The organism is Bacillus sp. B1-WWTP-T-0.5-Post-4 (genome assembly GCF_009183795.1).
Lineage (GTDB): Bacteria > Bacillota > Bacilli > Bacillales > Bacillaceae_G > Bacillus_A > Bacillus_A cereus.
The window spans coordinates 1-57,671 of sequence record NZ_WEIJ01000010.1; the positions used below are offsets into that span (position 1 = coordinate 1).

Consider the following 57,671-nt stretch of genomic DNA (forward strand, 5'->3'; position numbering starts at 1 on the left):
CATTAGTGATTGGTAGTATTATATTTTCATTATCAACTTTAGTTATTGGAATTAATTTGCATAGAAAATATGTAGGATAAGAAAAAAATATACTTTATTGTATATTTTTTTTGTTTAGTAGGATTTACGGTCTCTTTAAACTATTATGTTAATAAAATTAAAAAACTTAATTCTTGATACCCTTATGGTTAAAGCTATCTATAAAATGAAAATATAAATAAATAATAGTTTGTTATGATTTGTGGATTTGGTTTTTTATCCGAATTTTCTGATTCAAATATTTCAACTTTATGAATATAGTAGGTGAAATATTTGTGTGATAGTATTTGAGATAGAAAAAAGCCAACTTTAAAAAGGATGTGAATTGAATGTGCAAACGACTGTAAAGGGTTATATTAAGGCAACGTTTAGCTGTTATTAGTGTAAGGTAAAGATATATTTTGTAACAGTTGATATAAAAATGAAGAAATAGGTACGTTTTCGTTTGTCTGACTATTTTAAATATACGAAAAACAAGACTGGTTTGAGTTTTGACGAAGTTAAATTCTAGGTGAGATGTCAATAATGATTAATTAGGTTTAATAAAGAGGTACCTTATACGCAAAAGCGTTTATATTAGTAACCTAAGGAGCTTGCTTTTATGAAAACTACTGATTCAAAAGGCCTATTAGGAAATAGGGTTTATTTACAAGTTTTCTCTGCCTATTCATTGCTTATGCTTGGTGTTTTTATTGATATGTTAGCGATTATGACTATAGTTGGGTTTGAATGGGAAGTAGATCCTACTATGATTGGATTGATTCCTGTTGCATATGCACTTCCTGGAATTATTTTTGGCTCATGGGCAGGTGTTATTGCAGATCGTTTTAGAAAAATTCCAATTATGATGTTCTGTAATCTAATGGTTGGTCTAATAACAATTGCTCTTTTATTTGTACAAGATATCCACTGGCTCTTAGTGGCATTAATGATTCGTTCCATTTTTATTGTTTTCTATTATCCTGCACAGCAAACACTAACAAGACAGATTGTATCCCCGGACTTGCTTACTAAAGCAGTAAGTATCAACGGAATAGTAGAGCAGGGTACCAAGATAGTAGGCCCACTTATAGGGGGCATGTTGTTGAGCTGGTTTCAACCAGAGTTCTGCCTCATTATAAGAGCTATAAGTTGTTTATTAGCTACCTTAGTTCTCATACCCACAATAAAATTTAAAGAAACTATATCGAAAGAATTTGTTGAACAGCAAAAACAAAGTACTTGGACCGCTTGGGTACAAGGGTGGGGTTATGTGTTATCTAATCGGATAATATTATCAACCATGATTTTCGTTACAATAGCCATGGCAGTATTACAATTAGTAGACTCACAATTCCCAACTTTATTTAAGAGCTTATTCCCACATGATAAAAGTAAAATGGGATATATCATTTCTATTATTGGTCTTGGCGGAATACTTGGTGCATTACTAACTCAGAAATTAAAACAGTTTCAGTATGGCTGTGTAGTATGTGGAGGTATGGTTTTAATGGGAATTGGTTTTGGGGGGATTGGTTTGATAACGCCCGGTACGGTCTTCGTTTTAGCCTATTTAATTAGTTTTATCGCTGGTATTGGAAGTGGGCTGATGCTTGTATCTAATCAAGTCATATTACAAATAGAATCCGATCAAGATCAAGTAGGAAGAGTATTTGGTATTCAAAGCAGTTTAACAAACGCAGTTTTAATTATTTCTCCTGCTATGAGTGGCCCATTAGTGCATTTGTTTGGAGTAACTCAACTCTATGTTTATGGAGGGATTGGGCTTGTTATTATTGGAGTAATTGGAGTTTCACTGCAGAAATATTTATGGGGTAAATATAAACACGAACCTATAAGAGCAAATAATTTTTGAAGGGAAGATTTTTATGACCAATGAGGAATGCTATCCATTAAGCCATCCGCAGCGAAGAATATGGTATACAGAAGTCGTTCATTCTGATAAAGGAATATGTAATTTAAGGTTTTTATTTAAACTTCATCGAAAAATGAATTATTCAAAATTAAACCAAGTTGTGAATCGCGTTATCAGTGAAAATGACGGTCTGTGCATTAGGTTAAAAGAAAATGGGCATCAGGAACCGAAACAATATTTTACTAAACATGAAGAACAAGAATTTGAGTTTTTTGATTTCAGTAATGTGGAGAATACAAATTTGCTTGAGGAATGGATTGAGCAGAAAACAAAAGAAACGTTTACATTATTTAATTCAAATTTATACTATTTCGCTTTAATAAAATTAAACGATAATGAATGTGCAGTCTTTGGAAATGTTCATCATATTATTATGGATGGTTTATCAATTCAAATATTTACTGAGCAGATTGCAAAATATTATTATGACATGCATAACGAGAATGAGGAAGGCGAAATTAAAAATTCATATGTTCAATTTCTGACCAATGAACAAACATATTTGAATAGTAGTCGCTTTCAAAAAGATCAAAAATTTTGGCTAGAGGAATTTAAAACACTGCCATCTGTGACTGGATTGAAGCCTTATAATACGTACCAAGTTAGTACCAAAGCATCACGTGAGACGTTTATATTAACGGAGCATTTGAAGAGAAAGATAGAAGAATTTTCTGAAGATTACAAATTCAGTTTATACACCCTTTTTGTTGCTGCTTTCTCGTTGTCCATGTATCGGTGGACCTCATCGCTTGATATTGGTTTAGGAATGGCTTACGGCAACCGTATGACTAAAATGGAACGAAAATTGATTGGAATGATGGTGAGTACAGTTCCTTTAAGAATGGATATTGATCCAGAAGAAGAAGTACTTTCATTTATTAGTAGGGTGTCCAGAAAACAAAGTAAATCATTAAGACACCAGAAATATCCATTTGATTTGTTATTAAAGCAGATTAATAAAGAGAATAACAGTAATGTGAGACTTTTCGGAACTACGATTGATTATAGGGATCGTGATGAAAGTGGTGACTCACTATGGATTCCAAACCGTGAAGAGGTACAAGATTTTGCAGTGCATATTGAAAATCTAATTGATATAGACTCTATACATGTACATATTGATTATCGTGAGGAGCTATTTTCTAAGGAAGAGATAGAACGATTCTTTAACGTTATGTTAGTGATACTGGAAAATACTTTTGAAAACCCAAAGCAGAAGGTGGCTGAAATAGAAATCATTTCTGAGGAAGATAAAAGAATAAGTTTAGTTGAGTTCAACAATCCTAAACTGGATGTCCCACCTCAAGTAACTATTCATGAAATGTTCGAACAGCAAGCGATGATTTATCCAAATACTATTGCAGTTACGTATGAAAAAGAAAAAATTACTTATAAGGAGCTTAATGAACGTGCAAACCAGTTAGCTCATTATTTGCAGAAAAAGGGAGTAGGACCTGATACTTTAGTTGGAATATGCTTTGAACGTTCCCTCGAAATGATTGTAGGTATTTTAGGGGTTTTGAAGGCTGGTGGGGCTTATGTTCCACTGGATCCAACATATCCAGAGCAGCGACTTCAATATATTTTAGAAGATGCTAGCATTCAGTTATTCGTAACGCAAGAAAGTTTAAAAGAATTGAAATGGTTACCAGAAAATGTTGAGTCGATTTGCCTGGATTGTGATCAAGATGAGATTGGGAAAGAAAGTAAGACTTTGCTGGTTTCTAATGTCGGTCCCAAAAATCTGGCATATGTAATCTATACTTCGGGTTCAACGGGAAATCCAAAGGGCGTTATGATAGAGCATCACAATGTCATTCGGTTATTTAAGTCGACGGATTGTTGGTATCAGTTTAATGAAAAAGATACTTGGACGCTTTTTCATTCGTATGCATTTGATTTCTCAGTATGGGAAATTTGGGGAGCATTATTATATGGTGGAAAATTAGTTGTTGTTCCGTACTGGATTAGTCGATCACCTAAGGATTTTTATCAATTATTGGTGGAGGAAGAAGTCACAGTTCTAAATCAGACACCTTCCGCATTTAGACAATTAATACGAGTGTGTGAACAGGAAGATAAGAATAAAAATTTGCAGCTGCGTTACGTAATATTTGGCGGAGAAGCGTTAGAACCTATTAGCTTGTTACCGTGGTTTAAAAGGTATGGGGAGAAAAAACCACAGTTAATTAATATGTATGGAATTACAGAAACTACAGTTCATGTTACATATTATCCAATTACTTTAGATGATGTGCAGCATGCTTCAAGAAGTAATATTGGAAAGCGGATTCCCGATTTAGAAGTGTATATACTAGACGCTTATCAACAACCTGTTCCTATAGGTGTTGATGGTGAACTTTATATTGGTGGAGCAGGATTGGCACGTGGGTATTTAAATAGACCTGAATTAACAGCAGAGCGTTTTATATCTCATCCATTTAGTAGTGATCTGAAAGCAAGATTATACCGGACAGGAGACTTAGCGAGGTATTTGCCAGATGGGAATCTAGATTATCGTGGAAGAATTGATCATCAGGTTAAAATACGTGGTTTCCGAATTGAGATTGGGGAAATTGAGTCTACTTTAAATACATATGCATATGTAAAAGAGGCAGTTGTAATTGTAAGAGAAGATCAGCCGGGCGATAAACGATTAGTAGCATATGTTGTAGGAGATGGAAATGTAGATGCGTGGAGAGAGTATCTTAAAGCGAAACTACCAAGTTATATGGTTCCTTCGGGATTTGTGGCGATGGAAGCTATTCCACTTACAGCTAACGGTAAAGTTGATCGTGAGGCCTTACCTATGCCGGAGGAAAAGCAGATTAATAGTGAATGTGTTGGCCCTCGGAATAGTAACGAACAGATACTAACTACCATTTGGAAGAGAGTATTAGGTGTTAAAAAGGTGGGAATCTATGATAATTTCTTTGAAATTGGTGGCGACTCAATTCTCAGTATTCAAATTATATCTCAAGCAAGTCAAGTGGGGTTAAAACTTACTCCAAAGCAAATGTTTGAATGCCCAACTATCGCTGAGCTGGCACAAGTGGCTATAGAAACGCAGGGAGTACAAGCGGAGCAGGGAATTGTGATAGGTGATGTGCCTCTTACTCCAATTCAGTGCTGGTTCTTCGAGCAAGAACATCCACATACAGAGCATTGGAATCAATCAATGCTTTTAAGAGTAAAAGAAAGATTGGATGTGAAATTACTAGAGGGAGCGATATTAAATTTACTGAAACATCATGATGCTTTACGTTTCCGGTACGAACAGTTACCAAACGGAACGTGGAGGCAGAGAAATGAAGGGACTGATGAGCTGTCAGTACTCCATGTTGTAAAACGGAATCAAGTTAATGAAAAAGAGTGGAATAAAATAATACAAGAAGAGATGAATATTCATCAAGCTAGTTTCAATTTAATTACTGGTCCGTTAATGAAAGTAGTGTACTTTGAAGATAACTTGACTGAAAATGATCGAATATTCTGGGTGATACATCATTTAGTAGTAGATGGAGTGTCATGGAGGATTCTATTGGAAGATTTACAGGTGGTATATAACCAGATGAAACAAGGTCAAGAAATTCGCTTACCTGCGAAAAGTACATCTTTTAAAGAATGGTCTGAACGACTTCAGACATACAGTGATTCGGGTATTTCAAAAGAAGTAAAGGATTATTGGAATGAACAAGTAGAAAAAGAAACGATGAAAATTCCAATGGACTATCCAATACAAGAAACGACAGAAGAATCGATTGATCAAGTGACGAGGACTTTAGGAATAGAAGAAACACAAGCATTGTTACACGAAGTTCTAGTCACTCATAAGACAAGGATTGATGAGGTACTATTAACGGCATTAGGACAAGCTATCGTCGATTGTACAAATCAGCAAACCGTTTCTATTCATCTAGAAGGACACGGAAGAGAAGAGATGATTGAAGGTATTGATTTATCAAGGACAGTGGGCTGGTTCACGAGTATTTATCCCGTTCATCTCAATTTTCAAGGAACTCAGACACCTATTGAAGGGTTAAAGGCAGTCAAAGAACAATTGCGTCGAATCCCAAATCGCGGAGTAGACTATGGTATTTTACGTTACTTGAATAAAGGATTACTTCCGTTTTATCAGCAAAAGCCTTCAATAAGCTTTAACTATTTGGGCCAATTTGATCAGGTGTTTTCAAGGGACTCTTTGTTTATGCAAGAGACAGGATTTACATTTTTAGATCATGCTCCAGATTCCAAACCATCTCATCTAATTGATGTTATCGGAATGTTGAAGGATGAAAAGTTACATTTTATTTGGCTGTATAGTAGGGAACAGTTTTCTAAATTAAAAATTCAAGTGATAGCAGATGGTATGTTGAGGCATCTTCGTCAACTTATAAATAAACCAACAACAGAGTCTGCTTTTACGGTATCAGATTTTGCTGATGCAGAGGATCTTACGGAAGAAAGCTTGAGCAAAGTATTACTTAAATTAACAAAGAAGAGGGTGTAAAAATGGGAGACGTTATTGATATATATGGTTTATCACCTTTGCAAAAAGGAATACTGTTTCATACTTTATACGATCAAGATGATGAATATTCTTTTTCCTATATTGTACAAGTAGGTTTCTTGCTCGGGGGGCAATTGGATGTTGCTACTTTTGAAAAAGCTTGGGAATATGTTATTCAACGACATGAGGTTCTGCGCTCAGTATTTGTTTGGGAGGAAGTAGAAAAACCTCTACAAGCAGTTTACGAACGTCTTCCTTTTACTATTCATCAAGAGGATTGGAGTACCCATTCGCATGAGGAGAAGGAGAAGAAATTACACCAGTTTTTGACTGCAGATCGTAGCAAAGGATTTTTATTGGATGAAGCACCATTGATGAGAGTCACTGCGATTAAAGAAGCAGAAGGGGAAACGAGAATTATTTGGACACATCATCATATTTTGCTAGATGGATGGAGTGTGTCATTGGTCTTTAGTGAAGTGATGGAAGTTTATCTCAAGATGATAAAGGGAGAATTGTTGAATCTTCCTAAATCTCTTCCTTATAAAAAATATATCCAATGGATAAATAAACAAGATCAAAGTCAAGCAGAGGAATTTTGGAAAGAAGAATTAAAAGGGTTCTATGCACCTACTCCATTAGCAATGGAAAGAAAGGATCAAGGACAAGAGAAGGGTTATGGGGAGTTTGCTTATCAAGTATCTGAGGAACTTACTGAGAATTTACAAGAGTGGGTACGAAATAGTCGATTAACGTTGAATACGTTAGTACAAGGTGCATGGGCTTATTTGATGAGTAGGTATAGCGGTGACAGTGACGTCGTATTTGGCGTAACTAGCGCTGGACGTCCTACTGATTTAATAGGAGCAGAGAATATGGTGGGGCTATTTATTAACACATTACCTACCAGAATTCGATTAACGGATAATACATCAGTAGTAGATTGGCTTCGTAAAATACAAATGAAAGAAATGGAACGAAGACAGTATGAGTATAATTCGTTGATAGATATTCAAGGCTGGAGTGAGGTTCCGCGAAATAGCTCCTTATTTCATACCTTGTATGTGTTTGAAAATTATCCAATTCAAGGTGAGAGAAATGATGATTTAAGATTACTAGATGTTAAAAGCACGGAACAAACAAATTATCCTTTAACACTCATTGTAATGCCCGGTAAGAAAATTACTTTAAAGTTGATGTATGATCGAAGCTATTTTAATGAAGAAACAATAAATCGGATTCAGAATCACTTATTGCAAATATTAATTCAGATGACGAAGAGCCTAGATTCAAAACTATTTGAAATTACTCATTTAACAGAAGAAGAACAGATACAGTTACTAGAGGAATGGAATCATACTCAAGTTAATTATTCGGCTGAAGGCATGATTCATACGATGTTTGAGGAGCAAGTTAAAAAAACACCGGAAGCAATCGCGGCTAGTTACGAAAATGAACAAATTACCTATAAAGAGTTGGAGAAGCGTGCAAATCAGCTAGCTCATTATTTACAAAAGCATGGTGTAGGCCCAGAGTCTCTAGTTGGGGTATATATGGAACGTTCATTACAAATGATGATAGCGTTATTAGGTATTCTAAAATCAGGAGCAGCGTATGTTCCACTTGACCCTACTTATCCAGAGAGTCGACTTCGATATATATTAGAGGATGCTGGAATCGAAGTACTAGTGACGGAAGAGAATTCTAAAAATTTGTTTGTATCTGAAAATATTGAAACGATTTGTATGAATAAAGATTATACTGCAATTGAAAAAGAAGAAACAACCCTATGTATAAGTGGTGTAACAGGAGAAAATTTAGCGTATGTTATGTATACTTCAGGATCTACAGGGAATCCAAAGGGAGTAATGATTGAGCATCATTCAGTAATTAATTATCTAGAATGGATGCAACATAAATATCCGCTCTCTGAAAAGGATGTGGTTTTGCAGAAAACGCCATTCTCATTTGATGTCTCTGTTTGGGAATTGTTTTGGGGCATTCACGTTGGTGCAAGTGTATCTTTCCTACCTCCAGGTGGAGAAAAAGATCCTTCTATTATAGCTGAAGTGATTAAACAACATCAGGTTACTATAGTTCAATTTGTACCTTCGATGTTATCTGTTTTCTTAGATCACTTCAATCATATTGAAATGAACATGAATTGTTCGTCCGTACGCCATGTATTTTCTGGTGGAGAAGAACTAAGTTCAGGGTTAGTTAGACGATTTCAACAGAAATGGAATTATAGTGGACAAGTGAAATTAACCAACTTTTATGGACCAACTGAAGCCACTATTTATGTGAATGCATTTGATATTCAGCCTAATCAAGAATTTGTTTCTATTGGGCAGCCAATACAGAACACGCAATTATATGTATTAGACCAAAATCAACGCTTGCAATCAATAGGAACTGAGGGTGAGTTATATATTGGTGGTGCTGGTTTAGCGCGTGGATACTTAAATCGTCAGAATCTTACTACTGAAAAATTCATTTCGCACCCATTTCGATTGGGGGAACGACTATATCGAACAGGAGATTCAGTAAGATATCTAACTGATGGAAATATAGAATTTATAGGTAGAATGGATCATCAAGTCAAAATGCGTGGTTTTAGGATTGAATTAGGAGAAATTGAAGCCACTTTAGAAAAATGTTCGTTTATTAAAGAGGCTGTCGTATTAGTTAGAGAAGACCGTCCAGGTGATCAACGATTGGTTGCATATGTAATAAGCGATGGAAATACCGAGGAGTGGAGAGAGTATTTACAAAACCAATTACCGAATCATATGATTCCAGCGCACTTTATAGAGTTAGAACACTTCCCACTTACTCCGAATGGGAAAATTGACCGAAAGGCCTTGCCAGCACCTGATGAGCAAGCTATTGAAGATTTAAATGTGCTACCTCGGACGCCATCGGAAGAGCTTATTGCCTCGGTTTGGAGCCAAGTGTTAGGAACAGAAAATATTGGTATTCAAGATTCCTTCTTTGAACGTGGTGGGCACTCACTACTTGCTACTCAAATTGTCTCTCGATTGCAAGAACTGTTCCAAATTAAAATTCCATTACGTGAACTTTTCAAGCACGATACAGTGGAAGCATTGGCGAAACGGGTGGATCAGTTACGAAAAGAAGATAAAAAACGAGAGGTTGCTCCCCTTGTACCTATGAAACGAGAAGAAATTATCCCACTTTCCTATGCGCAGAAACGTCTATGGTTTATTGATCAATTAATGCCAAATAGTGCTATGTACAATATTCATGCAGCGTGTCGCTTAACAGGTGAATGGTCAATTGAAGCATTGGAGGCCGGATGGAATCAATTGTTGGAGCGTCATGAATCATTAAGGACGATAATTCTAGAACAAGAGGGTGAACCTTTTCAACAAGTTCAATCTCATGTATTCAGACATATTCCTCAAACGAATCTAACAGGTCTCTCTTTGGAAGATAGGGAAAGAGAAATGAAACGGCTCATTCAAAACGAAGCTGAGGAACCATTTCATTTTGGACAAGATCCTCTGATTCGAACACGAATATTGAAAGTGGACAGGGAAGAATGGATTCTCATTTGTACGATGCATCATATTATTTCAGATGGATGGTCAATGGGAATCTTACTTGAAGAATGGATGGCTTTTTATGAAGGAGCATTAAGCGGAAAACCGGCGGAATTGAAGGAATTATCTATCCAATATGCAGATTTTGTCATGTGGCAGAAGGAATGGCAAAAAGAAGAAAATTTGAATCAGCACCTTCAATATTGGAAGGAAGAATTATCTGGGGAACTACCGGTTTTACAATTACCGATGGATCGTCCTCGACCTGCAGTTCAAACCCATCGTGGTGCAAGTCAGTCCTTAATAGTGGCGAATTCCCTACAGGAAAAGCTCAAAGATTTAAGTCTGCAAGAAGGATGCACTTTATTTATGACATTGATGGCAGCGTATCAAAGCTTCCTTTCTCGTTATACAGGACAGGATGACATCTTGGTTGGAAGCCCAATCGCTAATCGAAATGTGAAAGAGATTGAGGGATTAATAGGTTTCTTTGCAAATACGTTGGTTTATCGAGCTGATTTCAGTGAAAATCCGTCGTTCCAAGAACTTTTGTCGCAGGTAAGAAAAAAAGCACTAAAAGCATACGAGTATCAGGACATCCCATTTGAGAAAGTGGTAGAATCCGTAAAGCCGGAACGGAATACAAGTCATTCACCAATATTCCAAACTATGTTTACTTTACAGAATGCGAAGCAAGAATTTCCTCAGCTATCTGAAAGACAAATGGAACTCATGGAAAGCCATGCTTCTGTAGCGAAATTTGATTTGAGTTTATTTGTTACTGAGACGGAAGAAGGATTATCACTAACCTTTGAATACAATACTGATTTGTTTGATGATACAACCATTGAACGTATGGCAAGTCATTTTGAGCATTGGTTAAATCAAATTGTCTCTCATCCAAAAGGTGTATTATCAGAACTGAATATGTTATCGAAAGTAGAATATAAGCAACTACTAGAGGAATGGAATAAATCGCGTGTTATAGATATGGAAGAAAGTACGATTCATACAATGTTTGAAGAACAGGTGAAAAAAACACCAGAAGCAATTGCAGTAGTGTGCGAAGATGAAGAACTAACATATCGAGAGTTGGACGAACGCTCGAATCAGTTGGCACATTATTTACAAAAAAATGGTGTAACATGCGAATCATTAGTTGGGATTTGCGTTACACGTTCATCTGAGATGATTGTCGGTCTCTTAGGAATTATGAAGGCGGGAGGAGCATATGTCCCAATTGATCCAGCGTATCCGGAAAGTCGACTACAGTACATTTTAGAAGATGCTCAAATAAAGGTACTGGTGACACAGGAAAAGTTACAACAAAAAATGGTTATACCTAAACTCGTCAACGTGATTTGTATTGATAGTAATCGAGCAGAAATAGAACAAGAAGTAACTACGGTATGTACGAGTGAAGTGACGGGCGATAACTTAGCCTATATTATCTATACTTCAGGTTCCACTGGAAATCCAAAGGGAGTAATGATTGAGCACAGGAATACAGTAACAATGATTCATTGGGCGCATCATACGTATTCCCGAAAGGAATTAGCGGGAGTGTTAGCTTCAACTTCGCTATCTTTTGATTTATCCGTTTTTGAAGTATTTGTTCCCTTAACGATGGGTGGTAAGGTGATTGTCACTGAAAATGCTCTACATCTAGAGAAGTTGTCTACCAAAGGTGTAACTTTGGTTAATACTGTACCATCGGCAGCGAAGGAACTGGTTCGAGCAAAAACAATCCCTTCTTCGGTAAAGGTGATGAATTTGGCTGGAGAACCATTGCCATATTCGCTTGTTCAAGATTTATACGAGAGAAGTACGATTGAAAAGGTGTACAACCTATATGGACCGTCCGAAGATACTACGTATTCCACGTATATGGAATTAGAAAAGTGTGACATGCATAGGGTACCACCAATTGGTAAACCAATATTCAATACAGAAGTATATGTACTGAGTGCCGAACAAAAAATGGTTCCAATTGGTGTAGTTGGTGAGCTATACATTGGTGGATCAGGGTTAGCGCGTGGATATTTAAACCGCCCTGACTTAACGCAAGATCGTTTTATACCGCATCCGTTTAAAGAAGGAGAGCGAGTATACCGGACTGGAGATCTAGTAAGGTATTTACCAGATGGAAATTTGGAGTATGTTGGACGAATCGATCATCAAGTGAAAATTCGTGGGTTCCGGATTGAACTAGGAGAAATTGAAGCGACATTACAAAGGCATACACTAGTTAACGAAGTTATTGTGATGGTGCAGGAAGATTATCCTGGCGATCCGCGTTTGATCGCCTATGTTGTAGGAGACGGGGATGCTCAAAAGTGGCGTGATTATCTCAAGGATCAACTACCAAATTATATGATTCCAGCCTATTTTGTTGGATTAAATGCATTTCCACTCACTCCTAATGGGAAAATTGATAGGAAGGCCTTACCAGCACCAGAGAGACAGGAGATAGCAAGTTGTTATATTGCTCCTCGTACGTCTACGGAAAAAACAATCGTTTCGATATGGCATGAAGTTTTAGGTATGGAAAACATCGGAATTCAAGATTCATTTTTTGAAATTGGTGGCCATTCACTACTTGCTACGCAAGCTGTTTCCAATCTTAAAGAGGCTTTTGGAATCGAGATACCATTGCATGATTTATTTATGTTTCATACGGTGCAGCAATTGGCAGAACAGATTGATCAATTGCTCGATAACAAAAATCAAGAAATGCAGAATGATAGTAAGGAGAATGTAAGTCTTCAAGACTATGTTCAAAAAGAAGCAGAAGTGAGTAATGATGAAGAATTATTGGAACTACTTAAGCAATTAGAGGAGCTATCAGAGGAAGAAGCACAAGGGATATTCGAGAGTAATTTGATTGAGGAAGGGGTAAAAAAATGAGAAGTGATTTACTTGCAAAGCTGAGTTCACTTTCTCCTGAGAAGAGAGCATGGCTTCAGAAGCAAATGCAAAAAAAGGAGAATAAAGAAGCACTCCCGTTGTCTTATGCACAACAACGCTTGTGGTTTATGGACAGATTTAATCCAAACAGTTCTTTATATAATATTCCAACGGTATGGCATCTAAAAGGAAATTGGATACCTGAAGCATTAGAAAAGGGATTCAATCGACTCATTGAACGCCATGAATCATTACGAACTGTTTTTAAAGAAGTAGGAGAACAACCTGTGCAACAAATTGTCGAATTCCTTCCTAGAGCATTACCTGTAAGATATTACTCTCAACTTCCTCTAGAAGTAAAAGAAAAAGAGGTAGATAGTTTAATTGCGAGAGAAGCGCAAGAACCATTTGATTTAATGAATGGTCCTTTAATTCGTAATCAGCTTGTTCAATTAGAGAAGGATGAATGGTTATTACTGTGTACGATGCATCATATTATTTCTGATGCTTGGTCCATTGGTATATTCATGAATGAATTACTTGCTTTCTATGAAGAAGAAACGGGCGGAAATCATGCTAAATTAAGTTCACTATCCATTCAATATGCAGACTTTGCGAAGTGGCAAAAGGAGTGGTTGCAAGGTGATGTGCTAAATCGTCAGCTTACGTATTGGCAGGAAGAATTGTCTGGTGAACTTCCTATCTTACAACTGCCAGTGGATCGACCTCGACCGGTTAAACAGACTTACTCTGGGGCTACGCATCATGTAATTTTTCCTTATAAATTGCTCAGTCAATTGAAGGATATAAGTCGACAAGAAGGATCTACTTTATTTATGACTTTAATGGCCGCATACCAGAGCTTTCTTGCTCGTTATACGGGACAAAAAGATATTCTAGTTGGTAGTCCGATTGCAAATCGAAACCATAAGGGAGTAGAAGGATTAATTGGTTTCTTTGTTAATACGTTGGTTTACCGATCAGATTTGAGTGGCACCCCTACTTTTCGAGAGATTTTGAACCAAACAAAGAAAAAGGCGTTAAAAGCTTACGAATATCAAGATATACCATTTGAAAAAGTGGTAGAAGCTGTGCAACCTGAACGAAGCATGAGTCATTCCCCTATATTTCAGACCATGTTTACGCTACAGAATATAAAACAAGAACGACTAGATTTGCCTGATAGAAGTATTGAAATGGTAGAAAGTAATATGTCTATTGCTAAATTTGATTTGAGCTTAACTGCCTATGAAGTGGAAGAAGGTCTATTCGTCTCATTTGAATACAACACGGATTTATTTGATAGTAGTACCATTGCACGTATGGCAGGACATTTTGAGAACTGGCTAAATGAAATCACGTATCATCCAGATGAATCATATACAAAGCTGTCAATGTTATCGGATAATGAGCAAAAACAACTCCTAGAAGAATGGAATGATACGGACGTAGTTTATGGTCATGATTGTATGATTCATGAGCTATTTGAGCAGCAAGTTGCACGGACACCTGATGCAGTGGCGGTAGTTTATGAGGGTGGAAAGCTAACGTATCAAGAACTTAATGAAAAATCGAATCAATTGGCACATTTTATACAAAAACGAGGTATCGGACCTGAATCATTGGTCGGTATATGTATTGAACGTTCTCCTGATATGATTATCGGTCTCTTTGGGATTTTGAAGGCAGGTGGGGCTTATGTCCCACTGGACCCAAGTTATCCCGAAAACCGCCTAAGATATATTTTGGAGAATTCACAAATTCAAGTGCTGTTAACAAAAGAAACACTACAGGACTGGTTACCTAAAGATATTCAAGCAATTTGTTTAGACCGGGATCAAGTGATGATTTCTAAAGAGAGTAATTTAGCTCCGGTAAGTGGAGTAACAGCAAATAACTTAGCCTATATCATATACACTTCGGGTTCGACGGGAAATCCAAAGGGGGTAATGATTGAACATCATTCCGTTATCAATCGCCTACAGTGGATGCAGAAAAAATATCCATTGTCCGAGGAGGATACAATCCTACAAAAGACACCGTTTTCGTTCGATGTTTCTGTCTGGGAATTATTTTGGTGGTCATTTGTAGGAGCACGTGTTTGTTTACTTCCACCAGGAGGAGAGAAAGATCCTGCGGTGATTGAGGAGTATATTGAACGATACCGTGTATCCACCATGCACTTTGTTCCGTCGATGTTATCTACTTTCTTAGATTATATGGAACTATATAATTCGAAAAGGGATGTCTCGTCTTTAATTCAAGTTTTTACTAGTGGAGAAGCGTTAAACACTGAGCAGGTTCGCCGGTTTAAGGGGATCTTTTACAATGCTCAGCAAACAAAGTTAATTAACTTGTATGGTCCTACTGAAGCAACTGTGGATGTGACTTATTATGATTGTGATTTAGAAAAAGAACCAATGCTTATTCCGATTGGTCGTCCGATTGATAATACAGAGTTGTATGTGTTAGATCAATATCAACAAGTGGTCCCGATTGGTGTGGCAGGGGAACTTTACCTTGGAGGAGTAGGATTAGCACGTGGCTACTTCAATCGACCGGATTTAACTACTGAACGTTTTATTCCGCATCCTTTTAAGGGCGGGGAACGATTATATCGAACGGGTGACTTGGTGAGATATATGAATGATCGTAACTTGGAATATATTGGAAGAATAGATAACCAAGTTAAAATTAGAGGATTCCGAATTGAATTGGGAGAAATTGAAGCAGCTTTACATGATCACTCATCTGTAAAAGAGGCAGTCGTGTTGGTGAAGGAAGATCGACCAGGAGATAAGCAGTTAGTAGCTTATGTAGTGGGTGAAGGGGATACTGGAGAGTGGCGTGAATATCTCAAGAAGCAATTACCACATTATATGGTTCCGGCATACTTTTTCCAAATTGAAGGTATGCCACTCACTCCAAATGGTAAAGTGAATCGGAAAGCATTATTGGAATTAGAAGAACAGTTCATAAGTGAAGATATTACTTCATCACGAACACCAGTGGAGGAGCTCATCGTTTCCGTTTGGAGCCAAGTGTTAGGAATAAAAAATATTAGTGTTCAGGATTCCTTTTTTGAAATCGGTGGTCATTCACTACTAGCTACTCAAGTAGTGTCACGTTTACAGGGAATTTTTCAAATCGACTTACCAGTACGTGAACTATTTGAATATACAACAGTGGAGTCACTGGCAAAGCGATTAGATCAGTTACGCAAAGGAGATAAAAAACGAGAGATTCCGCCACTAATACCAATGAAACGAGGAGAAGCTATTCCACTATCTTATGCCCAACAACGTTTATGGTTTATTGATCAATTTACACCTAATAGTGCCCTTTACAATATGCCAATGGTATGCCGTCTTACAGGGAATTGGTTACTTGAAGCATTGGAAACGGGATGGAATCAACTAATAGAACGTCATGAATCACTGCGGACGGTCTTTCAAGAAGTGAACGGTCAACCCGTACAGCAAATTGAACCGTATGCTTTTCAATCAATTCCGAAAACGGATTTAACTATGCTTTCTTCTGAAGATCAAGAAGAAGAAGTTAAACGTTTAATTCAACAAGAAACAGAAGTGCCATTTGATTTAACAGAGGGTCCATTAATCAGGACAAGTATTTTGCACGTGGGAGAGGAAGAATGGATACTCCTTTGTACTCTACATCATATCATTTCAGATGGATGGTCAATGGGAATCCTACTTGAAGAATGGATGGCATTTTATGAGAAAGCAACGGATGGAAAGGTAGCGGAACTTGAACCATTACCGGTTCAATATGCCGACTTTGCTCAGTGGCAAAAAGGATGGCTAAAGGAGGAGGTGCTTGATCAACAACTCCAATATTGGAGGGAAGAATTGTCTGGGGAGCTTCCTGTACTCCAACTTCCTGTGGATCGCCCGCGTCCCGCAATACAAACTCATCACGGGTCGACATACACTATGGTTCTGCCAAGCACGCTACATGATAAATTGAATGAACTTAGTCGAAAAGAAGGGGCTACACTCTTCATGACGCTTTTAGCTGCATATCAAAGTTTTCTATCTCGTTATACGGGACAAGAAGATATTCTGGTCGGAAGCCCAATTGCGAATCGGAATTATAGAGAAATTGAAGGACTAATTGGTTTCTTCGTTAACACGCTGGTTTATCGAGCTAATTTGAGTGGTAGACCGACATTTCAAGATGTACTATATCAGGTTCGTCAAAAGGCATTGAAGGCGTATGAATATCAAGATATTCCATTTGAAAAAATTGTAGAAGTTGTGCAACCGGAGCGAAGTACAAGTCATTCGCCAATCTTCCAGACTATGTTCATTTTGCAAAATATGAAACAAGAGTTTCCGGTGTTATCTAGTAGAAGTATTGAAATGATAGAAAGCCATAGTCCAATTGCAAAGTTTGATTTAAGTGTAATGGCAGCTGAGACGGAAGAGGGATTACTTTTTACTTTTGAGTACAATAAGGATTTATTCAATGCTACTACTATTGAACGGATGGCAGGACACTTTGAGAAATGGATATATGAAGTTTCTCATCACCCACAAAATCCGTTGCATGACCTGAGCATGCTATCAGAACCCGAGCGTACTTTGATATTAGAAACATGGAATGACACTGTAATGGAAATGTCTCATCAGGGTCTTATTTGCGACAGATTTGAGGAGCAAGTAGCAAGGCGTCCTGATGCGATTGCGGTAGTTGATCAAACAAAACAATGGACTTATGGTGAACTGGATGCACAAGCAAATCAGTTGGCAAATGTTTTACAGCGAAAGGGCGTAGCCCCAGAGTCAGTGGTGGGAGTTTATCTTCCGAGGTCAGCAGAGCTAATGGCAAGTTTACTAGGCATTTTAAAAGCTGGTGGAGCTTATGTTGTTTTAGACCCGTTGTATCCAAAATCAAGGTTAGAATACATGATTGAAGATGCAGGAATTCAATTTGTAGTGACGGCGGAAGGACAAGAAGGACATTTCGCACACGTCGAAATGGTGAGGTTAGAAGAATTAACGGTGGAAAGCGTAATCGCACCTACACGTCAAATAAATCCAGAGAACTTAGCTTATATTGTCTATACCTCTGGTTCTACAGGAAAACCGAAGGGTGTTATGGTTGAATATCGCTCATTAATGAATATGGTTTCTTGGCATCAAGAAGTTTATCGTATTTCAGCAGAGGATCGTGCGACTCAGATTGCAGGGGTTGCTTTTGATTCGGCTGTCCAGGAGATTTGGCCGTATCTAACTGCTGGTGCAGCACTCTACTTGTCAACAGAGGAACTGAGAATTAATCCAGAAGCACTAAGGGACTGGCTCATTGATTCACGAATAACAGCTAGCTTTGCACCTACGCCTATTCTGGAAAGACTCTTGAAATTATCTTGGCCAGATAAAACGGATCTTCGTTTTATCATTACTGGTGGGGATCAATTAACACAGTATCCATCTAGCGATATTCCTTTTGCGGTAATTAATCAGTATGGTCCATCGGAAAATACCGTTGTTACCACAGATTGTTACGTACCTGTAGGAGTGACAACAGGTACGCCATCGATTGGTCGACCGATTGCGAATACAGAAGTTTATGTATTAGATTCTCATCTTCAGCTAGTACCAATTGGTGTAATTGGAGATCTCTATATTGGAGGGAAGAGTCTTGCACGTGGATATGCTAATCGTCCGGATCTTACAAAGGAAAAATTTATTCCACATCCTTTCAAGTCAGGAGAACGTCTCTATTACACAGGAGACAAAGCAAGTTATCTTTCTGATGGTAATCTCCAGTTCCATGGTCGTATAGATGACCAAGTGAAAATTCGTGGTTTCCGGATTGAATTGGGAGAAATAGAAGCTGTTTTGCAGGCACATTCTTCTGTGAAAGAAGCAGTTGTATTGGTACGAGAGGATAATCAAGGTGACAAGAGATTAGTAGCTTATGTAGTTGGTGAAGGAAGTGTACATGAATGGCGAGAACATCTACAAACACATTTACCAAATTACATGGTTCCAACAAACTTTATTGAGATGGAATTTTTACCACTTACACCGAATGGAAAACTTGATTTGAAGGCATTGCCTATACTTAGTGAACAATCCGTCGAAAATACTGTATACCCACGAACTCCGGTGGAAGAACTTATCGCTTCAGTGTGGAGTCAAGTGCTAGGAATAAAAGAAATTGGTGTTCAGGATTCTTTCTTTGAGCTTGGTGGTCACTCTCTACTTGCTACACAAGTGGTCTCACGCTTACAGGAAGTCTTTCAAATCAAATTACCGGTACGTGAACTGTTCGAATATTCAACGGTCGAGGCATTATCGAAACGAATAGATCAGTTACGTAAGGGGAGCGAAAAACGAGAAATTCCACCATTGGTGCCGATGGAACGCGGAAATAATATTCCACTATCTTATGCCCAACAGCGCTTATGGTTTATTGATCAATTTGCACCTAATAGTGCACTTTATAATATGCCAATGGCATGCCGCCTTACAGGGAATTGGTTACCTGAGGGATTGGAGTTGGGATGGAATCAGTTGATAGAGCGTCACGAATCTTTGCGGACTGTATTTTATGAAGAGGATGGTCATCCTATGCAGCAGATTCAACCGTACGTTTTCCGTCCGCTTCTCCAAATGGATTTAACTAAGCTTTCATTAGAGGAGCGAGAAAGAAAGTTGGAGCAATGGATTCAAACTGAAGTCGAATCTCCATTTGATTTAGAACAAGGGCCATTGTTCCGTGGGAAACTCATAAGAATTTCAGAAGAAGAATGGGTTCTTCTGTGTAATATGCATCATATTATCTCAGATGGATGGTCGATGGAAATCTTACTTCAAGAATGGATGGCATTTTATGAGAATGCGATTGGTGAAAAACAAGCAGAGCTGGAACCACTACCAGTTCAATATGCCGATTTTGCTCAGTGGCAAAGAGAATGGTTGAAAGATGAAGTACTAAATCAACAACTTGCATATTGGAAGGAAGAATTATCTGGTGAGTTACCAGTCTTAATGTTGCCAATGGATCGTCCGCGTCCGCCAGTGCAAACCCATCATGGATTAACTCATAATGTTTTGTTGTCACGCTCATTACTGGATAAATTAAACGAACTAAGTCGTCAAGAAGGGGCCACACTTTTCATGACCTTATTGGCATCGTATCAAAGTTTCCTTGCTCGTTATACGGGACAAACGGATATTATTGTTGGCAGCCCAATTGCAAATCGAAATTATCGAAAAATTGAGGGGCTGATTGGTTTCTTTGTCAACACCTTGGTTTATCGAGCTGATTTAAGTAATGCACCGGCATTTCAAGAGTTGTTATCTCAAGTACGGATAAAAGCATTGAAGGCGTATGAGTATCAAGATGTTCCGTTTGAGAAAATTGTAGAGCTTATCCAACCTGAACGAAATACAAGCCATTCTCCGATTTTCCAAACCATGTTTACATTGCAAAATACGGGACAGAAGCTACCAGAACTACATGGAAGAAATATAGAAGTAATGGAAAGTAATGCTCCAATCGCTAAGTTTGATTTAAGTTTAACAGCTGCAGAAGTGGAAGAGGGTTTATTACTTACTTTTGTTTATAGAACTGATTTATTTGACAGCTTAACTATTGAATCCATTGCTGAACATTTTGGGAACTGGTTGAATGTAATCGTGGAGAATCCTGATAAATCATTAGCTAAGTTGCCTATATTATCAGGATTACAGCAAAAACAGTTGGAAGAGTGGAATAATAATGCTGTAGCATATCTACGGGAAAGTACGATTCATCAGTTGTTTGAAGAGCAAGTAAATCGTACACCTGATGCGGTAGCAGTGGTAGATGAAAAACAGCAGTTAACATATCGAGAGCTGAATGAAAAAGCTAATCAATTGGCCCACTATCTTCTGCAATGTGGGATTGGGACTGAATCATTAGTTGGAATTTGCTTTGAGCGTTCAGTTGAGATGATTGTTAGTATTATGGGGATCTGGAAGGCTGGAGCAGCATATGTTCCATTAGACCCATCATATCCAGAAAGTCGCATACGATATATTTTGGAGGACACTGAAATTCAAGTATTAGTTACGAATGAGTCATTAGAAGGTTGGATACCCAAAGAAGTCAAGGCAGTTTGTCTAGATAGGGATCAGGCAATGATTTCAAAAGAAAGCATTCTTTCACCAAAATGTGAAGTAACAGGAGAAAACCTAGCGTATGTTATCTATACTTCGGGATCGACGGGGAACCCAAAGGGTGTCTTGATACAGCATCATTCTGTAATAAACTTGTCGCATGGTTTACAAAAAGAGGTTTTCGAACATGAGATACCATCTAACATGCATGTCGGTTTAAATGCTTCAATTGCCTTTGATGCATCTATTCAGCAATTACAAATGTTGATTTATGGTTCAAGTTTGTATATTATTCCAAGCGAAGTACGAAGTGATCCGGAGCAGTTTGTAGCTTATATTAGGGAGAACAAGTTAGAAATCTTTGATATAACACCTTCATTGCTTCAATTACTTATAGATGTCGGATTGTTAGAAACGTGCGATGGCGTTCATGTTCCAAGTAAGGTACTGGTTGGTGGTGAAGCAATTATGCCGTCATTATGGGAACAGCTAGTAGAGACTGATAAAATCCAGTTTTATAATGTATATGGTCCTACAGAATGTACGGTTGATGCAACATGCTATCATATCAAAAAAGATAGTAGGAGAGTAACAATTGGGCGTCCATTGCCTAACATCCAAACTTATGTATTAGATAGAAATAGGTTGCCAGTTCCAGTTGGTGTGATGGGGGAACTTTATATCGGAGGAGCAGGTCTAGCAAGGGGGTACTTGAATCGTCCAGAGTTAACATCCGAACGATTTATTTCTCATCCATTCAAAGAAGGCGAGAGGTTATATAGAACAGGTGATCTTGTGAGATATCTTCCTGATGGTAATATAGACTACTTAGGAAGAATGGATAATCAAGTGAAGATTAGAGGATTTCGAATTGAACTTGGAGAGATTGAGTCGACTTTACAAGAGCATGACTTGGTAAAAGAGGCAGTTGTAATGGTTAGGGAAAATCAGTCGGGAGATAAGAGGCTGGTAGCTTATGTAGTGGGCGAAGGCAGTTTAGAAGAATGGCGAGAGTATCTTAAAACAAAACTGCCAATCCATATGATACCTTCCTACTTTGTCGAAATGAAAGAATTACCGCTAACCATAAATGGAAAGATTGATCGGAAATCGTTACCTATACCAGATTATCAAGGAACACAAGAAGGATACGTGGCCTCAAGAAATGAACGTGAACATAAGCTTTCTATCATTTGGGAACGTGTGCTAGGTTCAAAACGTATTGGTATGAATGATAACTTCTTTGAAATTGGTGGAGATTCAATTCTTAGCATTCAGATTGTCGCGCGCGCGAAGCAAGCTGGTTTACAATTGACACCAAAACAAATATTTGAACACCAAACGATTGCTGAGTTGGCGCAAGTAGTCAAAGAAGAACAAGGTGTACAAGCTGAACAGGGAATTATAACTGGAGAGACGATACTTACACCTATTCAGCAAAGGTTTTTTGCACAAAATCATCCTAACCCACATCATTGGAATCAATCCATGTTCTTTAGAACGAAAGAGAAATTGGACATAGGATCACTGGAAAAGGCGGCAGGTAACCTTCTACTTCATCATGATGCTCTGCGTTTAAGATATGAACGTTTACCTAATGGGGTTTGGAAACAGTGGAATGAAGGAATAGAAGAACAATTGATGCTTACTGTCATTTCATTAGACGAAGTGCCGGAAGCGGATTGGCATCAGGTTATTCAAAAAGAGATTAATGTTGCACAAGAAAGTTTGAATTTACATGATGGTCCGCTAATGAGAATGGTGTATTTTGATGAAGGTGAGCACGCTGGCCGATTATTTTGGACAATTCATCATTTAGCCGTGGATGGTGTTTCTTGGCGAATTTTATTGGAAGATTTGCAAACAGCATATACGCAAGTAGTCCAAGGGCAGAAAATTCAATTACCTATGAAGAGTACATCTTTTAAAGAATGGTCGGAGAAATTACATCATTACGCTGAAACTGGACTATCAAAAGAAGTGCTACATTACTGGGAGGAGCAGGCTGAACAAGACGTAGTTAAATTGCCGGTAGATGGTACTATAAGTAATCCAGTAAGCGCAGTAACTGAGGAAATTACTGTGGTGTTAAATGAGAATGAGACCCGTATGTTATTGCAAGAGACTTTAAGCACTCACCATGTCCAAATCAATGAAGTATTATTAGCAGCATTAGTACAAGCTATGGCAGCATGTACGGGGCAGCCGATATTGAGCGTAGATTTAGAGGGACATGGTCGAGAAGAGATTATTGAAGATGTTGATTTATCGAGAACTGTGGGATGGTTTACAAGTATTTACCCAGTTCATTTAAATATTACTAGTGCTCATACGCCAATTGCAGCATTAAAAACAGTTAAAGAACAAGTTCGCAAAATTCCTAATAAGGGTGTTGATTATGGGGTGTTGCGTTACATGAACGCAACAATGTGTGAGCAATTAAGCTCCCAATATACACCGTCTATTAGTTTTAACTATCTTGGACAATTTGACCAAATGTTTTCTAGCGATGCAATGTTTATTCCGGAGAATGAATTTAAGCGTTTAGATCATGCTGCCGGTTCCAAGCGATCGCATGTAATTGATGTAATTGGGGTTGTAACGGATGGAAAACTTCAGTTCACTTGGGTATACAATGTTGGACAATTTGCCAAATCAACGATTCAAAGTATTGCACAGAATATGCTATATCAACTGAGTACATTGATTCAATTTTCAGATAGAGAATCTGCACTGACCATTTCGGATTTTGCAATGACTAATCTTAGCCAAGAAGGTTTGACAAATGTACTAAACAAAATGCATCGCGGAAAGAACAATCAGATTACTGATTTATATCCACTATCACCTTTGCAAGAAGGTATGATTTTCCACACATTGCATGACCAAGGGGATGAACATGTTGCACCGTATATAGTGCAATTGAGTTTTATGATTCGAGGAAAAATGAATATTCCTACATTTGAGCAGGCGTGGAAATCTGTAATTCAGCGGCATGAAATTTTTCGTACAGCATTTGTATGGGACGAAATTGAAGAACCTGTACAAGTGGTGTATGAAAATATCCCATTTAAAGTGAACAAAGAAGACTGGCGTACAATGACAAGTGAAGAGATAGAGGAAAAAAGAAAAGTCTTTTTGGCATTAGATCGAAAACAAGCCTTCCAATTTGATGAAGCACCATTGATGCGGGTAACAGTCATTCAAGAAGGTGAGGAAGAATATCGGATTGTTTGGACCCATCACCATATTTTACTGGATGGATGGAGTTTACCATTAGTATTTAATGAATTACTTACAGTCTATCAGAAGAGAATGAATGGAGAAGCTGTGAAATTACCTAAGTCCTCACCATATAAGAAATATATCCAATGGTTAAGAGAGCAAGATAAGGAGCAGGCGGAACAATTCTGGAGAGAGAAGCTAAAAGGTTTTACTGCGCCAACTTTGCTGGGCTTAGAAAGTAAAGAGGAAGAAAAAGGTTACACAGAGAAGGTTACGTATTTATCAGAAGAGCAGACTCAAGCGTTACAAGGATGGGCGAAACGCAATAAACTTACTTTGAGTACAGTAATTCAAGGTGCATGGGCATATCTCATGAGCCGATATAGTGGAGAAAATGACATTGTTTTTGGTGTAACAAGCTCAGGGCGTTCTACGGAGATTATTGATGTTGAAAACATCGTAGGTCCTTTCATTACAACGTCACCGACGCGAATTCAATTGATGGATGATATAAAATTAATAGATTGGTTGCAGAAGATACAAGAGGAAGAGATAGAAAGAAGACAATATGAGTATGCTTCTTTGACAGAGATTCAGGGGTGGAGTGAAGTTCCTAGAGGAATACCGCTGTTCAATAGTTTATATGTGTTTGAAAATTATCCAGTGAAAGAGGAGTCTTCAGAAAATCTGAAAATTGGTGAATTGGAAGGGGTAGAACAAACCCACTACCCATTAGGGTTAGCTGTAGTTCCAGGAATCCAGTTAGCGTTAAAGTTAATGTATGACCGTAGTAAGTTTAATAGAGTAACCATTGAACGAATGCTGGGTCATTTACACCAAGTGTTAATGCAAATGCTCAAAAACATTGATCAAAATCTATCGGAGCTAGTATATATTACGGAAGCTGAACAAAGAAAGCTATTGGAAGAATGGAATAATAATACTATATCCTATCCACGTGAGAATGCAATCCATCAACTATTCGAAGAGCAAGTAAATCGTACGCCTGACGCGTTGGCAGTGGTAGATGAAAAACAGCAACTAACATATCGAGAGCTGAATGAAAGAGCTAATCAATTAGCCCATCATTTACAGAAATGTGGAATTGGGACAAAGTCATTAGTTGGCCTTTGCTTTGAGCGTTCAGTTGAGATGGTTGTTGGTCTCATGGGAATTTGGAAGGCTGGAGCAGCCTATGTTCCATTAGATCCATCGAATCCGGAAAGCCGCCTACAATATATTTTAGAAGACACAGGAATTAAAGTGTTAGTTACAAATGAAGTATTACTAGGCTGGATACCTAAAGACATCAAGACAGTTTGCCTAGATAGGGACCAAGCAATGCTTTCTCAAGAAAGCAAACTTTCACCAATATGTGAGGTAACAGGGGAAAACTTAGCGTATGTTATCTATACTTCTGGTTCGACAGGGAATCCAAAGGGGGCTTTAGTACAGCACAATTGTGTAATAAACCTATCCTATGGTTTACAAAAAGAAGTTTTCTCACATGAGATACCTAATAATATGCGCGTCGGTTTGAATGCGTCAATTGCCTTTGATGTATCTATTCAGCAATTACAAATGTTGCTTTATGGTTCAAGTTTATATATTATCCCAAGTGAAGTTCGCACTAATCCGGAACAATTTGTGTCCTATATTAGGGAGAATAAATTGGAAATGTTTGATATGACACCTTCATTACTTCAATTACTAATAGATGGAGGATTGCTAGAAATAAGTGCTGATGTTCATGTACCAAGTAAGATATTAGTCGGTGGTGAAGCAATTATGCCGTCATTATGGGAACAGCTAGTAGAGACTGAAAAAATTGATTTTTATAACGTATACGGTCCTACAGAATGTACGGTTGATGCAACGTGTTATCATATCCAAACAGATAGTAAGAGAATAACAATTGGGCGCCCATTGCCAAACGTTCAAACTTATGTATTGGATAAAAATTTGTTACCTGTCCCAGTTGGTGTAACAGGTGAGCTATATATTGGTGGTGCAGGTATAGCGAGAGGATACTTGAATCGTCCAGAATTAACAGCAGAGAGATTCATCCGTCATCCATTTAATGAAGAAGAGCGTTTATATCGTACGGGAGATTTGGTTCGTTATTTACCTGATGGTAATTTAGATTACTTGAGAAGAATTGATAATCAAGTGAAAATTAGGGGCTTTCGTATTGAACTTGAAGAGATTGAAGCGAATCTAGAGAGGCATCCATTGGTAAAAGAGGCAGTAGTTTTGGTAACAGAGGATAAATTAGGAGAGCAGAGATTGGTTGCTTATGTAGTTGGAGATGGTAGTATGCATGATTGGCGTGAATATCTCAAGACACAAGTACCGAATTATATGGTTCCCGCACACTTTATTAAGGTAGACGAGATTCCTCTTACAATGAATGGAAAAGTTGATCGAAAGGCATTGAACAATTTAACTATTCTAAGAGAAAATAACGTTTCTACACCAATCATTCCAAGGGATGAAATTGAATATCAGTTGATTAAAATCTGGCAGGATGTGTTACAGATAGAAGATGTCTATGTAAATGATGATTTCTTTAATAGAGGAGGACACTCTCTCCTTGTAATTAAATTAGTTTCAAAAATTAAGGAGAAGTTTGGAAAAGAGATTAAGGTGTCTACATTGATTAAGAATCCAACAGTGGAAGGAATCGCATGCCTTATTCGTGATAAGCATGATATGACGAAATCTGTAGCAGCGCTAGTTCCACTACAAGAATCAGAGAAAAGACCTTTCTTCTGCGTTCATCCGTTTATGGGGAATGTATTCTGTTACATTCAACTAGCAAGATTGCTTAAGAACCATTGTTCATTTTATGGTTTACAGAATCCTCTTATAGAAAAGAAAGAAATTGACGAGTTAACTTTGCCGGAAGTAATTCAACTTTACATCGAAGAAATAAAACGTGTTCAGCCAGAAGGTCCATATCGTCTTGGAGGATGGTCTTTAGGCGGTGCAATTGCTTATAAAATCGCAACTGTACTAAAGAATCAAGGTGAGGAAGTTCAGTTGTTGATACTAATGGATACTAAAGTACCTTCAGAGCAGGACTATAAAACAACGGAGGATATGCTCTCATATATATATGAGCATTTCATTCCTAGAGATTTTACTGAGCAGGGGGAAGGCCTCTTCCATGAACAAGATATGCTTGTAGAGCGATTAATTATGGAGGGAGTACTCCCGCCTGATGCAGATCTTATGAATTTGAAGCAAGTTATCAATCCTCATAGGAAATGTCTGAACTTAATGGCAGAGCATGATTTAATACCATACTCTGGAGAAGTTCTCTACTTTAGTGCTGAGGAAGGAAAAGAGTTGTTTACAGATTGGGGACCTTTATTAAAAGGTAGAGTAAATAGGTATTCAGTCCCTGGATCACATGAGGAAATAGTAGACTTCCCCGCAGTTGAAAAGATAGCTAAGTACCTATTAAATGAATTTGAAGGGATAAAAGAAACATCCCTTTCATTAACTGAAAAGTAGAGAGTGCAAAAGATGCAACGCTATGAACGAAAAGGACAGCCCAATACCTGCATATCAAGTGTAGGGAATAATGAATATATTAAGAGCATTACTTTTTAAGGGGATAATGTAAAAAGCAATTGGTAGAGACATAGAAATCTTTGTAATAGAAGCGAATGTCTGATGATATTACTGAGGGAAGGTGCATATTTTTATTGATATGTAAATATGCACCTTTTCTATTGTATATGCAATTTAATAAAGTTAATTTGAGTTTCTGTAACGTTCATATATGAAGTAATTCTTTAAAAAAGGAAGTGATTTATTATACAAATTCAAGCTGTGAAAATACCAAAGAATATTGAAAGTCATTTGTTTAAGCAACTTAGTAACTTGGTTTCAAATGAGAAGAAAGAACGAATGAAGCGTTTATTAAATTCATGCGACGTTAATAGGACCCTGATAGGGGATTTACTAATCCGATCTCTAATCTGCCAAAAGTATAAAATTAATAATGAAGAAATTAGATTTAAATATAATGAGTATGGAAAACCTTTTGTTGAAAATTTTTCTGACTTTCATTTTAATCTGTCACATTCAGGAGAATGGGTGGTTTGTACTACTGCTAATTTTAATGTGGGTATTGATATAGAAAAAGTTTCAGAAATAGAGGCTCTTAAATTAGCACATGAATTTTTTTCAGCGGATGAATTTTATGATATATCTAATATGAATTCTGATGAACAAATTAATTGTTTTTTTGATTTATGGACATTAAAAGAAAGCTATATAAAAACGATTGGAAAAGGGCTTTATACCCCATTAAATTCATTCTCTATAAAAAAAGAATCACGAACTTTAATTTCATACAAGAATATACCTAAAAACTTTTACTTTAAACAATATAACATTGATCCAAATTATAAGTTATCTGCTTGTGCAACAAGGGATGAATTTCCGCAAGAGATAATAATTAAAGACATTTATGCAATTTTCCAAAATATATACAAATTTGAAAGTAAGGAGAAAATCAATGCAGAAGACTAAACTTTTTTGCTTTCCACATGCTGGGGGATCTGCTTTTAGTTACGCAAAATGGAAAAATCACTTTAATCCATATATTGAGGTAGTCCCGGTAGAGTTAGCTGGTAGAGGATATAGAATTGAAGAAAATTTGTACGGAAGTATGGAAGAAGCGGTAAATGATGTCTATAATAATATCGTTATGCAGATAGATGATTCGCCCTACATTCTATTCGGGCATAGCATGGGAAGTTTGATCGCCTATGAAGTAGCCAGAAAAATAAAAGATTCTAAAAACGTATCGCCTGAATTTCTTGTTTTGTCCGGTAGAAATCATCCAAATAGTAAAATAAAAAATATCCGACATAATCTTTCTAATGAGCAATTTAAAAGAGAAGTTATTGCAATGGGAGGTACACCATCTGGGGTACTGCAATCAGAAGAATTAATGGAGATCTTTCTCCCTATTCTAAGAGCAGATTTTAAAATCGTTGAGACGTATATTCATGACAAAAATACACAGCCATGTAATATTGATTTTCTTATATTTAATGGGGAAAATGATGAATTTACTACATATGATCAAGTAATAAAATGGGAACGATACACAAGTAAAACGTGTACTTTTCATTCTTTTGAAGGTAATCATTTCTTTCTAAATGAAAATATTGAAGAAATAGCAAAGAGTATTATAGGAAAGTTAGATTCTAAAAGATTATCGACTAGTTTTTAGGATTTTTCAAAGTATGCTCATGCCTAAGAAACAAAAATATTAATGATGAAAAATACAGGCATTGCTGAAATTTTATTGAATATATGCATAGAAGCCTAAACGAACTGTTTAAATGCAGAAACTCTAAGCAAAATGTATATGAATTGACTTTAGTTTAAGCTTACCTATAATACCATCTAGATTCTTTATTATACTTAATACAAAGTACATAACAGTTAGGGATGCAATATGTGAAGTAAAAAGGCCGACTCTTATAATTATGAGTGGGCCTTTTGGTTTTATGGATATCAAATTAGTGAGCAACATTTCAAAGGGTATCTTGTGATATAACTAAGTAGAATTTTTTAAACAAGGGGATGATGAGATGAATAAATTGAAGGGGAAAATTGCATTAGTAACAGGGGCTAGTAGAGGGATAGGCCGAAGTATTGCCTTACATTTGGCACAGGCTGGTGCGTTAGTCGTTGTTCACTATAGTAAAAGAAAAGAAGAAGCAGAAAGTGTAGTGGATCAAATTAAACAAGATGGCGGTTCCGCGTTTGCGATTAGTGCAGACTTAAGTACTTTTAATGGCATTAATAAATTGTATGCAATGATGGTCAATCTCTTCAAAAATATATAGGTGATACTACATTTGATATCCTTGTAAACAACGCTGGGATTGGGCAGGTGTTAACGTTAGAGGAATCTACGTTTTTTTAGTAGGCTCTTTCTAGCTAATGATAAGGTACCAGCAAATAAACTATTTTGTCTAATTGACAAATAAAAAGTTTACATAACGTTTTTCTGGTAAATAATTCTGAGTCAAATAGTGTGATCAATTAAGTTATTTAGTGCGTCTTTCATCATAAATATCTAAAACTACATATTTATGAAATTTTCACACTATATTTAGTCCTAAATCATACGATTTTAATACAAAATACTATAATTTGATTAATAATAGTAGTGAAAAAAATATTAAATATATCTAAGTTTTAAAGCTAATGTTAGAAGCTGGTGTACCGCATTCTTATTTCAATAGCACATATGCAAGTATTAAAGTCCAGAACTCATCTGGTAGCGTTATGTACAATAAGGAAATTATGGGAAATAGACAACAAAATGCTGAAACCCAAACAGTACCTGTAAAAGAGGGAGATTATATAGAATTTACTCATATAGAAGGGGAAGCAGCAAAGGAAAAAACACGCACGACTTTAACTAACCTTGAGAATGGAAAACAGGAACATATCGGGTTACATCTACAGGATTAATTAGACAATAAACGTATAAAAAAGTTGGGGAAATCCCCAACTTTTTTATCATTTTAGTCAAGAAGGTTCCTTCTTCAAGGAATGCGAAGTGAGTAGGTAGAGATAAATTGGCTTCGAATAAGGAATGGCAGGAAGCTTTATCAATAAGTATGCAAATATTTTAAAAACTAATTTTTATACAAAAAGTGTATACTTACGACGAAAAAAAGTTTACCTTAACCAACAATTTTGTTTTTAGTAAATTTAAGGTGCGTAATTAATATGCATTTTTCGAAGGAAATGCATAATTATGTCAAATTATCTTCATTTACATGACTGTGAACGTGGTATAAAAATGAAGCATATCCAAAATTATTAAAGGGGCTGAAAAAATGATTAAAAAACTTATTATTGGTTCTATTGTTTTAGGAACAGCAATAGGAGTAAGTAAACCTACATTTGCTTCAACAAATGATTCTCCATCACAGTTTCAAGATAGGGGAGATGCCCAAGTTCAATCAATACCATCGCAATGGCAGTATTTAGGGCAAACCTCTAGGGAACTTCAAATTAAAACTAAGGATCCAAAAGTGCTTGCTTTTGAATTAGCAAAAGAAGCTCCATTTTACGAAGATGAATTAGTGGATGTGTGTTTTGCAATCTTAAGAGAAAATGTAGATGTAGTATATTGGACAAGTAAGGAATGGGCTAGATTTGAAGTAGGAAATTACGAGTTTAAACATGAAATGAAAATTTATAGAGATAAAGAACGTCAGCAATTAATTACTTCAATAGAATCATAAAAAAAGAAGCTATCTTTAGTAAGATATGCATCCAATAATGTAGACAGGAAAAGAGAGCACATAAAACTGTTGCGATATTGGAAAGTAAACTAAAAAACAAGTATAATTACTTGTTTTTTTAGTTACAGTAATTATTTAAAAGGCTTAGCTTGTATATGGTCACATACATTTATTGGATAACCATAATCCTCTCTATACTATGATTGGGATACAAAAGCTAGAAAGGTATTAATCCATTTATTCTTAAATGGAATTAACATTCCTCCGTCATGGTAGGTTTCGTTATATTTTGAAAAAACACTTCACAAACAATATGTATTACTCTATGGGAACATTATTAAATTTGAACGACATTAACAATGCTTTGTTGATAATTAGCTAAAAAAGTATTGTACGATTAAATGTATTGTGTTACATTTGTGTTACAAGATTGTTACGAAATATTATAATCATTTCTATGTCATTTCCTTTTTGTTTCCTTAATGTTACGAAAGGTATAGATGTTTTATGTGTATAGGAGTGTGTGTAGTAAAGAGTCTGAGTTGAAAATACGTGCACACTTTAAATTTCCTTTCTGTCTGAATGAAGAAGACTACCAACTAATTAAAGGGTTTAAAGTAACAACTTTAAATAAAATGTGCTTCCTTTCCCACACACAATTTAGTACATATTTAAAGTACAGCCTAGTTGCTACACAGACTCTTGTACATATAAACATTAAGGTGAAATAGAGATAAAGATTTATTACATAATAAGCATTACTTAGCTAAACGTAAAAATATTATCTGTGCATTTTTATGAAATGTCTAGATGATATTTTTTGAAGATTTCTTGGATATGTTTATGAATAACAATTGCTAATACTTAATGATTCTCTACTACTAAGATATCTGATAATTTATGTAATCGGATTTATAGGATGTATGTACATTCACTTATATAGGGAAAATGAGGTTTTTCATATGAAGTATAGTTACAAAGTGTTTATATTTATTTGGACAATTATTTTATTGTTTTTTTTACTTTATTATGGTTACAGTACAATTTCCGACAAGGAGCAAATGCCAGTTATAACAATCAAACAATAAAAATAGATACCCGAAAATGTTTAAGAACAGGAACAATTACATGCATAAACAACCTTACGATTTCCATGCATACCCCACGTCATTTGGGCAATAGGGGAAAAGTATTATTATTTGGCATGCGCAATCTTCCATCACTAGTAGAAACGGAAAGTTCCGTATCCCTGCTGAAGGAGGAAGATGTCTACCTGCCAGGGGGGATCTATTCAGCATCTAGAAATATTGGAATTAAAAGTGTAGAAAACAAATAGTGAAAAGGGAACATATCTTGCGTTTCCTTTTTTATTCTTGTAGATAAGTCTGGGGAGAAAACGGGGATTTCTGCACGTAACATAGATCTCATTGGTATACTAATTGTGTTTTACGTATAGCTGGGAGTGGGTGTGATGGTATTTGCAATTGATGCGAGATTCTGTCATTCTTTTCATGAAATTGAATCATTAGACATTCCCAATATATTGTTTCCGAGTCAGTGTAGGAAATTGTATCAAGTGATTGGAATCGGCATTCAAGAAGAATTCCGCAATCCCTATGTCATTATAAAAGAGCAACATGGTTCCGTTACATACCGATTACCAGAAGAATTATCAACATGGGTGCAGAACAAATTATTACTTGTTAAAGGGGGTGCCAGTTTGTTTCCGTGTCCTTTCGGATTTTCACATTTCCAAGTTCGTTGCTTCGCGTATTCTTGTTAACTGTTTATCATGATGAACACCGCAGAACACTTTGTAAAAGCGGAAATTGATGATGGGACCATATTTACAAGTTGAAGGTAAATGGTAAATTGTTCAAACTAATGGTTATAGAGTACAAATAAACATTAAGCAGGATAAAGACTTTCTTAGCGCCTTTGCCTCAAATTCTAACTTAATTGAAAAGAGCCTCCATTACTTTATTGGAGGCTCTTATTTTTCACTTTTTTCTCTACAGCTAAAGATTTTTTGTTTTTTTAGTGATTTTCTATTTTCTATTACAAATCGAAAGACTGTGCTTTCACATCAAATAATAAACATGAAAAGGGTTTTCCATTTAATTCTTAAGAAATCTCCCTTTTACAAGATATTCGATGTTGTTAGCTTCTTGGATTTCTTTTGATAATAACCAAATTGTATTTCTTGTTCCAGTCTTATTTTTAAATTGATGTCAAAGTTTTTCGTATTTAGTTCTTCTTTAAGGATTGTGGTTACTTTGATTAAATCCTCAATTTTAGATAAAATTGTACTTAACAATGGTAAGCCTGAGGAGATTATATCAGCTAAGTTAATCTTTAGTGACACAGTTAATCCTGAGGGGGATGAGACAATTACAAAAGAACAGCAAGCGGAATTTCACTTCTAAGAGGGGGCAGACGCCTCTCTTTTTTTATGTCGCAAATAGCATTAATTCGTTAATTAATTTATATGAGATTATCTTAAATAAGTTAGTTAAGAAAGAAAAATAAAAGTGAGTAAAAAGATAAAAATACACAGGTACGTAAAAAATAAGGAAGGTGTATTTGCAAGTGTTTTAGTTGGGTGTGATATCAATTATATTTTTAAAGATGAATATTACGTTTTAATTACTATGGATGGAAAAGGAGGAGTTTCAAAATCTATGGATGGTAAAGTGATGGGAAAGGATTATGAATATACATTATCGGGTTTTGATAAGGAAGGTAAAGAAAAAGAGTTAGAATTTATTGCACAAAAGAATCTTCGTAAAGAAGCATTCCTACGTGTATATCACTCAGATAAAAAAGGTGTAACAGCTTGGGAGGAAGTGCAGGAAGACGAGCTCCCTAAGAAAGCAAAAAAACTAGGTGTGAAATAATCAGTTATTTGTGATGGTGGATTCTCCTAGGTGGAGGGTTCGCCGTTTTTTATTATATGTTATGTTGTGGTTTTTATATAAAGCATATTGAAAAGATGGATTAAATCTTCTGGAATGATGTCTCCATAATTAATAACTTGTACAATAACCTTTCAATTATCACTAAATCCATTCATATCAACAAGTTATCCCATATATCCCTTTGTAGCAATATCTTTTAAAGTACGCTAAAAATACCCTTTATTTTATCTTTATCTTATCTTTACCTTATCTTTAAATTTTTATATTAAACTTGAAACCTTAAAGTATTGATATATGAGTCTAAAAAGGGCGGGAGATAGATGTTCATTACATAGTTTGTATATAACCAATTACCTTTGAAAAATTGAATTTCTTATACGAGGAGGAATATATGAAGGATACAAGTAAAAAACAAATTATAAAAGTGTTCCTTATTAGTATTTTAGGCTTAGGAACAATACTTGGAATGCTATATTTTAATCATAAAACCAATATTCAACAAAATAAAGCGCAAGCCACCGAAAAACGTGTATTGCAATATGAGTCTACCTTAAAAAAAGAATTAGAAAAATATAATTTAGGAGAGAAAACACCAATTTTATTAGGAATTATGTATCAAGAGAGTAGAGGTGAGGGAAACGATCCTATGCAGTCATCTGAATCACTTGGATTAAAGCCAAATGAAATTCAAGAGACAAGCTTGAGCATTGAACAGGGGGTAAAGCACTTTGCTAAAATGTACAAATATGGAACGGACAAGGATGTTAGCATGGATACAATTATTCAAAGTTATAATATGGGGCCAGGGTATATTGATTTTATTGCTAGTCAAGAAGTTAAACAACACTCGGAGGATTCGGCCAAAAAATTTTCTAAGATGAAAGTTGATCAAAATCCAGCGATGTATACTTGTGGTGGAAATAAAAATAATTTTAGGTATCCATATTGTTATGGTGATTTCACATATGCCACAAAGGTAAATGAAAAAACAAAACTTATTGAAGAACTTCTTCGAAATGTACATAGCTTTTCTAAATAAGTTGCAGAATGAAATATAATGATACCATCAGTTATTAACAATAATATCTAAGAAAAAACTACTTTCTTTCTTAATTAACATAATTTTCAAAAACAAATCCCGTGGATGTTAATATTTGTTATATAATATATTTGTCAAAGCATTATCCCTAAAGTTTCTAAAGTCAAGCTGTAAGATAGTTTGTTTGGCCCGTATTTTCACCTTAAAAGTGGAGTTTAAATATAGTTGCAATTTTTTGAGGGGGGAAAAGTAAATGTTTATAAAAACAGAAAGATTATTAATACGAAAATTTGAGTTCAAAGATTGGCAAGCTGTTCATGAGTATACATCAGATATCAATGTTATGAAATACATACCTGAAGGGGTTTTTACTGAAGAAAATACAAGAAACTTTGTGAATGAAAACATTGGTGAAAACGCTAAAAACTTTCCTGTAGTATTAATTGATAAAGATATTCTGATTGGTCATATAGTTTTTCATAAATATTTTGGTGAGCATACATATGAGATTGGCTGGGTGTTCAATCCTAAATATTTCAATAAAGGATATGCTTCTGAAGCAGCACAAGCTACATTGAAATATGGCTTTAAGGAAATGAAATTACATAGGATTATAGCTACATGTCAGCCGCAAAATACCCCATCATATCGAGTAATGGAGAAGATTGGAATGAGAAGAGAAGGTTATTTCAGGAAGTGTATACCACATGGGAATGAATGGTGGGATGAATATTATTACGCTATTTTAGAAGAAGAGTAGTGCCTTGGAACGCATCATTTAAATTGACACTCCTATTCCTAAATAGGTAAGTTGACTATCTTTATTGGAGATTCTGGCTACTAAAGGCGAAGTTTATTTCCGGTATCGCTGACGTGCAAAACTTTGTATAATCTGATCTTATCTCTAAATCACAACTGTTACCCCATCACCATCAAGTTAAAGTTTCATTTTATTTTGCTAACTTGAGGGTGATGTGACGTAACCTTAATTATTTAAAAATTTTAAAAAGGCCCCTTAGTCATGTTAAAGGGACCTTGATTACGTAAATAATCTGTCAACCAATTCATTTTTGATATACAGATCATTTGTATGATAATTTTTATGAATAATTGCTAAATAGTGAATTTACATAAATGCTTTTAGAAGTTCTTGAATTAATGGGATTGCTCCACCTATAAATTTTAAAACTGCCATTGCGATTTCCATATTATTCTCTCCTCTTTTTCGTATTAAAATGTAATAAATCTTTATAACCTTATTATAGTAAGCGCTTACAATAATAACAATACATTTCCGTATGCAATATTGCATATTTATACATTAGATCTCTATTATTCATTTTTTAATGGTACTATAGCGAGGTGAGAGTCTTTAAGGGTTCTCCTTAATAGGAGGAAATATGGAAAGAGTGCAAGCGATTTACAGTAATCAAAAATTTAAGAGTTGGGTGAAACAGGTATTAGCTGTAGGAGGAGTAATAGGGTGCTGTTATTTGGTGTTATATGTTTTCTGTTTCTTAGTTATCATGTAAATAGTATACAACTAAACTAGTAGAGTCTTGCCTAGAGAGGTAAGGCTCTTTTATTGTAGTACCTGGAGATGAGCAAACTACATACAATATCTCTCAGGTTTTTCAGATCACTTTGTAGGATTCCTTGTTTAGAACACTAATTCATATCATTGAAAACAGAATTCTATGGATAAAAAATATGTTTTTACTAGATACATACTAAAAAGATAAGCATAAATTATATTAGATTTTGGCAAAATCTTTTTGAATTGGAAAAGGATTTAAATCTTACTTATAGACTTGATTCCTTTTTATATACCATAATCCTTATATTGATACGTAAATATAATACAGTAATAATAAATTAAAAGCAAGAATTTTAGTAGCGGTACGTTCACACATCCATCAACTTAAGATTTTCAAACAAAAAATTCTTTTTTTAATTGATTAATAGTAAACGAGAAAGATTGGCAAATTAACAACTAAAGAGATTTCTTCAGGTAAAATCTATCAAAAGGTCCTTTACAAAATTTATACATAAGTCAATTATAAAATCATGTAAACATTATGTATTTTTGTAAAAGAAATTCATTGACACTTGTGTATATAAGTAACTATACTCGTTACATCAAATTGAATGCGTGATAATACGATTTTATTATTATTACAAACATGTAAATATAAAAATAGAAAATCTCAATTTGATAAATACAATGGTAGAGGTGTTTATTTTAATGAAGCACAAATTAATTGCAACAGGTATCCTTGCAGGAGCTATATTATCCTATTCTTCTAATATTTTAGCAGATACTCATAAATTCCCTGATGTTCCTACATGGGCTGATAAATCCGTTAACTATTTAGTTGATAAACAGGTATTAAATGGTTATCCAGATGGAACTTTTGGTTCAAATGACTCTTTAGACAGAGCTTCGGCTACAAAAATTATGACAAAAGTTTTAGGTATAAAAATTGATCCTAATGCAAAACCATCTTTTACAGATTCACAAAACCACTGGGCTACTCCTTATATTGCTGCTGCTGAAAAAGCTGGTATTGTTAAAGGTGAAGGGAATGGAATCTTTAATCCATCCGGAAAAGTAACTCGTGCTGCTATGGCTACCATGCTAGTAAATGCATATAAACTACAAAGCACAGCAAATCATAACGAGCAGGTTAGATTTGAAGATTTAAAAGGGCATTGGGGAGAAAAACATGCCAATATTTTAATAGATTTAAAAATTTCTAATGGTACCGAGAACGGTTGGCAACCAAATAGATTTATAACACGTGCTGAAGCTGCTCAACTTACTGCAAAAACAGATATGTTACAACAAAATTTAAACGATGAAAAAGAGGTTATTACTGCTATCTCATATGAAGATTTAAATTTAACAGTGGCTTCGAAAATTACAGCTCAAGAGATTGATAGTTTTATTGCAAAATATCATTCAGATAGTCCCTTAGTTGGACATGGACAAGATTTTATCAATGCGCAAAATCAATATGGCGTGAGTGCTCATTATTTAGCGGCGCATGCGATTTTAGAATCTGGATACGGAAAATCAGAAATCGCATATCAAAAACATAATTTATTCGGTCTACGTGCATATGATGGAGATCCGTTTAAATATGCGAAATATTTACCAAGCTACGGCGATAGTATTGCTTATAACGCTAATTATGTACGAGAAAGATATTTAGAAGAAAGTGGTATGTATTATAACGGGTCAACATTAACTGGCATGAACGTGAAATATGCATCAGATAAAGGCTGGGCTAAGAAAATTGCGGGTATTATGGAACGTATTAAACCGTTTCGTGTAGAAGACTATACATATGCAAAAAAATTACCAAAGAATCCTGAAACATTAGATGTCGACGCGTTATCTAATGAAATTCCATATAAAATGTATGCAGACGGTTCAAGCTCAAATGTTGTATCATCAGCTACTTACTATCAGGTACCTTATCCATTTAATTTAAAAATTAAAAGTAGACCAGATGTAGCTGTCGAGGAGAATAAAGTTGGTACAGTAACTCCTGGAACAACCATCTTTATTTATCGTGAAGATCCGAATGGATGGGTAGAATTCTCTTTTGAAGCTAATGGAGAAAAATATTGGACATTAAAAAATAAATTAAGTATGTAATTAAAAAGATCTATTTCACTAGTTTTAAAAGTATGGGATTGTACAATTGATTCTCTAGATTGGAAATACAATAAATTACCCGTTGATGTAGCAGCTGCAAAGATTATTCAAAATGTCTTAGCAGGTGCGACATCCGCATACTTTTTTTGGAAAATGTTGCGCAAAGTAGGTTCATTTTCAGCACTATCTCCTGGTTTACCGTAATCTTCAAGGATGTAATATTCCTTATCTTAAATGTATATATTGAATATATGAATATATTGTGTTATGATGTGAATTAGAAACTCGCGTGTTTCAAATACAACATTTTTATCTTATTGATGACCTCTTATCTTTCCGTAAGAGGTCCTTTTTTATCCCTCCGTATTGCATAGCCGCTAAAATACTATGAAAAGATACTAGAGACTACTACAATGTGATATTCTCTAGTATTTTTTCTTTATCCATATTATCTATTGTTGGGTAATCGATGAATTATTAATTTTTGTATAATTTTCACAAAATAACTTTGAACCATTATTTATTTCAATATAAAATAATAAAGGAGTATATATGAATAGGTATGTCCTTTTTATGTGATGATAATGCGGATTGAAGCGTAATACTGAAACGGTAAATGAGAAGAATCAGGGCCGAAACAGATAGTAAGGAAAGTAAAACAGTAACAGCAGACAATACTTATAATGAAAACGTTCATAATGGACTGTCTATGGATGGAGAAAAAATACGAAAAGATAAAAGGGGCAAATGAATATGAACAGAGCCTTTAAAGGTACCGTATTAGCAGGGATAAGTGTGGGTTTCTTGCCAGCTGGTTGTACAATAGAAACATATGTCCTAACGCAGTCCAGAATATAAGCAAGTAGAGTAAGTATTCTAAGCAGATAAATGAAGACTATAGCGATGAAGAAATTGAAAGACAACTAAGAGGTATAGCATCCTGACTTTCTAAATAACATGAGTGTTTCTATAAAATGAATCCTTAGGAGGGCTATTGTGGAACCTTTAATCAATGTTATTTTATACTTTGTATTTTTATTTGGAGCACTGTTTCTTATACTGGGTACTGCATTGGTTTTATTAATCGTGGCTGCATTACCAGTAATCTGGAAGAAAAATCTATCATTCCTAATGATTAGCTTAGGTATAAATATACTTGTCATTCCATTGTCTTTTTTTATTGGCGGGATGGCAACAGATTCCCCTGGTAGTACGATGCACGATTTTTGGGAAGTATTTTTGTTTATTCAGATATTTCCGTTTCCCCTAGTACTGCTATCTTTAGTTTGGTGGCTTGTGCGTCGAAAAAAAGCAAAAGTTCATGTGTAGCGTTTTTAATGCAAATAAGCTGTCCGTTTGGGCAGCTTATTATATTTATTACTAAGCGTGATTATTTCCAAAATGAATGCAATACCACTATACAGTTAAATTGAAGGTGAAACATATTGAAATCTTATCAAACTTTAGCCCACTTGTATGCATTAGGACTAGGCTGCGGACTTTGGAATAGAGAGGAGGTTATTTCATGGTGCGATAGGTTGATTGAAGCAAATGATCACCCGCCATATGAAATTATGGAGATATCTTTAATGTCTAAAGCAAAGCTGATATATATAGAATCGGCTTTACTGTCATATAGCCGCATAGTTGATGAAAACCCCTCGGTAAACATCCTTCTTTCAGTCTTAAATGAAAAGTTAGTAGCTCAGAAATGGAATATTAAACAAGCTATTACTTGCTCTACTCGATTACTAGTAAATAGAGGCCTGTATTGGGAAGAAGAATATTTTGATTTATACAGCCTTAATGATAGCTATGACTTAGCACAGGAAGGTATCCATTTTAATGAAAAAGATGTGATTTCTGCTTATATCGATACATTAGGTGTTTTTCGCGTCCATTTTAACGAGTTTGAAGATCTCTATTTACAAGTCATGAAACAGAAGTGGCAAGGGTAGAAGGCAGGAAAAAGAATCATTGAATCGTAAGAGTTACTTCCTGTATTTATCACCAAATTTATCTAGCCAAGACAAATCTGTCTTCGTGTTGATGAATTTTTGTCTCTTAATAACTTAATGCTATCGTTGTTAATTTTTCCGACAGCAAGCAAAGTTAGCATGTTTAATGCATAATGAGACACCTGTAAATGAGCATTACTATTTAAATTTTTACCAGAGAGTAATTTAGTTAATTAGTAGAAAAAAGAAGGGGCCTATTTGGCTCCTTCCTTTTTCTCATACATACATAACGCTTGTTGACAACTTATGAAATAATAGCATTCATCGCTATTAAAATATAACATTAAAAGCAATTAATTAGATATGTAATTTTGCATATATTGTACTATTTCATGAATAGGAACAAAACTATTTATCTCTTTCTGTATGGAGACAAATAGATTTAGGTTTACTTAAGTTAAGAAGACCTGATCATTGATTACTGGTTAAACCATATTTCTACGTATTTGAAAAAAAATATTTTACTGGATTGCATGTTAAAGAGAGTGAGGACTTTATGAAATATAGGTTGTTCCTTGATTTCTTACTCGTGATTTTACTAGGAGGATGCATTGGAAAAGAAGTTACGTTATATACAATTTCAAAAGGGGATATTAGTCAGTGTATCCAAAGATGCGCTCCGCTTCCTGTTTCCTATCCTACTAAATTACCATTCCAAGCAAATTCCTTCTCTTTCAAACAATTCATCCATTAAATAAAGATAATTTGGCCATACGTATCGGAGGACATGAACCCTTTTTAATAAGATTTGGAATATATTTCAATATAATTCCGATACTATAACAGATCGAAAATTTCTCTATTGGAGGTATATAATGGCATATCCATTTCGTAACTTAGTATTTGAAGGTGGCGGGGTAAAGGGAAGCGCTTATATAGGTGCCATCCGTGCACTAAATGAAGAAGGGATTTTACCAGAAATACAACGATTTGGGGGTACTTCAGCAGGAGCGATTACTGCATTACTTTTAGGTCTTTCTATTCCATTCGCAGATCTTGTAAAAATCCACAAAGACATGAATTTCAAAGCGTTTAAAGATGATGATTTTTCTATTGTACAAGATAACATTCGTTTATTTTTTGATGGTTTTGGTATCTATAAAGGGGATTTCTTCACTGAGTGGGTAGGAAAGATTGTTGAAAAGTGGACAGGGAGTAAGGACACAACTTTTCAGCAGTTGTATGACAAAACAGGAAAAGACGTGTTTTTCCAAGGAACGAACGTTTCTACACACGAGCTTCGTACGTTCTCTCGCGAAACGACACCTGATGTCCCGTTAGTAGTTGCTGTGCGGATTTCGATGTCCATCCCATTCTTTTTTAAATCTGTGGAATGGGATAAAGATTATTATGTAGACGGAGGTGTACTCGATAACTACCCAATTCGTTTATTTGATCGGAAAAGTTTTGTGAATAAGGAAGAACACTTCACGACCACAGATACGATTGACGAGGTTAATAAACTGATAAGCAATATGGAGGATCATTCTACACTAAGAAGCTTACACACGAAATACAATGCATCTTTCTTTGATCCTACAGATGAAATTGTCTACAACAAAGAAACACTAGGTTTCCGTTTAGAATCTCAGGCCGAGGTTGCCATGTTAAAACATATCGCAACTTCAACAGAACATCATATTGGCCATTCTCTTATTCATTTTGCATGGAATTTGTCTCAAACCATGATCAAAGGTCATGAGAGTGGAAAAACAACCAAAGAAGATGCTGCCCGCACTGTATTTATCAATACATTCTTTACGCCGTCATTTAATTTCGATATCACAGAAGAAGAAAAGAAAACACTCATGAATTCAGGCTATACTTCTACTAAAGACTATCTACATCAGTTTAATACGTCTGAAGTAAAAATGTTTAATCGACCATAAAGCCGAGTGCAATGCACTTGGCTTTTTCTAATCGTCCTGTAAATTTTTTAGTAGCTAATAAAAATTCAAATAGACTATGCATAGAACAAGAGAGAGGAGATAACAGAAAGTAATAAATATAAGTTTTGATGACCTCTTATTTTGTAAAACTAGGGTGTAGAAAGGGTGAAACAGGTGGAGGAAAAACGAATTATGATTTATAAAATTTTTCGGCTAACACAGTACAAAAGAGAACCCTAAAACCGTGGATGGGAATGTATCAAAAAATGAATAGAGTAAAAAGGCGGATTTCTTGTGAAAGTAGGGATTTACTTTTTCTTTCTACTGATAATAAAGCGTTATGTAGACTGGAAATGTATAAGGTATTCATTGCTATTCCTCCAAAATGCTGATGTTACATCATATTAAAATAACCTCTAATTTAAGTATTAAAATTCTCTAAATCTCGATGTATTATATTCTTGTATTTTCTCACTTTGCAAATCCGAGAAAACATCATCACTTCTGAAAGAACCCGAACTCCAGCGGGTTCTTTGAATTTACTTGAACTTATTTTTGAATCATTGTATTATATTTCCGAGTCTTACTCATATAAATCATTATCAGGAGAATCTGCAAATTTGCAGGTTCTTTTTTATTTTATTGAAAGTAAAAATTTAGCCAGTCGTTTATTTTCATATTGTTGGTTTTTATACGTGTTTGGTAAAAATCAATGAGTTGCAAAAACATCTCTATTTTTATTCCATAACTTTCTAAATTTTGTTCGCGATAGTTTGATATTATAAAAAAAGGAAATATGTGGTACGACATCACTTTGTTTTTTATACAGCTTTGTAATTAAACTATAATATTGTATTTTTTCTTCATTATTGAAATTAGTAATAATAAAATGTATTATTGAAAAGCACAATTTATAATTCAAGTAATCAAGCATATGTACCCATAATAATTCGAACATTCAGAAATTATAATATTGTCTAAAAATGAGGTGAGATTCATAGAAACAGTACATATTAAGTGGTATGGCATGTATAGTATAAATGACTTTTATAATAGGGAAGAAGCTTCTAAGAAGGGGCTATTTGCAATCTCTAGAGTATATGCTAAGAATGTAACATTGCTCTATATAGGACAAACCAAAAGAAGCTTTATACAAAGGATAAGAGAACTTAATAAAGAGTGGACTTTTGAGGAGAGCGAATTAAAGATTACATTAGGAATAATAGAATTTCCTAGTGGTGAAATTTACTCTGAAAAGAAGGTGAAAGAGATAAAATCTCTTTTGATTTTACGACATACCCCATTAGAAAACGAAACATCTTTATTATACTATAGAGGGAAATTTAATTTAAAAATTATAAATAAGGGAAGAAGAGGCTTAATTGTTAAAAAGCTTTCTACAGGAGATCTAATGTGGACGTAATTGGAATCACCTTTGAATAAAATTGAAGGTTTCTTAAGTGCAGAAGCTTATCAATTTTTAATGTATTAAACTATTTTGAATAACATATGTCAGATGCTTGAAAAAACACAAATTTTATTATGATATGAAATCCTGTATGGAAAGTGTAGTTTATTTCTATTGTTTAATAAAAATATTAAGAATTTTAGGGATAATACATAAAGAGTAGAGGAGAAAGTAAACACGGAGGTTTGAAGAATGGGACAAGTAAGCAGATTTCAGGAAAAACAACAGAATCGTCGTCAAAAGGCAATTTTTAATATTGCATTTACTTTGGTATTAGTGACAGTTGGTATAGTGACATACCAATTGTTTACCCCTTCTAATATATCAACGAAAGCAATTGCTCAAGAAAAGAAAGTAACAAAGATAGAAGAGAAGAAAACTGAAGATAAAGAAACAGCAAAGATAGAAGAGAAGAAAACTGAAGATAAAGAAACAGCAAAGATAGAAGAGAAGAAAACTGAAGATAAAGAGACAGCAAAGATAGAGGAGAAGAAAACCGAAGATAAAGAAACAGCAAAGATAGAAGAGAAGAAAACTGAAGATAAAGAAATAGCAAAGATAGAAGAAAAGAAAAGCGAAGATAAAGAAGCAGCACAGTTAGAAGGGAAACAAAAAGTAGAAAAATTGGTAAAAACGAACGGAAATGAAAATAAAGAGGAAGAAAAAACGGTATCTCAAGAAAAGGATCTTCAAACTAATCCTTCATGGAAGCCAATTGGTACAGAGCAAGGAGCAAAACCTGAAATGAAATTTAAAGAAGGAACAGTAGATTGGAGTGAGATGAAAAAAGCAATCTCTTATGCTGTTGATGTTCCAGAGAGCCAATTGATTTTCGATTTTATTGGAAATAATGGTAATAATAAAGCCTACGGTAATGTACGAGATAAACAAAATAATAAAAAATATAAGGTTAATATTGATTGGGTAGAGAATCAGGGGTGGAAACCAGCATCTGTACAAGTGGTAAAATAAATAATTGAGATTAAAAAATCCAATATCCTTTAACTTTTAATTATTCCAGTAAAAGGCTAGAGATTAACTATTGAAATAGATAGTCTCCAGCCTTTTTTTATTAGTGGGGAGAAAAGGGTTTTATAAGGAGTGCTTAATATTCAATTATTTGTTAAATTATTATTCGAAATATATAATTAAATCTTATGGAAAAGTTGTGATATAAAGCACATAATATTTTTTTGAAATTCATTAATTTTAATATGAGGTGTAGAGAATGGGAAAATCTCGCGAACAAACAATTGAAAATATTTTAGAAGCGGCTAAGAAAAAATTTGGAGAGAGTGGATATGATGGTACAAGTATCCAAGAAATTGCAAAAGAAGCAAAGGTGAATGTTGCTATGGCTTCGTATTATTTTAACGGAAAAGAGAACCTTTACTTAGAGGTATTTAAAAAATATGGTTTTGCAAAAAAACTACCAAATTTTCTTGAAGAAACGCAGCATAATCCTAAAACTGCTCTAAGACAATATTTAACTTTCTTTATTGCACATATAAAACAACATCCTGAAATTGGAACGCTTGCATATGAGGCAATTATCAAAGAAAGTTCACAATTAGAAAAAATAAAACCATATATTATTGGGAATTTTGGACAATTAAAAGAAATCTTATTGGAAGGGAAAGAACAAGGAGTTTTTCATTTCTTTTCGACAAGCCATGCTATTTATTGGATTACCTCCATAGTCTTATTTCCGAAATTTAAAAAGTTTATTGATTCGATGAATCAAAGTGACTCCGACGATATGCAAACAGAGTGGATAACAGATGATCTTGTAAACAGAATTATTTCTTCATTAATACATAATCCTACATTATAAAATATCCCTTATTTAAAAATGAATCGACAACTGATTCAATTTCCCGATTCATGAAATTACTAAAAAGTATTTGGAGTTATACCCACTGGTATTTCACATCCTTAAATAATTGTAAGTGCCATTATTTAGAATGTATCGGTATAAAAGTACATAATTCTTTTTTTTAGATGATAAAAAATTAAAAACTGCTAGTGCCATATGTATGTGTTGAATAGGATTAGTTACGTTATAATTTGTAAGTTTATAAATTACATAGATAGAATTTTTAAACATTTTACATTTCTAAATAAAGTTAAAAATCCACATCTACAGAGGTATTGGTGGGTGTGGATTTTTTAATTTTTTAGAGTAAGTGACTAAGATTTCTATGTCATAGGAGGGCTCTTAATACAGTATGCAAATCGTGAATTGTTTGTATACAAACATGAGGTAGTATCTCACTATATAGATATGCGATTAGGTATATTTTATTTGATGAATTATAACTATTATCTCCAAATATCTAACGAGACCTTACTAGAGATATTGGATTCGTATAACGAATATGTAAATAAAAAATAAAAAAATTAAATAATTCATATGAAAGGATGGGAAGAAGAAAGTAATTTAATAATGTTACTCCTTGAATTATATTATCTATAAATACATGTAATGTAATATGAAATATTACATATTTAAATAATTACTGTATGTAAAATGTTATATTCTTTGATGGAATATATAATTGGAGGAAACATTATGAATAAGAATTTAAAATTTACTCAAATGATGATTGGGATTAGTACGGTGGCATTATCATTTGGAAGTATTCAAACACAGGTATCAGCAGAAGAAAAAGTACCCTATAATATCTTACAGATAAAACCAATTGGGACAGAAACTTCAAAAGATGAAATCGTACATGCTACAAAAACTGACGAAACATTGACTTTTGAAGAGCGTTTAAAAGTAGGCGATTTTTCACAACGTCCTACTCTGGTTATGAAACGTGATGAAATTCAATTAAAGCAAAGCTACTCTCTGGCAGAACTGAATAAAATGCCTGATAACGAACTCATTGACACACTCTCAAAAATTTCTTGGAATCAAATTACTGATTTATTTCAATTTAATCAAGATACGAAAGCATTTTATCAGAATAAAGAACGCATGAACGTTATCATTAATGAATTAGGACAACGAGGAAAATCGTTTACTAAAGAGGACTCAAAGGGCATTGAAACATTTGTTGAAGTACTACGTTCTGCTTTTTATGTGGGATATTATAATAATGAATTAAGTTACTTAAAAGAGAGAAGCTTCCATGACAAATGTTTACCAGCATTAAAAGCAATTGCAAGAAATCCCAACTTTGCATTAGGTACAGCCGAGCAAGATAGGGTAATAGCTGCGTATGGAAAATTAATTAGTAATGCTTCTAGTGATACTGAAACAGTGCAGTATGCGGTAAATATTTTAAAACACTATAATGATAACCTTTCTACGTATGTAAGTAATTATGCAAAAGGACAAGCTGTATATGAAATTGTAAAAGGAATTGATTATGATATACAGTCTTATTTACAGGATACGAATAAGAAACCTAATGAAACAATGTGGTATGGAAAGATTGATAACTTTATAAATGAGGTTAGTAGAATTGCTCTCGTGGGGAATATAACAAATGAAAATAGTTGGTTAATTAATAATGGCATTTATTATGCAGGACGTTTAGGGAAATTTCATAGTAATCCAAACAAAGGATTGGAAGTTATTACACAAGCGATGAACTTGTATCCTCGTTTAAGTGGAGCTTATTTTGTAGCAGTAGAACAAATGAAAACAAACTATGGTGGAAAAGATTATAGTGGAAATGCAGTAGATTTACAGAAAATACGTGAAGAAGGGAAACAACAATACTTACCTAAAACATATACATTTGATGACGGATCTATTGTCTTTAAGACGGGAGATAAAGTAACAGAAGAAAAAATTAAGAGATTATATTGGGCAGCCAAGGAAGTAAAAGCACAATATCACCGTGTAATTGGAAATGATAAAGCACTAGAACCAGGTAATGCTGATGATGTACTAACAATAGTAATTTATAATAATCCAGATGAATATCAATTAAATAGACAATTATATGGATATGAAACAAACAACGGTGGAATTTATATTGAAGAGAAGGGGACTTTCTTTACATATGAGCGTACGCCAAAGCAGAGTATTTATAGTTTAGAAGAGTTGTTCCGTCATGAATTCACTCACTATTTACAAGGAAGATATGAGGTTCCTGGTTTATTTGGAAGCGGAGAAATGTATCAAAATGAACGATTAACTTGGTTCCAAGAAGGGAATGCAGAATTTTTTGCAGGATCTACACGTACAAATAATGTTGTTCCGCGTAAAAGTATGATAAGTGGCTTATCATCTAATCCAGCAAGCCGTTATACAGCAAAGCAAACTTTGTTCTCAAAATATGGATCATGGGACTTTTATAAGTATTCCTTTGCACTACAGTCATATTTGTATAATCATCAATTTGAAACATTTGATAAGCTTCAAGATTTAATCCGTACAAACGATGTGAAAAATTATGACTCATATCGTGAATCATTGAGCAACAATACACAATTGAATGCAGAATATCAAGCGTATATGCAGCAGTTGATTGATAATCAAGATAAATATAATGTACCGCAAGTAACAAATGATTATTTAATTCAACACGCACCAAAGCCGCTAGCTGAAGTGAAAAACGAAATTGTGGATGTAGCAAATATAAAAGGTGCCAAAATTACAAAATATGAGTCGCAATTCTTTAATACATTTACCGTGGAAGGCAAGTACACAGGTGGTACATCAAAAGGTGAGTCTGAAGATTGGAAAGCGATGAGTAAACAAGTAAACCAAACTTTAGAGCAGTTATCCCAAAAAGGTTGGAGTGGTTATAAAACAGTTACAGCCTATTTCGTAAACTATCGTGTGAATGCAGCTAATCAGTATGAATATGATATTGTTTTTCATGGTGTTGCGACCGAGGAAAAAGAAAAAACGACTACTATAGTAAATATGAATGGACCATATAGCGGGATAGTAAATGAAGAAATTCATTTCCATAGCGATGGTACAACAAGTGAAAACGGAAAAGTTATTTCTTATCTATGGAACTTTGGAGATGGTACTACAAGTACAGAAGCGAATCCTACCCACGTATACGGAGAAAAAGGAACCTATACTGTGGAACTAACTGTGAAAGATAGTAGAGGAAAAGAAAGTAAAGAACAGACAAAAGTTACTGTAAAACAAGATCCGCAAACAGGTGAATTCCATGAAGAAGAGAAGATACTCCCGTTTAATACGCTTGTAAAAGGAAATCTGGTTACTCCTGATCAAACAGATGTTTATACGTTTAATGTTACAGATCCAAAAGAAGTAGATATTTCTGTGGTAAATGAACAAAATATTGGGATGACATGGGTACTTTATCATGAATCAGACATGCAAAATTATGTAGCTTGTGGTGAAGATGAAGGAAATACCATAAAGGGGAAATTCGAAGCGAAACCAGGAAAATATTATTTAAATGTTTATAAATTCGATGATAGTAATGGTGAATATTCATTATTTGTAAAATAAATTCATATCCGATATGTATAAATGCTTATCAAAAAACAGTTACTGTAATTAAAAAGGACAGTTAAATGAAATAAGACCGTTCCTAATTATAGGAACGGTTATAAACTTATCATGTGCTAGAGGTCAATCCGAATGGCATGGAATACCTTCTCTAAACAGTATAGACATGAAAATTAACAAGTATACGTAATGATGGCAAACAACAAAACGAAACGGTTACCCTATATAAAAGCGTAACCGTTTCGTTTTGTGACAGTGGTTCATTTATGCATATTAAAAACTAGGAGGTGAGACACAATGGAAAACAATAATAGTGGAAGCAGTAACGAATTATTAGTTCGTGGTGCAGACGCAACAGCTCGTTCAAATGGATCTGTTGGTGGTGAAATCACAAAACGTCTAGTAGCAATGGCTGAACAACAACTTGGCGGTGGATTTACTCGCTAATTATAAAGTACATGGATGAAAAGGAGAGATTATATATCTCTTCTTTTTTATTGGAAAATATCTGAGCAGAGTCTTTTCAGGAGATTTAAGTAAAAGGTCAAACTCCTTCTCTATATAGCATGCGGTAACCTAATAGTTAGGAATTCATCATTTTGGAACATACATAATACTAAAAAGCAGTTAGCAAAAGCTAACTGTCATAAGAACATTACATCTATGAATTTAAGGAGTACACATAGTATGCATGAAAGTTTCAAATTTATGTAACTAAAATTAAAATAGAGCAGTTATTTGTAGCAACTGCTCTATTTAATACAACCTGGGTAAGAAGCAGGTTGTAATGTTTATTATAGATGAAATATTAGTTTTTATTCAGAAGTTGAATTACCTTAATTTATTATGACTGTGTCTTGGTCTACAACATCACTATCAAACGTGTTTGGTGCACAAACTCCATTAAAAGCATTCACAATGAACCAACAGTGGCGGCACTCGGACCATAGTACCCTTTTGTATTTTCTTTTGGAGAAACATTACAAAAATCCCCTATATTTATTAAAGTATGTATTTTGAACAAGAAGTTTAGGTATAACAGTTGGCATAGTACTCACCTGCTTCGTAAGTGAGTAGTGAACTTACTCGCCACTTAGCAAAGCTTGAAGTGGGAGCTTCTCAGTTCCACGACGAAAGTAACCTTTCGTCTCCCTGAGCGTTACTTCGGGGTGTTCCATCCCTAGATGTCCAAAGCATGGATGCTCTGTTGGTACGGTTGATATTTTACGCAGGAACCGAATGGCTTGGTTTTCGCACTCTATTTTCTTCCTGCAACCTTCTATATCAAGTTATCAAAGAACTTCATATAGCAAGTTTATCAAAAGTTTTTGGCTATGCCAAACCAAAAGTCATCTCCCACCTATCGTAGGGCTACGCCCTTCACACGCTTGAGGAAGGAGAATTCTTTCGGGGAATACGTTAAAAGTAATATTTTTGAAAAAAATGATTAGGTGTATTTTTTAGTAATTACAGTAAAAAGAGCAGCTAGCAAAAGCTAACTACTCGGTAACCAATTTGTTCTAAAACAGGTTAGTTATATTTTGGACAAATTATTAAAAAATATACAACATAGAAGAAAACATAAAAGAGCAGTAATCAATGTTAACCGCTATAATAAACACCAAAATAAGGGAAGAATATTTTTTTAAAACTCTTAAATAAACTACTATTAAGTAATTACAATATTTAAAAATAAAAAATGACCTTTGTTAATTACAAAAATTATTTTTTATACCAATTTTATTTCTTAATTGTTTATTACATTTAATAATATAAATAATTTTATTAAAATAAACGGGGAAAGGAAAATTAATCCAACTGTTGCACATATTGAAGAGTAAATCCAAAGGGAGAAGTGTAGAAAAAAGAATGACAAACAAATTATTAAAAATCATTATTACGTAGGGGGAAATCTGTAGATAAAATTATAACGTTAATTTGAAATCTTTTTCATCTTTAACTTATTATTCTCAAAATGATATAAATCCTCCAAATAAAAGGGGAAATCAAATATGAAATCATCGATAGATAGTATTCAAGAAAGTAAAAGATTAAAAAATCAACAAAAGGATGAGAAAGCAACATGGAAATCAATGTCTATGTTTCTAGTTCCCTTGCTTTTAAGTAACATTTTACAATCAGTTGGACAATTATTTGGTATGGTGGTAGTAGGGCGATGGCTTGGTGTGAATGAATTAGCTGCCATTTCAGCATTTTTTCCATTATTCTTCTTACTGGTTTCGTTTGTAATTGGAATTGGATCAGGTAGTTCGATTTTAATTGGTCAGGCATTTGGTGCCCGTAATGAAGAGCGTTTAAAAGCCATTGTTGGTACGACGTTGACATTTACCTTTATAATAGGAGTTATTTTGGCAATAGTGGGAAATGTATTTGCTCTGAACATTATGCGTCTTATGGGTACGCCAGAAAATATAATTGATATGAGTGTGCATTATGCACGTATTTTATTTATTTCTATGCCAGTTTTATTTCTATACTTCTCCTATACAACGTTTATTAGGGGTACAGGAGATTCTAAGACACCGTTTTATTTCTTAATTGTTAGTACATTCTTAAATATAATTCTATTACCTATTCTAATTTTTGGTTGGCTAGGAATACCCAAACTTGGTGTGTACGGAGCTGCTTATGCTTCTGTTATCTCAACCATTGTAACATTTATTGTTATGCTTATTTATTTAAAGAAGAAGAATCATCCACTGCAATTAGATGAGACCGTACGGAAATATCTTTGTATGGATTGGGAATTGTTAAAACTATTATTACGCCTTGGAATTCCAGCCAGTATTAATATGATTCTTGTTTCATTATCTGAGATTGCAGTAATCGCATTTGTGAATCGTTTCGGTTCTGATGCAACTGCTGCATACGGGGTTGTAAACCAGGTTGCAAGTTATGTTCAGATGCCTGCTGTCAGTCTCGGAATAACAGTATCCATTTTCGCCGCGCAATCCATTGGTGCAAAGCAATTTAATCGATTACAGGAAGTTATTCGTGCTGGAATCGTTATGAACTATATAATTGGTGGTATATTAATTGCTTTTATTTACTTGTTTTCAAGAGAAATCTTATCGTTATTCTTAACGAGCTCGAATACAATCGAAATTGCATATAGTTTGGTGATGATTACACTTTGGAGTTATTTAATTTTCGGCCATGCTCAAATTATTGGTGCGACAATGCGAGCAAGTGGAACTGTATTATGGCCCACTATTATCGGTGTTGTATCGATATGGCTTGTAGAAGTCCCAGTTGCTTATTACCTTTCTTATCATACAAATCTTGGTATAAAAGGAATATGGATTGGATATCCAGCTGCATTTATTGTAAGTTTACTTTTGCAATATGGATATTATAAATTTTCATGGAAAAAGAAACGAATTTCACGACTTGTTAGTTAGGATAGAAGGTGAAAAGATATTCCCTTATAAGTTGTCAATTTTAGGGGGATGGTTACGACATCATCAAGCTAATAAAACCAAGTTACCCTCAAACGGGGTATCTTGGTTTTATATTGTAAATTCAATATCACTCATTTATAAATTTAGTTAGTAACCAGAGTCTTCTGAAGTAAGATTATCTATCATTTTATAATCGTATTTTTGCAATGGTTTTTCAGCAGGCCCTTCAAGTACTTCTCCTGTATACGAGAATCGCGAACCATGGCATGGACAATCCCAAGAACGTTCACCATTGTTCCATTCAACTTCGCATCCGATATGAGTACAAGTTGTATCTACAATATGAAGTTTACCTTCTGCATCTTTATAAGCTCCTTTTCTATGGCCATCAATATCAATGACGGCTCCTTCATCGTTAGATAAATCATGGATGCGCTTTTGAGGGATTTCTAACTTTCCTTTAATTAAGTGACCAACAACATTGGCATTTTCGACTAAGAAATTCTTTAAACTAGGATTCATGTGGAAACGAGAGGGAGTATATAATTCCCGATATTTGCTTTTTTCCTTTAATATGATGTCTCGGAATAAAAGAGCAGCTGCAGTCCCATTAGTCATACCCCATTTTCTGTATCCAGTAGCAATTAATATATTTCTCTGATCGGAGGTGATTTCTCCGATATAAGGAATTTTGTCTAGTGTAATTAAATCTTGTGCTGACCAACGATATGGGATATTTTCAAGGCCAAAAACTTGTTGCCCGAATATTTCTAGTGCTTCATAATGTTTTAGTGTTTCTCCGCCTTGTCCCGTTTTATGACTTTCTCCAGAGATAAGAATAAATTTTTCTCCATTAATTGTTGTAGAACGGAGGGAACGGGTTGGTTCATCTACACTAATATACATACCACCTGGATAATCTGTTTTTGTCTTAGCGGCAATTATATAGGATCGGTCTGCATGCATTCTTGTAGAGTAAAGTCCTGCGCCTTCATAAAAAGGGAAATGAGAACAAGAGAGAATATACTTGCCTGTAATTTGAGCTCCTCCACGGGTAAGAACTACAGGTTGTTTACCTGTTTTTATATTTACTGCTGTGGTATTTTCAAAGATGTATCCACCTTTTTCTGTAATTATATTTGAAAGATGAGCTAAATACTTAAGGGGATGGAATTGTGCTTGATTTCTCATAACAAGTGCATTATGTATGTTTAAGTTAATAGGAAGTTTGTTTACAAGTTCACCTTCAATACGAAGCTCTTTATAAGCTTCTGCTTCTGTTTCTAACTTAAATGCATATTCTTCTGTTGTGGAATACAGATAAGCATCTTGTTCAGTAAAATCGCAATCAATGTGATGTTTATTAATTGTGGTTTGAATGAATTTTAAAGCATCTATGTTTGCTTCGTAATACAATCTTGCGGTAGTTTTTCCAGTATATCTGATAAGCTCGTCATAAATCATATCATGTTGAGCAGTAATTTTAGCTGTCGTATGTCCAGTCGTTCCATTTAATAATTTGTCCGCTTCTATAACTGCGACTTTTAGACCTTCATTTACTAAAAGATAGGCAGAAGTAATGCCAGTAATTCCTCCACCTACAATAATAACATCGACTTGCATGTCATTTTCCAAGGAAGGGTATTTTGGTAAATCGATACTGCTCGTCCAATAAGATTCGGCATTATTGGGTAATATTCCACCGTAATTATCGTTATTCGTCACTATAAATCCTCCATCCAATGTTTTATAGGTCTATTATTTCCATTTATTAGAGAGGTAAACTTTGAGTTTAGAAAACAGCAAATTGTGGCTGGATGGCATGTTCAATTTAGATGTAATTTCATGTGAATAAAAGTAATTTGTCTTTAGCAAATATCTTTAATTAACTATCATGTTTAGAAAGATAAAAAGTAAAAAATCCACATGGTGAAACAAGATACTTCTTATGTTTGCTTTATAACTGGGAGGGTATTTCTTCTCTATTCTAGACGTTGTGTTGCCCTTAAATAAAGTTTAATCAAATTAATACTAAATAATCTTGATAAACAATCATAGAAAAGAGTGTGTTTTGAAAAAGGTAAATCAAAACACGCTCTTAATATTTTCATTTGTTTTATTCTTTTATAAAAAAGTTTAATCATTTCCTATCTGCATGACTATACTATTAGACTCTTTTCTTTAATAAGTTTAAAAGTTAATGTGGAGAATTCAAGTGCTTATAAGGAATACTTAGCTAACTGTTCACCCCAAGATGATAATTCAGTTTCAATAAATCCTGCTTTTTTATATACAAATTTAGCTGTAAGGTTTTCAGGAGCATATCCAATCATTATTATAGAATTTCTTACGTTATTATTTCTTCTTATTTCATCAATAACCAGATATATAGCTTGTTTTCCTATACCCTTCCCTTGAAATTCTTCATCAATCATAAGTCTATAAATCCAATAATTTTTATCATCAGGATCTATCCCAAACATAGTAAATCCAATCATTTTCTCATCAAAATAAATACCTTTTGCATAGAAATTATCTAGAAATTGAACTTCTGCGATAGAGTAAAGGTTGGATGCAATAAATGTTTGTTGTTCTTTTTTAACAGATAATCTAATTGCTTCTTCCCAATTACTTTTGTCAATTGGCTTTAAATAAATTTTTTTCAATCTGATAATCTCCTTCTAATATTAAAGGGGAACCACGTAGTTTATGGGCTATTGGAACGTTATCCCCTTATTTTTTCGCCCAATCAAATAGAAATAATTTCTCATCGACAACGCCTCCTTAAAGGTATAGTTAAAAACACGTTATTATACTCAATATAATTATATTCTTTTCTTTTCTCTATATTTTTTTAAAGACCTTATTATCCATATCAAATTTCACTGTTAACTTAATAACGGTTATTCAATTAAATGGCTCTGTAACGGAATAGTTTATTGTCATTCAACAATTCCTTAATTGCTCTTTCACTACCAGAAGATGTTCTTTTCATTATAAATATGCTCTTTATATCATCAAAAAGGGGGAAAGGTGCAATCATAATTCTAAATAACTGTTAATATAACGATATTTGATAAATTTTGACACATTTTAGATGTTTAAGGTTTCTTCAAAAGGTGCTCTTTTTTAACTTTTAAACCTTATCTCAAGCTTAAAATTGTTTTGAATTATACAAAATGTATCCTTAATAGCAACATGTTTTTATATTAGTTAATTGCGTTTGATATACTGCTTTGGCGTAGTGCAACGGATAATGGGTTCAATTAAAGGGTATTATCAAAGAGAATACTATAAAACAATTTAAGAAATAGATAAGGGGTGAACAAGTGGTGGAAAACATGATAAATGAGGATAACTTTGGTTTACAAAGGCAACCTTCTCAAAAGACGGTTGGTCAATATTTATTCGATTGTTTAAAATTGGAGGGCATTACAGAGATTTTTGGTATTGCAGGGGACTATAATTTTACACTTCTTGATACTTTAGAGTGTTATAAAGGTATCCGCTTTATAGAAGGGCGTAACGAACTAAACGCTGGCTATTCTGCAGATGGTTATGCAAGAATTAAAGGGATGGCCGCTCTTATTACAACTTTTGGAGTCGGAGAACTCAGCGCTTGTAATCCTATAGCCGGAGCTAATAGTGAGCATGTACCAATTATTCATATAGTGGGTGCGCCTCCCGAAAATGATCAAAAAAAGCATAAGCTAATGCATCACACTTTAATGGATGGGAATTTTGATGTTTTTCGCAACATGTATGAGCAAATTACTGCATACAGCACGGTGCTTACGCCTGAAAACGCTAAAATTGAAATTCCAGCCGCAATTCAAATTGCTAAAGAAAAGAAAAAGCCTGTATATCTTGTTGTGGCCGATGATTTAGTGACCAAACCGATTAAAAATCGTGTAGAGCCAACACCCCAACGCCCAACATCTAATTTGAAAACTCTTCATGCTGCGGCCAATCATGTCCATAAGCTATTAGATCATGCACATCGACCAGTTATACTGGTGGATGTGAAAACCATGCGTTTCGGTCTTCAAGCGGCAGTTCAACAACTGACAGACACCATGAATGTTCCTGTTGCAACGATGATGTACGGAAAGGGAGGATTCGACGAAACACATCCAAATTATGTGGGAATGTACTTAGGATCTTTTGGAGATTCTGAAGTTCAAAGTAAGGTAGAAAATGCAGATTGTA

The 57,671-nt window shown here is 34.7% G+C and carries 26 protein-coding genes and 8 pseudogenes (1 of these 34 running past the window's edge); 27 read left to right on the top strand and 7 right to left on the bottom strand.

Features of this window, described 5'->3' with window-relative positions:
• The first annotated feature begins 640 nt into the window (after positions 1-640).
• From GBN91_RS23625 to GBN91_RS23665, 9 genes and pseudogenes are all read left to right on the top strand, one after another.
• Positions 641-1,894, top strand: a complete 1,254-nt coding sequence (locus GBN91_RS23625; RefSeq protein ID WP_152122489.1) for an MFS transporter — start codon at positions 641-643, stop codon at positions 1,892-1,894.
• Between the two features lie 13 nt (positions 1,895-1,907).
• Complete coding sequence (locus tag GBN91_RS23630; protein WP_152122491.1) at positions 1,908-6,464, top strand: non-ribosomal peptide synthetase; 4,557 nt, start codon at positions 1,908-1,910, stop codon at positions 6,462-6,464.
• Positions 6,465-6,466: 2 nt separating this feature from the next.
• Positions 6,467-12,937: a non-ribosomal peptide synthetase gene (locus tag GBN91_RS23635; RefSeq protein ID WP_152122493.1), complete on the top strand. Its 6,471-nt coding sequence runs from the start codon at positions 6,467-6,469 to the stop codon at positions 12,935-12,937.
• A complete protein-coding gene (locus GBN91_RS23640; protein WP_152122495.1) occupies positions 12,934-27,816 on the top strand; it encodes a non-ribosomal peptide synthetase in 14,883 nt (4,960 codons plus the stop codon). Before GBN91_RS23635 ends, GBN91_RS23640 begins: the two co-directional genes overlap by 4 nt.
• A 321-nt stretch (positions 27,817-28,137) precedes the next feature.
• Positions 28,138-28,842, top strand: coding sequence for a 4'-phosphopantetheinyl transferase family protein (locus GBN91_RS23645; RefSeq protein ID WP_124749710.1), 705 nt, complete (start codon positions 28,138-28,140; stop codon positions 28,840-28,842).
• The gene (locus GBN91_RS23650; protein WP_152122497.1) at positions 28,829-29,551 is read left to right on the top strand and encodes a thioesterase II family protein; all 723 of its coding nucleotides are present in this window, start codon (positions 28,829-28,831) and stop codon (positions 29,549-29,551) included. Before GBN91_RS23645 ends, GBN91_RS23650 begins: the two co-directional genes overlap by 14 nt.
• A gap of 364 nt (positions 29,552-29,915) precedes the next feature.
• Positions 29,916-30,244 (top strand): annotated as a pseudogene (locus GBN91_RS29335) (SDR family NAD(P)-dependent oxidoreductase); the annotation flags it as partial.
• Between the two features lie 284 nt (positions 30,245-30,528).
• A pseudogene (locus GBN91_RS23660) lies at positions 30,529-30,818 on the top strand (putative mucin/carbohydrate-binding domain-containing protein); the annotation flags it as partial.
• A gap of 360 nt (positions 30,819-31,178) precedes the next feature.
• Positions 31,179-31,589 carry a hypothetical protein gene (locus GBN91_RS23665; RefSeq protein WP_006929303.1) on the top strand — a complete coding sequence of 137 codons (411 nt, stop codon included), beginning with the start codon at positions 31,179-31,181 and terminating at the stop codon, positions 31,587-31,589.
• A gap of 197 nt (positions 31,590-31,786) precedes the next feature.
• Here GBN91_RS23665 and GBN91_RS29755 read toward each other — a convergent pair.
• Positions 31,787-31,873 (bottom strand): annotated as a pseudogene (locus GBN91_RS29755) (DUF2278 domain-containing protein); the annotation flags it as partial.
• A 1,187-nt stretch (positions 31,874-33,060) separates the two neighbouring features.
• Between GBN91_RS29755 and GBN91_RS23670 the strand changes: the two are divergent.
• Positions 33,061-33,372 carry a hypothetical protein gene (locus tag GBN91_RS23670; protein WP_000230685.1) on the top strand — a complete coding sequence of 104 codons (312 nt, stop codon included), beginning with the start codon at positions 33,061-33,063 and terminating at the stop codon, positions 33,370-33,372.
• A 334-nt stretch (positions 33,373-33,706) separates the two neighbouring features.
• Here GBN91_RS23670 and GBN91_RS29760 read toward each other — a convergent pair.
• A pseudogene (locus GBN91_RS29760) lies at positions 33,707-33,954 on the bottom strand (hypothetical protein); the annotation flags it as partial.
• Positions 33,955-34,132: 178 nt separating this feature from the next.
• On the opposite strand from GBN91_RS29760, the gene GBN91_RS23675 reads away from it, so the two are divergent.
• The 3 genes from GBN91_RS23675 to GBN91_RS23685 all read left to right on the top strand — a co-directional run bounded on the left by GBN91_RS23675 (position 34,133) and on the right by GBN91_RS23685 (position 36,306).
• Entirely contained in the window at positions 34,133-34,486 is a 354-nt protein-coding gene (locus GBN91_RS23675) for a YxeA family protein (RefSeq protein ID WP_152122538.1), read from the top strand.
• A 412-nt stretch (positions 34,487-34,898) separates the two neighbouring features.
• Positions 34,899-35,546 carry a lysozyme family protein gene (locus GBN91_RS23680; protein WP_000655733.1) on the top strand — a complete coding sequence of 216 codons (648 nt, stop codon included), beginning with the start codon at positions 34,899-34,901 and terminating at the stop codon, positions 35,544-35,546.
• 253 nt (positions 35,547-35,799) lie between these two features.
• Positions 35,800-36,306: a GNAT family N-acetyltransferase gene (locus tag GBN91_RS23685; RefSeq protein ID WP_000470146.1), complete on the top strand. Its 507-nt coding sequence runs from the start codon at positions 35,800-35,802 to the stop codon at positions 36,304-36,306.
• A 366-nt stretch (positions 36,307-36,672) separates the two neighbouring features.
• On the opposite strand, the gene GBN91_RS23690 is transcribed toward GBN91_RS23685, so the two are convergent.
• Complete coding sequence (locus tag GBN91_RS23690; protein ID WP_001987408.1) at positions 36,673-36,858, bottom strand: hypothetical protein; 186 nt, start codon at positions 36,856-36,858, stop codon at positions 36,673-36,675.
• Positions 36,859-37,791: 933 nt separating this feature from the next.
• On the opposite strand from GBN91_RS23690, the gene GBN91_RS23695 reads away from it, so the two are divergent.
• On the top strand, positions 37,792-39,210 hold the full coding sequence (locus GBN91_RS23695) for an S-layer homology domain-containing protein (protein WP_152122499.1): 1,419 nt from the start codon (positions 37,792-37,794) through the stop codon (positions 39,208-39,210).
• 24 nt (positions 39,211-39,234) lie between these two features.
• Positions 39,235-39,348: pseudogene (locus GBN91_RS23700) on the top strand (polysaccharide deacetylase); the annotation flags it as partial.
• On the opposite strand, the pseudogene GBN91_RS29765 reads toward GBN91_RS23700, so the two are convergent.
• Positions 39,336-39,428: pseudogene (locus GBN91_RS29765) on the bottom strand (peptidase M56); the annotation flags it as partial. The pseudogenes GBN91_RS23700 and GBN91_RS29765 sit on opposite strands and share 13 nt — an antisense overlap.
• Positions 39,429-39,826: 398 nt before the next feature.
• Between GBN91_RS29765 and GBN91_RS29510 the strand changes: the two are divergent.
• From GBN91_RS29510 to GBN91_RS23760, 10 genes and pseudogenes are all read left to right on the top strand, one after another.
• The gene (locus GBN91_RS29510) at positions 39,827-39,961 is read left to right on the top strand and encodes a hypothetical protein (RefSeq protein ID WP_002024095.1); all 135 of its coding nucleotides are present in this window, start codon (positions 39,827-39,829) and stop codon (positions 39,959-39,961) included.
• Positions 39,962-40,206: 245 nt separating this feature from the next.
• Positions 40,207-40,539, top strand: coding sequence for a hypothetical protein (locus GBN91_RS23710; protein WP_113304744.1), 333 nt, complete (start codon positions 40,207-40,209; stop codon positions 40,537-40,539).
• A gap of 116 nt (positions 40,540-40,655) precedes the next feature.
• Entirely contained in the window at positions 40,656-41,168 is a 513-nt protein-coding gene (locus GBN91_RS23715; protein ID WP_000844534.1) for a hypothetical protein, read from the top strand.
• 556 nt (positions 41,169-41,724) lie between these two features.
• Positions 41,725-41,922: a hypothetical protein gene (locus GBN91_RS29345; protein ID WP_076876244.1), complete on the top strand. Its 198-nt coding sequence runs from the start codon at positions 41,725-41,727 to the stop codon at positions 41,920-41,922.
• 121 nt (positions 41,923-42,043) lie between these two features.
• On the top strand, positions 42,044-43,117 hold the full coding sequence (locus GBN91_RS23730; protein ID WP_025709603.1) for a patatin-like phospholipase family protein: 1,074 nt from the start codon (positions 42,044-42,046) through the stop codon (positions 43,115-43,117).
• A 988-nt stretch (positions 43,118-44,105) separates the two neighbouring features.
• Positions 44,106-44,540, top strand: coding sequence for a hypothetical protein (locus tag GBN91_RS23740; RefSeq protein ID WP_025709602.1), 435 nt, complete (start codon positions 44,106-44,108; stop codon positions 44,538-44,540).
• A gap of 237 nt (positions 44,541-44,777) precedes the next feature.
• A complete protein-coding gene (locus GBN91_RS23745) occupies positions 44,778-45,557 on the top strand; it encodes a YrrS family protein (RefSeq protein ID WP_152122501.1) in 780 nt (259 codons plus the stop codon).
• A gap of 256 nt (positions 45,558-45,813) precedes the next feature.
• Positions 45,814-46,419 (top strand): TetR/AcrR family transcriptional regulator, encoded by a 606-nt coding sequence (locus tag GBN91_RS23750; protein ID WP_000520479.1) that lies wholly within the window; start codon positions 45,814-45,816, stop codon positions 46,417-46,419.
• A 738-nt stretch (positions 46,420-47,157) separates the two neighbouring features.
• The gene (gene colA, locus GBN91_RS23755) at positions 47,158-50,040 is read left to right on the top strand and encodes a collagenase ColA (protein ID WP_152122503.1); all 2,883 of its coding nucleotides are present in this window, start codon (positions 47,158-47,160) and stop codon (positions 50,038-50,040) included.
• Positions 50,041-50,382: 342 nt separating this feature from the next.
• Positions 50,383-50,487 (top strand): annotated as a pseudogene (locus GBN91_RS23760) (alpha/beta-type small acid-soluble spore protein); the annotation flags it as partial.
• 389 nt (positions 50,488-50,876) lie between these two features.
• Here the strand turns inward: GBN91_RS23760 and GBN91_RS23765 are convergent.
• Positions 50,877-51,089 (bottom strand): annotated as a pseudogene (locus tag GBN91_RS23765) (spore germination protein).
• 1,044 nt (positions 51,090-52,133) lie between these two features.
• Between GBN91_RS23765 and GBN91_RS23770 the strand changes: the two are divergent.
• Complete coding sequence (locus GBN91_RS23770) at positions 52,134-53,462, top strand: MATE family efflux transporter (protein WP_414826878.1); 1,329 nt, start codon at positions 52,134-52,136, stop codon at positions 53,460-53,462.
• 147 nt (positions 53,463-53,609) lie between these two features.
• On the opposite strand, the gene GBN91_RS23775 is transcribed toward GBN91_RS23770, so the two are convergent.
• Together GBN91_RS23775 and GBN91_RS23780 are read right to left on the bottom strand one after the other, a co-directional pair.
• On the bottom strand, positions 53,610-55,187 hold the full coding sequence (locus GBN91_RS23775; protein WP_124749705.1) for an FAD-dependent oxidoreductase: 1,578 nt from the start codon (positions 55,185-55,187) through the stop codon (positions 53,610-53,612).
• A gap of 494 nt (positions 55,188-55,681) precedes the next feature.
• On the bottom strand, positions 55,682-56,128 hold the full coding sequence (locus GBN91_RS23780; protein ID WP_124749704.1) for a GNAT family N-acetyltransferase: 447 nt from the start codon (positions 56,126-56,128) through the stop codon (positions 55,682-55,684).
• A gap of 666 nt (positions 56,129-56,794) precedes the next feature.
• Between GBN91_RS23780 and GBN91_RS23785 the strand changes: the two genes are divergently transcribed.
• Positions 56,795-57,671, top strand: partial view of an alpha-keto acid decarboxylase family protein gene (locus GBN91_RS23785; RefSeq protein ID WP_113304790.1) — the 5' portion only. Its footprint extends 842 nt past the window's final position; the window shows 877 of its 1,719 coding nt (coding positions 1-877); it begins with the start codon at positions 56,795-56,797; its stop codon lies off the right edge, out of view.

Excerpts from the sequence above, each read along its gene's own strand:
- GBN91_RS23625 (WP_152122489.1), top strand. The coding sequence starts at position 641 with ATGAAAACTACTGATTCAAAAGGCCTATTAGGAAATAGGGTTTATTTA.
- GBN91_RS23630 (WP_152122491.1), top strand. The coding sequence starts at position 1,908 with ATGACCAATGAGGAATGCTATCCATTAAGCCATCCGCAGCGAAGAATA.
- GBN91_RS23635 (WP_152122493.1), top strand. The coding sequence starts at position 6,467 with ATGGGAGACGTTATTGATATATATGGTTTATCACCTTTGCAAAAAGGA.
- GBN91_RS23640 (WP_152122495.1), top strand. The coding sequence starts at position 12,934 with ATGAGAAGTGATTTACTTGCAAAGCTGAGTTCACTTTCTCCTGAGAAG.
- GBN91_RS23650 (WP_152122497.1), top strand. The coding sequence starts at position 28,829 with ATGCAGAAGACTAAACTTTTTTGCTTTCCACATGCTGGGGGATCTGCT.
- GBN91_RS23665 (WP_006929303.1), top strand. The coding sequence starts at position 31,179 with ATGATTAAAAAACTTATTATTGGTTCTATTGTTTTAGGAACAGCAATA.
- GBN91_RS23670 (WP_000230685.1), top strand. The coding sequence starts at position 33,061 with ATGGTATTTGCAATTGATGCGAGATTCTGTCATTCTTTTCATGAAATT.
- GBN91_RS23680 (WP_000655733.1), top strand. The coding sequence starts at position 34,899 with ATGAAGGATACAAGTAAAAAACAAATTATAAAAGTGTTCCTTATTAGT.
- GBN91_RS23685 (WP_000470146.1), top strand. The coding sequence starts at position 35,800 with ATGTTTATAAAAACAGAAAGATTATTAATACGAAAATTTGAGTTCAAA.
- GBN91_RS23690 (WP_001987408.1), bottom strand. The coding sequence starts at position 36,858 with ATGCAATATTGCATACGGAAATGTATTGTTATTATTGTAAGCGCTTAC.
- GBN91_RS23695 (WP_152122499.1), top strand. The coding sequence starts at position 37,792 with ATGAAGCACAAATTAATTGCAACAGGTATCCTTGCAGGAGCTATATTA.
- GBN91_RS29510 (WP_002024095.1), top strand. The coding sequence starts at position 39,827 with ATGAGAAGAATCAGGGCCGAAACAGATAGTAAGGAAAGTAAAACAGTA.
- GBN91_RS29345 (WP_076876244.1), top strand. The coding sequence starts at position 41,725 with ATGAAATATAGGTTGTTCCTTGATTTCTTACTCGTGATTTTACTAGGA.
- GBN91_RS23730 (WP_025709603.1), top strand. The coding sequence starts at position 42,044 with ATGGCATATCCATTTCGTAACTTAGTATTTGAAGGTGGCGGGGTAAAG.
- GBN91_RS23745 (WP_152122501.1), top strand. The coding sequence starts at position 44,778 with ATGGGACAAGTAAGCAGATTTCAGGAAAAACAACAGAATCGTCGTCAA.
- GBN91_RS23750 (WP_000520479.1), top strand. The coding sequence starts at position 45,814 with ATGGGAAAATCTCGCGAACAAACAATTGAAAATATTTTAGAAGCGGCT.
- colA (WP_152122503.1), top strand. The coding sequence starts at position 47,158 with ATGAATAAGAATTTAAAATTTACTCAAATGATGATTGGGATTAGTACG.
- GBN91_RS23770 (WP_414826878.1), top strand. The coding sequence starts at position 52,134 with ATGTCTATGTTTCTAGTTCCCTTGCTTTTAAGTAACATTTTACAATCA.